The organism is Vibrio plantisponsor, assembly GCF_013041605.1.
In the GTDB taxonomy this organism is placed as follows: Bacteria; Pseudomonadota; Gammaproteobacteria; order Enterobacterales; family Vibrionaceae; genus Vibrio; species Vibrio plantisponsor.
In genome coordinates this window covers 1-57,671 of the sequence record NZ_JABEQC010000005.1, presented here as the reverse complement: position 1 = coordinate 57,671, position 57,671 = coordinate 1, and the positions used below count along the sequence as shown (strand labels likewise).

Below are 57,671 nucleotides of genomic sequence, written 5' to 3'. Positions count from 1 at the left end.
TCTGTGAACTCATAACCGAACGTTTGTGAACTTAAAACCGAAAGTTAAAAGCTGCGGTTATGAGTTAGTCCAAAACAGAATTTCTCTTCTTATAACTCATGAGCATAATAGACCCAGATTTTTGAGAATTTAAGACTATAGTGTCTATATTCAAGGGGCTGTTATGTTCAAAGGGCTTTTTATTGTCACCATCGCACTGCAACTATTGATTGCTTTTACACAAAACGGCTGGGTACGCTCGGTGGCGGAGCTGAGTGCGTTCTTATTAGTCGTATTATTCAGCCTTGCGGTTAAACCGTTTACCACCAAGCCTGAGCCATTAAACCGTCAGAAGTAACCAGCCCAAAGACGACACCGATATCGCAATCCAAAGAATCACACCAAACAGCAGCGGCTTAGGCCCAGAAGCTTTCAAACGTGCAGGTGAAATACTGCAACCAATGAGAAACAGACAGATCACCAGAGCCTGTTTAGCAATCGAAAACACACCTTGATAGATTTGTTGCCATTGTGGAAATAAGTCACTGAACCCTATTGCCAGACAGTAGAAAAGAATGAAGTAAGGGATAGCCAGTTTGCGCGAATGGCTCTTGAACAACCAAGCGCTCACTAATGCTACGGGTACAATCCAAAGCGCTCGCGCCAACTTAAGTGTGGTTGCTGTTTTAAGTGCTTCTTCACCATAAGCTGAAGCGGCACCAACAACAGAAGAAGTATCATGAATTGCAATCGCTGCCCAAGTACCAAACGTATGTTGGTCGAGTGATAACGCGTGCCCAATCATCGGAAAGATAAACAGCGCGATAGAATTCAGTACAAAAACAGTACCCAAAGCTAAGCCAGTTTGGTCATCATCGGCATTAATTGCTGGGGCGACGGCAGCAATCGCACTTCCGCCACAAATTGCGGTACCAGAAGCGATTAAATGCCCAGTTTTCTTCTCAAGTCCCATTGCTTTGGCAACAAAAGTACCAATAACGAGTGTGCCGCAGATGGTTGCCAGAATAAGGCCAATACCGTCACTCGTGACTGTTAACGCTTGTTGCAGAGGAATGCCAAAACCTAAGCCAACGATAGAGTAAGCCAACAATTTCTTAGTGAGTTTTGCGATAGGGATGTGCGCGGGAACCCAGCCTAAGGAAGCAATCAAAAAACCCATAACCAAAGCGCTTGGAGATGTAATCCAAGGAGAAAGGCAAAGTGCGCCACCCAGCCAAAATGGAAGGTGAATAGGTTTGATGTTCATAGTGACTACCTTACAACAACATTCACAGACAATGTTTTTAAGTCCCGCTTTTCAGCACGATTTTGCTAAACGGGGAGCTCTGAACCGTTTGGAGGGGCATTGTAACGAGAAGTGGTTGGTCAGGAAATCTTAATGTATTGAACATATGTTTAGATAAACTGAACAACAGGTGTTTTCAGTGTTAGGTGATGCAATGAAGGCTTCTTAAAAGAAGCCTTCCAACAAAATATCTTTTGATACACCCAGAGCTTATTGCCAATCTCCGCGCAATTGAGCGACCTTTTTGAACATTACCTCTGAGGACGCAAGCTCTGAAGATACTGGCGGACCGGCTTCTATTTCTAGGCGTGACCAGAAACGACTCGGCAACCCTTTACAAGCACGACCTTTACATCGGCTAAAGTAACTGCCCCACAGTCCTTTCAACGCTATGGGTATTACTGGAACAGGGCTGCGTTTTAAGATGATGTCTAACCCTCGCATAAACTCATTCATTTCGCCGTCAGCCGTCAAACGGCCTTCAGGGAAAATACACACCAGATGACCTTCATTCAAAGCCTGTTCAACATCATTGAACGCTCGGAGTATGGAACGTCTGTTGCGAGCGCAGATAGGGATCACGCCTGCGCGCTTTAAAAAGCCTCTTAACACAGGCAGGTTTGCATAGTCCTCTTCCATCACAAAACGAATCAGGCGAGGGCTGGCCGCGCTGAGGAGCAAAGCATCCATATAGCTAACGTGATTACAGACGAGCAACGCACCGCCGTGTTCGGGAATGTGATTGAGATTTTTGTGTTTCACTCGATAGAGAGTATGGGTCAGTGCCCAAACCAAAAAACGGACAGCAAATATAGGGACTTGTAAGAACACAAATACCGACGTTAATAGGTTGATCACCGAGATAACGACAAATAGCTGGATTATAGAAAGTTCTAATACAGACAAGCACACAATGCCAAGAATGGCGCTACCAACCATAAATAACGAGTTATAGATGTTGAGCGCTGCGATAACTTGTGCTCGTTGAGTCTCTTGAGCGCGTTGTTGCATTAATGCATAAAGCGGCACAATAAATACACCACCAGAAGCGCCTAATAGCAGTAAATAGCAGAACAAAGGCCAGAGGGGCTGATAGAGAACGAACTCGCTAAACTGATGAAAGATAGGCAGTGATTCTGGAATGCTGGTCGCCATCAAATAACCGAATACGGTAATACCTAAGCTGCCGATAGGCACGATACCAATTTCAATTCGGTGGTTTGACAGTTTGTCACAGCTTAACGATCCGATAGCAATTCCTACGGAGAACAGGGCAAGTAAGAAAGATACCGCACTCTCAGTGCCATTGAGGTGGAGCTTAGTGAAGTTTGGAAACTGAGTTAAATAAGTTGCACCGAGGAACCAAAACCAGCTGATTGCCATAATACACAACAATATGGTGCGATCGCTTTTGGCAATGGCTAGTGTGTGGCGAGTCTGGCGGATAGGGCGCCAAGTAAAATGAATGTGCGGGTTACCCGCAGGTGCTTGTGGTATGAAGCGGCTTGCCAGATAACCACAAAGTGAAAACAGAACCACACAACCTGCAGCAATGTATTTGGCGTGGTCAAGCGAGGCGATAACGCCTGCGCCAATTGTACCGATTAATATGGCAAGGAAAGTTCCTGCCTCTACCAGCGCATTACCAGAGACCAGTTCGTTGGCTTTAAGTTGTTGAGGTAGCAACGCATATTTTACAGGACCAAAGAACGCAGATTGTGTACCCATCAAAAACAGCATCAATAGCAGCACAAGGTAGCTTTCTGTAATAAAGCCGATTGCGCCCAAACACATAATGGCGATTTCAATCAGTTTGACCTTACGGATAAACCAAGATTTTTCATATTTATCCGCCAGCACCCCTGCGGAAGCTGAAAAAAGAAAAAACGGAAGAATAAATAACCCTGCCGCTAGATTAATAAACAGATGACTTGAAATGGGCAGAATGGCACTGCCTGAAAAGGCGACGAAGAGCAGCAGAACATTTTTGAAAATGTTGTCATTGAAAGCGCCAAAAAACTGCGTCACAAAATACGGAAGAAAACGTCGCTGGCTGAGCAACGGTGCGTGATGTTGTGACATCCTATGTCCTTATTAGTGTGACCATTTACTCAAGTAGTTAGAGAGTAGATTCTGAATCAGCTTCTTGCCATCAATCGGTTCGTCTGCAAAAAATTTGTCGTCAACGCTTAGCAAGGTAATACCATGTACACCAGCCCAAAGCACACGGCTTGCTTGTAGTACTTCGCGAGGAGAACGCTGCGGTGCAAATATTGTAAGCAAATCTTCCAGCATACTGGTCATGTTATCAATGCGTTCAGCTTGCCATTCTGGGAGAGCTTCACCGTTCATCTTATGTTCGAAAATTAGTTGCCAACGGTGAGGGTTTCTCTGCGCGAAATCGTGGTAACAATAGGCAAGCTCGTAGAGGGCTTGTTCAGAGTCGTGACACTGGCTGACCACTTCATTAGCTTCCAGAGCCAGTTCATCTAGAGTCTGAGCAACCACATGAAGCAACAATAAGTTATAGCTGCCGAACACATTGACTAATGTGCTTGGTACATAACCAATCATGTTTGCTACTTTACGCAAACTGAGTTCGTGATAGGAATGTTCAGTTAAAAAATCCTTTACGGAACTGAGTGTGAGAGTGATCAATTCCTCTCGTGTGTGATCGTTTCGTCTCGCCATAGCCGGAATAGAATAATGAACAACGTTCGATATTCTAATAAGCATGGTCTGGGGCGTCAAACATTAGGTTTGCAATATTCTGATACAAGTCCTCACTGTAAAAGCGTTTTATTGTCTGAGTGAAGTGGATATGATGTGTTACAAATATAGGTAAACCCGTCTTAATTGAAGCCGCAGAGGTGTTGGCTACACATAGTCGCCTTACTGCACTCCAATGAGTTTGGGTAAAAACACTATTGCACCCTCGTACAAATATAACGTGAAGGATAAGTATGAAACGTCTGTTCTCGCTGATCGCACTGCTGATGGTTTCTGTCGCTGTCTCACCGATAGCTGAAGCCAAAAAGTTTGGTGGCGGTAAGTCATTTGGTAAGAGTTTTAAAACAGCTCCTGCTCCTAAGCAGCAAAGCCAAAACACAAGTACCATCAACAAAGATACTTCTAAAGCTGCGCAAACTTCAGGCAAAAAAGGTCTGATGGGCGGTCTGTTAGGTGGTTTGCTAGCAGGTGGTTTATTAGCTGCGTTCTTCGGCGGAGCGTTTGAGGGTATTCAGTTCCTAGATATTCTTATCATGGGCTTGATTGCTTACTTCGCATTTAAGTTCTTGCGCAGCATGCTGGCCGCAAAACAGGGCAGCATGAACCAGAATCAACAGCAGCCGGCTTTCGGCGGTGTTAACCGCAACATGCATGAGCAACCAAACGTACATAACTTTGAGCAGCCACAAGCAGCGGGCGGTTTCGGTACGACAGCAACAAGTGATGTACCGCACAACTACCCACCGGGTTTTGATCAAGCGGCTTTCATCAGTGGCTCTCGTGAACACTACCGTATTCTTCAAGGCGCTTGGAACTTCAATCAACTTGAAACCATTGAAGAGTATGTATCACCAAGTCTATTCGCTGATCTGAAAGAAGAACGAGCGAAACTGGAAGGTGAGCAACACACAGACGTAATGTATGTAGATGCTGAAATTGTTCGCGCAGACTATGATGCAGACAAAGCTCAACTTAGTCTTCAGTTTAGCGGTCGCTACCGTGACACTGTAGAAGGTATCGAAGAGAATATCGAAGATATCTGGCATCTAGAGCGCGATCTGACAGTGCCAAATGCACCTTGGTTGATTGTTGGTATTCAAGCTTAATCAATCAATTAAGTCACAAAATTGCTTTTATATAACGCCCGAGCTTGTCTTGGGCGTTTTTTTATTGGCATGATAAGCAACAATCTAACCAGACAACGTAATGTTGAGTGGTAAAGTCAAACAAGAAAGGGAAATATCATGGCTGAATTCAAATACAAAAACCTAAGCCAAGAAGAACAAGACAAACTTGATGCGGCAGTGTTTCGTCGTCTATTGGCGCACCTTGATGAAAATAAAGACGTTCAAAACATTGATTTAATGATACTTGCTGGTTTCTGCCGCAACTGCTTCTGTAAGTGGTATCAAGCCGAAGCGGAAAGTGCAGGGAAAGACTTGTCGATTGATGATGCTCGTGAGCGTGTGTACGGTATGACTTATGATGAGTGGAAAGCCAATCACCAACTGCCAGCAACACCAGAGCAACTCGCTGCGTTTGAAGCAAAGCAGAAAAAATAGAAACTTAAGTAAATAAAAAGCCGCCAGTGTTGTCTGTTCTTGAGTAACAGCACAAATACAATGGCGGCTTTATTGTCTCTCAGCTTTGCAGCAATACAGGTTAGGTTACTTTAGTGGTAAGTAAACATCGGTTTGCAAAGCGTTTTTGTCGGTGTCTGGAGCAATATTCAGGTAATGGAAAAAACAAGGTTTACCACTTGGCTGTTCGCCGCTGGTGGGTAACCAGTTTTTATACAGCTTATAGACTGTTTGGCTGATCAGATCCAAACTGCCGTAGTGTCTTAGTACGGCACATTTGCCACCTGTCAGCATGCCGTTAACCACTCCGAAACGATTGTCAGGAATGTCTTCTTCGACACCCCCTGCGATATCAAAACGAAAATTTTTGTTGTTCGTTTCGTTAGGGTCACTGTATGGAATACCGAAGGTGTCACTGGTTGCGATAGGGGACAACCCCGTTTCTTTACGCCATGCTACGAAATTTTCCACACTGTTCATCAACTGCTCTGGGGCTCCTTGATGAGTATAAATGGCTACTTTTCTCGGCGTAAATTCAACAATTCGCACTTGCACTGTGGTTCTCCAGACTTTTCTTTATTCAACAAGACTATAAAAGAAAAGTGACAATAAATCTGTCTCTCGGTTCTTAATTCACGCTATGAGAAAGTTATTACTCCAGTTCACCAGTTCTAGAGAAAACTTCTAGTTTTTCTAAGTATGGAGAAAGATCGCCAATGTTTTTCTCTACCCAATCCGCGTTGTAATAGGTATCAAGATAACGTTCGCCACTGTCACACAGCAAAGTCACAATAGATCCTGTCTCGCCTTTGCGTTTCATTTCACAGGCAAGCTGCAATGCACCGTAGAGGTTGGTACCAGTCGATGCACCAGCTTTTCTGCCAAGAATGCCTTCTAACCAGTGAACGGTTGCGACACTTGCTGCGTCAGGGATTTGTAGCATTTCATCGACGACATTGGGAATAAAACTCGGTTCTACACGTGGGCGACCTATGCCCTCAATTTTGCTGCCGCAATCTAGTTTGATGTCTGGGTTGCGGGTTTTATAAAAATCGAAGAACACCGAGTTCTGTGGATCTACAACGCACAATTTAGTGTCATATTGTTGATAGCGAATAAAGCGCCCGATAGTTGCAGAAGTGCCGCCAGTTCCCGGACTCATCACAATCCATGCTGGTACTGGGTGGTCTTCCATTTTCATCTGGCTATAGATGCTATCTGCGATATTGCTGTTACCACGCCAGTCTGTTGCTCTTTCAGCATAGGTAAACTGATCCATGTAATGACCATTCAGCTCTGCGGCTAAACGGCGTGATTCTGCATAGATCTGATCAGAACGGTCGACTAAATGCGCCTTACCGCCGTAAAACTCAATTTGTTCGATTTTTTTAATTGCTGTGCACTTAGGCATGACGGCAATAAAAGGCAAACCGAGCAAACGAGCAAAGTACGCTTCTGAAACAGCAGTGCTGCCAGAAGAGGATTCAATAATCGGTGTCTCTGGACCAATCCAACCGTTACAAATGGCATAAAGAAACAGCGAGCGGGCAAGGCGGTGCTTTAGGGAGCCAGTTGGGTGGGTACTTTCATCTTTCAGATATATATCAATGCCCTGCAAACACGGTAAATCAAGTTTGATTAAATGAGTGTCGGCGGAACGTTGATAGTCAGCTTCGATTTTTCTAATTGCGCTGTTTATCCATTGATGGTCGGTACACATGTGTTTTCTCCCTAAAGTTTATATTCATAATCTAGCGATTTATCAGGAGAAAAACTTTGCTAATTTTTTTGTGTTTGTTTAATTTTGGAGAAAATAATTCTCTCTAAGTGGGTGTTTGTATGGCTTTGGACAAGGTTGACCGCAAAATATTGGCAATATTGCAGCAGGACAGTACGGTTTCTCTTAATGATTTGGCGGAAGCAGTGAACTTAACGACCACACCATGTTGGAAACGTCTCAAGAAGTTGGAAGAGTCAGGCATCATTGCTAAGCGCGTTGCTTTGCTGAATCCAGAATCATTGGGTCTATGCTTTACCGTATTTGTTTTGGTTCAGACCAGCGATCATTCCCATGAGTGGTATCGGAAGTTTGTCGCAACCGTGGAGGAATTCCCAGAAGTGATGGAGTTCTATCGTATGGCGGGGGAGTACGATTACATGATGAAAGTGTTGGTCAAAGACATGAAAGACTATGACCAGTTCTATAAAAAACTGGTCAACAGTGTCGTAGGTCTTAACAACGTGACTTCAACATTTGCTATGGAATCGTTGAAATACACCACTGAACTACCGTTAGGCCATTAATCTTGGCCAACACAGAGGTTTGTTAACCGAATATCCAAGCAATGAGCAAAATAACGGCCAGCATCACGCCAAACGCTTTGAGTAACGGTTTGATTTCAGTAGAGCCACCTTTCGGTGGTTGGTTACAACAGCCCATCATTTCCTCCGATTAGGTTAAGGATATGCCATTACTGTAATCCTTAACCTAAGGGGAGAGTAAAGAAAAATTAGGGCTTAAAGCGCATTACGCCTTCTTGAACAGCAGTAGCCACTAAGTGGCCTTGTTGATTGTAGATTTCGCCACGCACTAAGCCACGGGTGTTGCTTGCAGTCGGGCTTTCAATGGCAAACAACAGCCATTCATCCATCTTAAATGGGCGGTGATACCAGATAGAGTGGTCGATGGTCGCCACTTGGAACTTGGGTGTAAGCAGTGTGACCTGATGCGGGTGTAACGCAGTGACTAAAAATCCCCAGTCAGAGGCATAACCCAAGATATATTGATGAATAAGCTGGTTGTCTGGCATTTGGCCGTTGGCTTTCATCCACAGATATTGTTTAGGCTCTGCCTTTTGTGGTTTGAGAGGATTGATAACAGTAACAGGACGAATTTCAATCGGCTTTTCACCACACAGCATTTTTTGAACCTTTTCAGGAAGCAGGTGAGCTATCTGAGCGGCTAGTTCGGATTCTGAAGCAAAGTTCTCTGGCCCAGGGATATCCGGCATGGTGTTCTGGTGCTCAAAACCGTCGGCTTCTCCATGATATGAAGCGGTGAGGTAAAAAATTGGGCGTCCGTTCTGGATCGCTTTGACTCTTCGGGTGCTGAAGCTTCTACCATCACGGAGGTTTTCAACATCATAGATAATCGGTTTTTCTGAATCACCCGGATATAGGAAATAGCTATGGAATGAGTGAACCGTACGATCTGGATCGACGGTGTAATGCGCAGCTGAGAGAGCTTGGCCTATTACTTGCCCACCATAGACTTGAGGTAATCCTAAGTTCTCACTTTCTCCACGAAATAAGCCTTCTTCTAATTTTTCTAATTGCAGCAAGTTCAATAACTCTTGCAGAGGTTTACTCATAGCTTGTTACCCTTTCCTTATGAATCTTTATCTGACGCTGTTAGTTTGTTTATTGAGTCAATTGTTTGTCAATAGCTGACCTAGCTCCGTGACTGTCATAGTCCATCTCGGCTAATATTCAGTTAACGTGTTGATTTAAAAACACAGCTATTGAATGAGTACTAAGTATATTAGTGGTAACTGAAGCAATATGACAGCCTAGGACACTGAATCTATACTGATTTGTATGAAATTAGCTTGGTCGAAAGATCTTATAAGAGAGGCAAAATGAAAAAAATAATGCTGTTGGTAGTATCGTTGGTGGTGGGGTCTATATTCATGGTCGGTTGCCAAAGCTCTGAGGCGTCAAAGCCTCAACAAAAAATCCAGTCTATTACTGGCACGGTTGCTTACCGTGAGCGAATTGCATTACCTGATGACGCGCAAGTTACCGTCGTATTGCAAGACGTATCGAAAATGGATACCGCAGCGGTAGTGATTGCAAAACAGCAATTTATTACCAATGGTCATCAAGTCCCTTTGACTTTTGATCTGGCATACGACAGCACTAAGATTCAGGAAAACCACCGTTACAGTGTTTCTGCCCGTATTGAGGTGAACGGTAAACTGCGCTTTATTACTGACACCCAATATGAGGTCATTACCGATAATAACGCGACGACACACGTTGATTTGCGATTAATCGGTGTAGGGGCGAAATAAGCCAACTGCGATTTTAAACGCGTTAATTAAAAAAAATGGCAGCTTTAGGGCTGCCATTTGTATTTCTTAAGAGATATTTTTCCTTTGCTGCTTACGGCAATGCCTTCTGCGACCAAATGCTCTCTTTGTCTCTCCCAATCTGGTCCAGTCAGCGAAATCTCACCTTTACTGTTAATGACTCTAAACCAAGGCAATTTACTTCCTTCAGGGAGGTTACCGAGCGCTTTACCCACATGTCGTGCGTATCCGGGATAACCCGCCATTTTCGCTATCTCACCATAGGTAGAAACTTTCCCTTCGGGGATTCGATAAATCACGGTGAAGATATGTGATAGAAATTGGTCCATACTGAGTCAGCCCTAGTTAGAAATTTTCCAAGGATCGGTTTAAGGAGTAGGAAGGTTATTCTTAACTTTTCTGTTTATTACTGCAATCCAATGTTAGTGAATGCAAACACCGCTGTATCGGACTTTGTATTGATGCCTTAGGAAACTTGTTTGTGATGACTGGGCTAACGGATTCTATTTTGCGCTATTCTCATAAGCAGGTTGAACGAAAAGACAGCGATTAAAATCAAATCCAGTGCAAAAATATACCGTACGGATTGCAAAAAGCTTTGTGCAATCAAAGTCAGTTTCGATACTATTATTTGATACAAAAAATAAGAATTATTAATAACAACGTCTATGTCTAAAGCCATGCAAATTTGCGGTTGGTTGTTGGTGCTTTTGTGTTCTTCGCAAGCACTTGCCGCTAGCACAAATGATTCACAAAAAGTCTATTTCGTCGCAACTGAAGCTGACGATGTAGTGTCGCGCGTGATTTTTGATGACGTCGCATACCGCTTTAATATTGATATTGAATATGTGAATTATTCGAGCTTTGACGCCATTCTCAAATCTGTTGAAGCCGGGATCAGCGACTTCGCAGCGAATGTGACTTATACCCCTGAGCGTGCTGAGCGTTTCGATTTTTCTCGGCCGACCAACATTGAATACACCTATCTATTTAGTAAAACCAACCTGCATCTTGAAGAAATGAGCAAAGTAGGGGTTCCTGCGGGGACTATTTATGGAGAGCTTATTCTTCAAAATTATCCCAAGATTGAGTTGATTGATTATTACGGTTCAGCAGAAGCAAAGTCTCTGTTGGAAAATAACCAAGTTGATGGTGTGGTAGATGCGATAAACCAACTAAAGCCTATGCTATTAGCGGGATTTGATGCTCAGCTTCTTAACGACAGAATATCTATTCAGCCCGTATCTATCGTGACACCAAAAGGTGAAAACGCAGAGTTACTGCTTGAAATCGAACGTTACGTTCATTCCGCACGAGTGCAGAAGTTACTTCGTGAATCTATCCAAAAATATCAGTTTGATATTCGTAAACATGCATTACGCCAAGCTGTGATAGACAGTGGTTTGAATATTCAGCGACCACTAAAAGTAAAATTGGAAAACGTTAGCCCTTTTGCCACTTATCATACTGATGGTGGGGTCAGTGGTATCAGTGCAGATATTGTTTTCCGTGCCTGCGACATTTTGTTGTTGAAGTGTGAGTTAGCCAGTAAAGCGAACGAAACATGGGAGAGCATGTACAACGATATTCGCCAGCAACACATTGACATTATTGCCCCACTGACCATCACAGAGCAGCGTAAGAGCATCGTCAATTTTAGTGAGAGCTACTATCACCCTGAAGCCGTGATGATCAAGAGAGAAGGTTACAAGGACTTTGTATACAGCAATGTTTCTGAGCTGATCGCAGAACGTATTGGCGTCATCAAAGATGACTTTTTTGCAGATTTGCTGCATCGAATGTTGCCGCGAAAGGAGCTGAATACCTTCCTCACTCAGGAAGAACTAATTGAAGGGCTGATGACTGAAAAGGTCGACTACATTGTGATGAGCCGAGGCAACTTTAATCTCTTTTTACGTGAGTCTGAGCAGTTGTTGCCCTTTGTTGAGGATTCAATGATCGGTGGTTTCTACAATTTTGATGTTGCTATTGGTTTTACCAAAACGCCTTTGGGTGAATCTTTAGCGACACTATTTAGCCGCGCTATCAAAATGATGGATACGCAGAAAATCATAAAAACGTATGATTATCAGCCCGACTGGCGTGCCACGTTAGTGGTTGAAAAGCGCTTTACTCGTCATAGCCAATGGTTATTTGCGACCGCATTTGGTCTGTTAGTTATCGTTGCCTTGTATCTGAATAAGCAATCCAACACCGATAACTTAACCAAACTGGGTAATCGTCGTGCTCTGTATCGCCGATACAGCAGGGGGCTAGCGGGTAAAATATCCGTTGTTTATCTTGACCTAAACCATTTCAAACAAATCAACGATAACTACGGACACGAGATCGGAGATAAGGTACTTAAGCAATTAGCACATAGAATCTTGCAGGTGTGGAAAGGGCACGCTTACCGAATTGGTGGTGACGAGTTCATTTTGGTAGGCAATATAAAACGTGACCAATTGGAAGAAATTCAAGCTTATTTGCAACGATTCGTGTTTGTTGATGTTGAGCGTGATGTGAGTTTTGATGTAACCGTGGCTGTGGGCGTTTCCACAGACAGAGATAGCTACATGTCTTTGCAAGAAGTGTTACACCAAACCGATCAAGCGATGTATGAGACAAAACATCAAAGAAATGTAGTAACACCGATTCGAATGAGGCATCGATAAACGAATCAGATTTATTCGATTTGTTTAATTGGTGTCCAATTGGTTCACAATCAAAGACATTACTAGGATTTAGGCTTGCAATGATGAAGTCGATGCTTGATAATCCTTTCCACTCTTTGGCACGAACCAAAGATGCTCTATGGGGGCCCTGGTCCTCCCGCAACACTAGTTCGTAAACCTGGTCAGGTCCGGAAGGAAGCAGCCACAGCGAATGATGTGTGTGCCGGGATGTGGCTGGGGCTTCCACCCATCTGATACGTGCAAAATAAGTCAGCAAAAATTGCAAAATGACTCAGCAAATTTGCACACTAAGTCAGCATAGACTATTTTTTGTTGTAGGTTTACAACAAAGTTATAACGCTATGTATGACCAAACCAAAAAATCTTCCCATGTACATAACATCAGCAAGTTTATGAGCTTGAAGAATGATGCTGTTGTGCGAACGATGTCTGTACTCGAATTCGACTTTTGCTTTCATCTCGAATATAACCCCGATGTTAAGAGCTTTTCTTCTCAGCCGATCAATTTAGCTTATTGTTTTAATGGTAGAAGTTGCCGCTATACTCCAGATTTTTTGGTTACCAGCACTTCAAAACAGGATTTGTTAGTTGAAGTAAAGCATTCTAGCCAGATCTCAAAGCCAGATTTTAGAGCTAGATTTACGGAAAAGAAAAGAGTTGCTAAGGCTGATTACGGATATGAGTTACGGCTAATTACTGAGAAACAAATCCGGATAAATCCAATACTCAACAATTTAAAGTTGTTACATCGTTACTCAGGTCTACATACAGTGACAGAGGCTGAAAGGTATGTTCTTAAATATATTCAGCGAAAACAAAAAGTACAGCTTTATGATATTTCAAAATCTTTAGGTTTGACTGAACATGAAACCCTGATAAGTGCTCTGTGTTGGTTATCGTCAGGGAAAATAAAAACAGATCTAACCAAAGAAAGCTTTGGGTTAAGTAATTATGTCTGGTGTTGATGAACCTCTGGATAGCGATAGTAGCCTATTCGGTTTTGTTGATGAATTCATTGAAGAAAATGTAGATCCTCCTTCTCAAAACGTTAACCAATTCTTTAATTCTATAGATAATCATTTTAAACCTTCTTTTGATACTTTGCCTTCAGAATTACAGCAACAGGCACTTGCTCGTCTAGACATATTGAACTACGTGGAAAAACGTCTCTCTGGCGGCTGGACGGAGCGTAATTTATCGCCATTATTGAGTTCATATAAAAGTGAAACTGGTAAGTGGGTACCTACTTGGAGAGTATTTGTTGAATGGAAATCTGCATATTTTCAATCAGGTAGAGATATTTTTTCGTTGGCACCAAAGCATAAGCAGAAAGGAAATCGAACTAAAAAGTCAGACTCCCAACTATTAGTACATGAGGCAATAAATAAAAAATATCTAACAAAAGAAAGATTATCAGTTGCAGAAGTTTTTGAGTATTACAAATCTCGTGTAATTGAAGAAAACCGAAATAATCCTGATGGAAAGATAAAACCTATAAGTAAACGTACTTTTTACAATAGAATAAATGAGCTACAGCCTTATGATGTAGCTGCTGCACGATATGGGAAACGCTATGCTGATCGTGAATTTAAGATGGTTGATCATATTAGACCAGCAACATATCCCATGGAGTATGTTGAAATTGATCATACTCCTGCGCCAGTTATTTTGCTTGATGATGAATTAAATTTACCTCTGGGAAGACCTTATCTAACTATATTGTACGATCGATATAGTGATTGCATTGTTGGTTTATACGTTGGCTTCAGAGATCCTAGTTACGAATCGGTTCGTTCGGCATTTTTAAACGCAACACTAAAAAAAGACTGGGTAAAAAGAAAATTTCCGGCAATTGAACATGATTGGCCTTGCCATGGAAAGGTTACTTACTTGGTCGTTGATAATGGTGCTGAATTTTGGAGCCAAAGTCTGGAATCAGCTCTGAAACCATTAGTCTCTGACATTATTTATACTAAAGCCGCAAAACCGTGGGAAAAGCCACATGTCGAAAAGGCTTTTGACTCTTTCTATAAGCTGTTATTCAGCCGCTTGCCTGGCAAAACATTCAATAATATTACTGAATTAAAAGATTATGATCCTAAGAAGGATGCCGTTGTTCGTGTTTCTGTTTTTTTAGAATTGCTCTACAAATGGGTGATTGATTATTTCCACATGAAGCCAGATTCAAAAGAACGAAGAATCCCTTACCACAAATGGCATGATTCTAAATGGCGCCCTAATTTTTATGATGGGATTGAAGCTAAACAGTTAAAAATTGAGTTAGGAATATTAAACACTCGAACTTTAGGAAAAGATGGAATAAGGATTCATAACCTAAGATATGATTCTGAAGAACTGGTTGCCTATAAAAAGCGTTCTGCAAAAGCAAATAAAAAAGGAGCGACTTTAAAAGTAAAAACCGATCCTGATGATATCAGTCATATATATGTGTATTTAGAAGAAGATAAACAGTATCTTAAAGTCCCGGTGATTAAGAACTCAGGTCATATTGAGGGAGTGTCTTTGTATCAACATGAACGAATTTGTGCTGTAAAACGATTGAATACTCGTTTACAAAAAAATGAAGAATCTTTGGCTGATACCTATTTATACATAGATAGGCGAATCGATGGTGAAGTGGAGCGTATCAGCAATAATAAACAGAGCAGATCTACAAAGCCCAAAACAACTAATTTATCCAAAATAGCAAAATATAAAAAAGTAGGCAGTGAAGGCCCTGTATCTATTGCAAACAAGCAAGTTAAAAACAAAATACCACCTACCTTAGATGTTTCTGATACAGATGATTTGGCTGATGATATTGATTTAAGTGATATTGATGGATACTAAAATGTTCAATTTGACTGTTCGACAATTAAACCAGCTAAGTGAATTTCGGGAGTGTTTTGTTGAATATCCGCAGATCACTGAAATTTATACTATTTTTGATCGTCTAATGTTTAATAGTACTGCAGGTGGAGAACAAGAATCTTTGCTACTTACTGGTGATACTGGAGCTGGTAAAAGTGCTCTCATCCATAACTACTGGAAAAAGTTTACTATTAAAAAAGGTCGATGGTCCGAAATGCCCGTATTGAATACCCGGATACCCAGTAAAATTAAGGAGCAGAATACTTTGGAGCGCTTTCTTCTTGATCTTGATGATATTAAGTCAAGTCGGACAAGGCGATCATATAAAGAAGGCTCTTTAACAGCTGGTGTTATAAGAACGCTAACTGACAAGAATGTAAAGCTGATAATAGTAAATGAAATACAAGAACTTATAGAGTTTAAAGATGCAGAAGAAAGGCAAACAATCGCCAATACGTTCAAAATGATAAGTGAGGAAGCTAAGGTCTCATTTGTATTAGTCGGAATGCCATATTCATCTTTGCTCGCTGAAGAGCCCCAATGGAGTTCACGGCTTAGTTGGCGTAGGCATCTTAATTATTTTCACCTATTTAAGAATTCAGAACAGAGTAAGGCATTGATACCTGATCAAAGTGGAAAACTTCATTTTGCCAAGTTTGTCGCTGGACTAGCGGGAAGAATGGGGTTTGATGAAAGACCTAACCTGACTTGCGATGAAATTCTATTACCTTTATTTGCTGTATGTCGCGGTGAGTGTCGGTCACTAAAACACTTCCTATCTGATGCTCTCGTAAATGCACTGTCCGAGTCAAAAGACACCCTCGATAAAGAGATCTTAGAAGCCACATTTAGCTCGAGATATCCTAATGAAGATAATCCATTTACCTGTCCTTTAAATGAACTAAAAGTACGAGAATTGAGTATTGAAACTCGATACGATAAAGATGCAAAGTTTAAAGAAGGTAAGTTGATTGATAGAACGTTTACCGACCTATTACCCGTTCATATGCTGCTTAGTAAAACGCCATTAAAAGGATGATTTTTTATTTTCTAACATAGATAGTAAATTTTCCTTATCTTCATTACTCAACTTATCAATCAAACAAACCAATTCAGCTGTCACTTCATCCTTACAAAAGAAATAATTTAACGGTACACCCAATTCTTCAGCCATACGGGTTAACGTTCCGATATCCGGAACATGGCGACCTTTTTCGTAATGGTTCATTCGACCACTTGCCGAACTTTCTTCCATTCCTATTTTAACCCCAAGATCTTTTTGGGTGATTTTAGCTTTTTTACGCGCTGCTTTGAGCCTCGCTGGGATTGGGTTTTCCACTTAGACATTCTTTCTGTACCTATAGATAACTTAGATTGTCTAAGTTTTACTTATTTTTGTATACTTAGCAATCCTAAGTTTTAAAGGCAAGTGATTGACATTGGTTAAGGTGTAATATGGCTACTGATAATCCTAAAGAAGTCGGGCTCCAAGAGTTGTTATTAGAGAAAGAGCGGTTTGAATTTGAGTTAGATGTTGTTTTGGCTGAAATTGAAGAATATCGTGAGCTTTCCAAAAGGTTACCCGCTCATCAACACAAACTTTTAGAAATGTCGGAAAAATCCCGTATTTATTCGATAACAATTTATGCCAAACTGAATACCTTAAACAATACGATAAACATGCTCCAAGAATCCAAGATATCGTGATGTAATAGTTTGACTTTGTCGAAAGCTATACAATACTAAAACTTAGGTTATCTAAGTTTTAGGTTCGCAATGGATACGGAAATTGAACTCTACCCTGATGAATCACTAGAAAGCTTCTTATTGCGGCTAAGTAAGTATCAAGGCTACGAGCAGTTCGCTCACTTTGCTGAGGACATTTGGCAAACTACGTTATTGCAACATGAGGCTATTCCTGGCGCATTTCCTTTCGAGTTAAGTCGAATCAACATCTATAAAGCTCAAACAACGAGCCAAATGCGAGTTCGAGTACTTATAGATTTGGAAAAGCGGCTGAAATTTAACGACTTTGGTGTTCTACGGCTATCGCTTGCTCATTCGAAGGCAAGTTTCTCTCCAGATTATAAAGCGGTAAATCGCTATGGTGCTGATTATCCTCAAGCCTTTCTTAGAAAAAACTTCACACCTGTTTGCCCTAAATGCTTAGACGAAGCTGCTTATATTCGTCAACTGTGGCATTTCATTCCCTACCAAGTTTGCCATAAACACCACAACCAACTCGCTCAACGATGCCCCGAATGCGGAAAATTATTGAACTACCAATTGTCAGAGCTAATTGAGCATTGTGAATGCGGTTTTTCCTTACTTAATTGCGCATCAGAGAAGGAAAGCGGTTCTACTTTATTTGTTGCACAGTGGCTAGCAGGGGAGAAGCCCGTAGAATCAGGATTAATGAGTCAGGATCTCACTCAATCAAGTCGGTTTGGATTTCTGCTTTGGTATATCAACCGATATGGTGAACTTGATGATATTAGTTTTGATGGCTTTGTTGAGTGTTGTAAATCTTGGCCGAACAAGCTCAATACCGATTTAGATTCAATTGTGCAGAAGGCTCACATAGTGCGAATCCAGCCTTGGAACAAAACCTACTTCAGTGAAGTGTTTGGTGACTTGTTGAAAGAGTGTCGCAGCCTACCAAGCCGTGATCTGAGCAAAAATCCGGTGCTGAAAAATGTATTTCTATATTTCAGGGCTTTAATCACCAATAATCCTAAAGTGAAATCAGCAAACATAGGTGATGTATTATTAAGCCCTTTAGAAGCTTCTACATTGCTTTCATGTACCACAGAAGAAATATATCGCCTGTACCAGTTTGGACAGCTTAAAGCTCAACACACGCCCAAGTTGCAGAGTAAAATAGAAAACCATCACTCTGTTTTTACTCTTCGTAGCATTATCGAGCTCAAGTTATCCAGTATGTGTAGTGAAACTGATGGTTTAAATCATTATTTGCCAGAGTGGTAAGCCATGATGACTTTGCAAGATTTAATTGATATTGAAGACTCTAAGCTCCGATTTACAGAAATCAAAAAAGCGTTCATGCCGTATACGCGACCAGTAGAAGTTGACGGTAGTGAAAAACAGGCGTTAATTGTGTTACTCAATCTTTCATTAAGTAACCCGGAAGCGAAAGACTGGCTCGATTTTCATCGTGCTTTGGGCTATTTTGCCGATTCAGCTAACCTATCGGCGGCTGAACAAGAAATTCAGTGGTTTCATACCCATAACCTAAAATTCCCAGATTGCCGAGTATCAGAGCAGCGAATTATAGCTACGCCTCTGTACACTGAGACTCCGACACTCACGAGTCAGTCATTTAACAGAGCTTATGGCTGGGCGCACAATTCCGCTGTTTATAAACATACAATCTGGTTATTAAATGAATTCCGGTGGCGTGGAAGAGTGGAAAACCTGCTTAATCTTATTTGTGGTGGTGATGATTTTTGGTTGGAACTTTTAGCTGATGTGGGATTAAAACCGAAAGCACAAACGCAGCTTAAAGATCTCATTGAACATCAGTTGCCTTCGATTCATCTTCCCGACGAAGTGAACCGCTACAGCAAGCAGCTCCGTTTCCCTTGGAGGGGGGATTACCTATCAGTAACCCCTGTGGTTAGCCATGCTATACAGCAGCAACTCTCTGTTTTGTCTTGTCAACGTGAATGCTCACTTCACTTTAAGGCTATGAGTTTCCCTCATTCAGCAAGTATCGGGAATTTATGCGGTTCATTGGGTGGCGATATGAACATACTAAATTATCCGATTGAAGTAATTGCGAATAGACATCAAACTCTCGGTGCAAGCCGCAGTAGAACCAAGCGCTACTTTGATGATTTTCAGTTAACGTCAAAAAGTACCTGTGGTGTATTGGCTCATCTGACAGGTTTTGAACAACCTCAAATGCGCAAAGCGCAGAAACATGTTCGCCAGTATCAACTGAAAATTATACGTAAACAAATCGCTTTATGGTTACTCCCGCTTATGGAATTACGGGATAATTCAGTCACTGATCCAATTGGCTTTTATGATGAACCAGATGATGAACTGGCGAAGCGATTCTTGACCATCAATGAGCTTGATTTTATAGAGCTCACAACCAGCTTAAATCAGCGCTTGAATATAGCTTTACAGAACAACCGCTTTGCTTCTCGTTTTGCCTACCATCCCAAACTGATGCGTGTGTTAAAAACAGAGCTTATTTGGGTGCTAACTCAGCTAAGTCAACCAGAACCTCCGACTGTTTCTGATAGTAAAGTGCAGTATCTTTACCTTTCATCTATGAGAGTATTTGATGCTGCTGCAATGAGTTGCCCGTACTTATCTGGTGCGCCTTCATTAACGGCGGTGTGGGGATTTGTTCATCGTTACCAGAGAGAGCTACAAGATTTGCTATCTGATGGAGAAGGGCAATTCGAGTTTAAAGATTTTGCTTTTTTTATTCGTGATGAATCCGTACAAACCAGCGCAAAGCTCACCGAACCCAGTGTAATAGCAAAAGCTCGGAGTATTTCACAAGTTAAGCGAACCACGATCATTCGTGAAGATTGCTCGGATTTAATATTCGATATAGTAATTGCAATAGAAAGTGACCAACGAATTTCAGATTACCAAAGCCAGTTTAAAGCTGCATTACCAACTAATTTCGCTGGAGGGGCTTTGTTTCAACCCGAGATTAACTCAGGGGTTAATTGGTTAAGAACCTTTGTAAGTAAGTCAGAATTGTTCCAAGCGGTGAAAGGTTTACCGGGCTATGGTACTTGGTTGTCACCAGATTCTTTTCAACCTCAAAATCTGGCTGAGTTACAAGAGTGTTTAACGATTGATAGTACGCTAATTCCGGTATCAAATGGCTTTCATTTTCTAGGATCGCCACAGGAACGGAAGGGGGCATTGACGAAACTGCATTGTTATGCGGAAAACAACATTGCTTTAGCTAAACGAACCAATCCAATAGAAGTAAGATTTGCCGGTAGTGATCACTTTTTTGAGCAGGTGTTTTGGTCGCTGGAAGTGACAGAGCAGACTATCCTTATAAAAAACAAAAGGATTTAGCCGTCTATGGAACTCTGCAGTCAGTTAAATTATGTTCGCTCGTTATCACCTGGCAAAGCATATTTTTATTATCTTGATGAAGATAATAAGATGCGCCCACTTCAGATAGACCGGACTCATTTACGAGCACCCAAAAGTGGCTATTCAGAAGCTTTCTCGGGTAATTTCAAATCCAAAAATATAGCTCCTCAAGATCTTTCCTATTCAAATCCACAATTCATTGAAGAGTGTTACGTGCCTCCCGGAGTAGATGCTATCTATTGTGCGTTCTCGTTAAGAGTTCGAGCGAATTCATTATCACCAGAAGTCTGTGTTGATAATGAGGTTCGAGACATACTCTGTAACTTCGCGGCACTGTATAAAGAATTAGGAGGATATCGGGAGTTGGCAATGCGTTATGCCAAAAACATTTTGATGGCTACGTGGGTTTGGCGGAACCGAGAGTGCAGAAATATAAGGGTTGAAGTTAAAACAGAAGATAAAGAGTGGGTAATTACTGACGCAAGGTTTTTAGATTGGTATGGCTCGTGGGATAAGGATTCACAACTAGCCTTAGATGAATTTACCGACTATTTGTCTCAAGCTCTGTCGGATAGAATCAGCTATTTTAATATGGATATTAAAGCGAAGCTCACCGTAGGTTGGGGCGATGAGGTATACCCAAGCCAAGAATTCTTAGATGTGAAGGAAGCAGGTAAACCAACTAAACAGTTGGCCAAGGTAACAGTTAATGGATCAGAATCAGCAGCATTGCATTCTCAGAAAGTTGGAGCGGCGATTCAACGAATCGATGACTGGTGGGATGAAAATGCCGATAAACCGCTTCGCGTCAATGAATATGGTGCAGACAAAGAATATGTAATTGCAAGGCGGCATAGTTCACAACATCGGGACTTCTATTCTTTGATTTCAAAAACAGAAAGCTACATTGAATCGATGCTAGAAACGAATCTGATTCCAGATGATATCCACTTTATCATGGCAGTATTAACTAAAGGTGGAGTGTTCAGCGGTGCAAGCAAGAAAAGCAAGAAGGATGAGTAATGGAATCTCGCTATTATTTTTCTATTCGATATATTCCTGAACGTGCTGACAATGAACTATTAGCAGGTCGGTGTATTTCGAATATGCATGGCTTTCTTTCTCATGAACGCAATAAGCCATTCAAAAACAGTGTCGGTATCTGTTTCCCTTTATGGAATGAACAAACCGTTGGCAGTGTAATCACTTTTGTCTCAACCAATGAAAACATCCTCACAGGCCTATCTTACCAACCTTATTTCTCTACAATGATGAACGAAAATCTATTTGAAATCTCAGATATTAAGGTTGTTCCTGATGAAGCAGAGGAAATTAGATTTGTATTTAACAAAACGATACAAAAGATCTTCAATGGTTCGAAAAAGCGAAGAATTAAACGAGCAATGAAACGTGCTGAACAGTTTGGGCATGCTTTCACCCCTTTATCAGTCGAAGAACGGGAGTTTGAGTTGTTTCACGAAATTCCAATCAGTAGTCAGTCATCAGGACATGACTTCGTTTTACATGTACAACGGCAATATCCTGTAGAAGATGTAGTAGAGATGCATTTTAATGGTTATGGCTTTGCCTCAAACCAACAATGGCAAGGAACTGTCCCTCTTATTACCTTTTAACCTTATATTTAACGGAATAAAGTTAGTCTCTTTAAATCAATGGCTTACAGTAAGGCCGTAAAAGAAGGGGTATTTTGTGTAAAAGTGATAGATAGTTATGTGTTTCAGTAAGTTATCGTCTACTATTGATAGCGTTCCGCCGAGTAGGCGGCTAAGAATTTTCTAAAGTTGTAGGTTTAAGAGTGTTAGAAGCGTTCCGCCGAGTAGGCGGCTAAGAATGAATCCAAAGGCAAGGCTTTCATCTTGTCCAAGCGTTCCGCCGAGTAGGCGGCTAAGAATAGGTCAGGAAGCAAGCAACCTATTTCCGCTGGGCTAGCGGTAAATAAGCCGATTGTGGTAGCACTGGTGAAGGTCTCTGTTTTTTGTATGGGTGGGTGATTACTGAAACTATCACATTCCTTGTTATATATAGCGCAGACCTTCATGATCACTAGCTACTCATTGTGCTATAAATTATCTAATGTAACCTAGGCTTTAGAAACAGGTTATGAGTAAAAGTCCTTATAAAAAGTTAATTGCAGTATGGTTTCTTACTTAAAATAGTTCTATGTAAAGAATTATTGGTATGAGGAGTGATAATGAGTAGTAACGAGGAGCAAGAGAGCCTAAAAGATATTATTAATCAGAGGCTAAGAGAGATTGAAACTAAAAGTAAAGACTTTCCTTTCGTTGATGAGAATACAGCAGTTTTACTTATGGGTAAGTTGAATGCTGCAAACTCAAAATCCATCGTCATTGACGCGAAAAAAAACACACCTTGCTTGTTTTTTCGTTCGGAAAAGCTGATTGCATTTACATTCCGCAGTTTCAATTTAAAAAAATGGAACTGGTGTCATGCCAGTGGTTCCTGAGTTATGTAAGATTTTATCTGGATTGAATGATTGGGGAGTTTTTGACTGGCTTACTTCATACTCAGCAGACCTTGAATGCACACCTGCGGATGCAATTCACAACGAAGAGTTAATAGATGATCTTGTATATCTTGCGGGTCTTTTTTCATCAGAGAGTAGACTTTGCCATCTGAGTTATAAAGCATGAATAACACGCTCTTTTACACCCAGTTTTTCGTTTTAAAATTAAGCATTTTATCTTTCACAGAGTCTGCTACTTCAGTATAAGCTCATGATGATTGTCGGCCACTATTATACAGGTGTCAGATTCATTCTGCATTAGGTACACCAGAAGGAAATGAACTTAAACAGTTAGCTACTTTGTTGAAGCATATGAAGACATTATCCAATAAAAATGGAGTTTTCTACTTCTTAAAGTGCAATTATCTAACTCATTTATTTCTCAGTGGATATTAGATATTGAAGATTCAAATGATAACTTGTAACAAAGGAATTAACATTTTTGCTACAAGTTATCGTTCCTGCCTATTGGCCATTTAGGCCTGTAAAGCTAAGCCTAATTCTTTTGCTTGTAGAAAGGTAATTTTCTTATTGACTAAGTTATGCAAGGTCGTTTCGGTCATTTGTACTACAATAGCTTCATCGGACGGTGGAATAACATGGATATCTATACTGTTGGTAGACTTGTATTGAGACCAAAGTTGACTATCGACAAGATAAATGTAGGTTCCATTAGGGATATCGATTGGCATCTTGGCCATAAGTTGTAACCACCAAGTAACTCTTCTCAATCCTTGTCCACCAGACAAAGAAGGTGGAGAAGTAATTAGATTACTTTTTAATGCTTGCTGTGTTGCAATTGCAACATCTAATGCTCCAGGGTAGCTTTCGGTAAAGGGATTGCTAAACTGTCCATCGTATGAACAAGCCCAACTTAATGGGCTTGTAAATATTAGACTGACAGCTAGCAGAACAGTTGTTTTCTGCTGCATATTGACCTCGAACTAAGGTGTAACGATATTAAACCAGAAGTTGAATGTATCCAGCATACCAACAAATTGTTTAAACACTTCTTTGTCTCCCGATAATTCAATATCACCATCGGCAATAGCCTTTTCCAAAGTCACATTACCCAACTGGACATCGTCCAAGACCGATTTGGTTAGCTTCAAGGACACGTCAGGAGAACCAGATTGCTTACGCGTGTGGTTGAGAACAGAGTGCTCAACATACAATGTGTATTTCTCATCTAAATCAGTGAAATCCAGATTAATTGCGAATTTTTTACCAGCGGCTTTATCCGGCAAAATTCGTACTGCTAAGTAATCGAATAGCATTTCTGGAGGCATATTTCTGATGATATCTGGTGACGCTGTATTTGTACCACCTGCTGATGGTGTGCCATTTCTTAGCTCGTAGGCGCCTTGAAGGTAAACAGAACGCCATGGACCTGATTCAGCTTGATAGCCAAGTTGCTCATAGGCATCCGCTAATAGCTCTTTACCTTTTTTACTTTGAGGATTAGCAAAAACAACATGTTTTAGAACTTCAGCAACCCAGCGATATTTACCCGCATCGAAATCTTTCTGAGCCTTTTCAATGATTGCTTTTTCACCTCCCATGTACTCTACATATTCCACAGCTGCATTGGTTGGAGGAAGGTTATTTAGGTCAGAAGGGTTACCGTTATACCAGCCCATGTAGCGTTGGTAGACGGCTCGGCTGTTATGACGTAAGGTTCCATAGTATCCGCGTGAACTCCATGTGTTTTCTATTTCATCTGGGAATTTGATAATTTCAGAGATTTCTTCGCCAGTGTACCCTTGGTTCATTAAGCGGACTGATTGATCATGCGTATATTTGTACATATCGCGTTGAGTTTTGAAGTAGTCAACAATCTCTTCATTACCCCATTTCGGCCAGTGGTGGCTTTGAAATTTTACTTGAACGTCGCTACCCCACATGTCTATGGTTTCTTGCAAATAGCTTGACCACTTCAATGCATCACGGACTTGAGCTCCACGCAAAGTCAAAATGTTATGCATGGTATTCGTAGAGTTTTCTGCCATCCATAAAGCTTTTTTATCTGGGAACCAAGTATTGATTTCAGTTGGTGCTTCTGTTCCTGGTGTATATTGGAACACCATTCTGATACCGTCTATGGTCAACTCGTCACCAGTTTTCTCAATATAGTCGGTTGGTTTTATCAAGGTCGCTAAACCAGTAGAAGTCGTTTGACCTAAACCGCCATTGACTCCGCCAAACTCGTTTCGGGGTAGCAGAGCGCCATACATATACACAGCACGTCTACCCATAGCATTACCCGCTATTACGTTTTCAGATACAGCATGCTCAGTGAAGCCATGCGATGCAATAATCTTCACTTTGCCCGCTTTAACGTCTTCTTCGTTAACGATTCCTCGTACACCACCGAAATGGTCGATATGACTGTGGCTATACACAACGGCAACCACTGGGCGCTCACCTAACTCGCTATTTATGAATTTGAGAGCTGCGGCTGCGGTTTCTTGAGAGATTAGAGGGTCAAAAACAATCCAGCCAGTATTGCCTTTTATAAAAGTGATGTTACTTAAGTCATAACCACGGATTTGGTAGATACCGTCTGCAACTTCAAACAGTCCGTTTATCATGTTTAATTGAGCATTACGCCATAAGCTTGGGTTTACACTGTCTGGGGCGTCTTTACCCATCGCAATATACTTTTTGTATTGCTCCAGGTCCCAAACAACATCACCGTTATCGTTTTTGATGGTGACCGTATCTTGTTTAGCAATAAGGCCACGTTGAGCCTCATCAAAATCTTTGGTGTCGCTAAAAGGGAGTGATTGTTTAACAGCTTGGTTTGCTTCTATGGTGGCTTGTGTCGCGGGCTTTGAATCCGTTGCATTCACACCGGTAGAAACAAACGTTGCTATCATTAACGCAGTAACTGACTTCATGGATATATCCTTAGTAATTATCTATAGATCAAACGTATAGCTATTTTAGAGTAGGACAATAATTTTAATTTTAAAATATTTAATGAATATTTTTAACTTGATTCCATAAGGGGGTATTTATTATTGTTTTTTAATTATTTATTAGGGATAACTAAACTAAACCATGATTTAATTAAATTAAAAACTAAACAAAGGTTTATATCTATAGAATTGTAGTTAAATTGTTTAAGCTTATGGTAAGTATGATTTTTTGCCTATCCGTATTTTTTCTACTATTGTTTTATAATGGTGTAATCTTCTAAAAATATAGTTGCTTGAAAGCCTTTTCTATCTAATGTCATTATTTTAAATGTGGTTATCTTGGTATTGAAATATTGGTTTAATATTATTCTCATTATTTTTGTGAGTGTTTTGTATTTTAATGTCTTGTTTTTTGGATGATTTAGGAATGTCAGATGGAACCGATATTGTATATCCAAGTAGGAAACGTACTTTGGCAAGTGCTCAGCGATGGTTCTTGGAAGGAAGTCTCGACCACTGAGTTTTTGAATCCTAACATAGAAACAGTGGTCATTACCTCACAAGAAATAGGAGAAGGGAATGTCGCTCAAATTACTAGCGATACTATTGAAGTTGACGTTCAAGAAATTTTGTCTCGAATTTCTAGCTCTTCCCAACTCCCAGTAGCAACTGATTCCACTCAAAACAATAGTGGAGATGATTCATCAGATAGCGCAAGTTTTTCCATATTCCTTGAAGCAATTCTGCCTGAAACATTGGTGTTTTCGGGTTACGAAACACGTCCTTTTGAAAATGACGTGAATGCCTCTTTTACTCAGCGTCCTTCTCCTCCTGAGCGTCTAAACGAATCTGCGACTTTGACGGTCACAATTCTCGATGGTGGAGATGGGTATGAGAATCGGTTCGAAGCCCCCAGCGTCACGATTCGAGGCGACGCCATAGATATCCGAGATAACTGGATTGTTAATATTCAAGTTATTGACCAAAAGGGTAATTTTGTTACAACTACAGCAAAAGTTCAAAATGAACGTTACCAAGTGTCAGGAGTGGATCTTTCTTCACTTGCAGAAGGTCCATTAGAGGTTCGGGCCCGAGTGAGTGATGTGTTCGAAACTAACCTATCTGCAACCGATACCACTGTTAAAGACACTTTGGCTGCGATTAGCGCGGATTTTGATGGTAACGGTGATGAATATCTCAATCAGTTTGAGATTGATGCTACGACTATAAGAGGCTTTATTGTTCAAGTCGAAGATGGGCAGCCGATAGCGATATCCGTTAAGGATGATGACGGTAATATATTGAGGTTTAATTCCATTGTCTCTGGTGGGCGCTGGGAAATTGAGAACATTAACCTTGATGATTTTTCAGAAGGTATTCTTACAGTTACGGCAGAAACTATAGATATAAGTGGTAACCCAGCTGTTGCAACTGGAACAATAGTGAAAGACACCGTTGCGGCTATCAATGCGGATGTTGATGATGGTGGTGACGGGTATCTCAATATAGAAGAAAGAGCGGCCGCTACTGTCTTTGGCTCTGTTGCGAATATTGAGGATGGTCAATCTGTAACCATTACTATCACTGATATCAACGGTGCATTTGTTACTTACTCCGCTGTAGTCACTAGTGGTAATTGGAGAATTGAAAATAAAGACCTCACGTCTTTGGACGACGGACCTATCACAGTCAGTGTTTCTTCAGGTGATATAGCGGGTAACCCTGCGTCAGCATCCGATAGTGCGACAACCATTGATGCTACCTTACCAACGATCGATATAAATACAGACATCTATATAGAAAGTGGTTTGGGTATTGCCAATTTCCGTCAAGGTTTGATTACGGAAATGAGAGGGACGACAAGTGGGGTAGCTGAAGGTCTGTCTGTTACCTTACGGGTTTCTGATGGTACCAATATCTTAACTTTTTCCGGAAATGTTGATGTCTCAGGAAACTGGGTAATAAACGATATCGATATTCAACAACTGAATCAAAACGCGACATGGTTTATTGAAGCGGAAGTTCAGGATGTCGCTGGTAATACGGTTCTTGACACGATGCCTACAATCATTCTGCCTGATGCCGAATCGTTTTCCGAAAATATCATTGGTTTTTACGGCCAACAATCCAGTACTTCAAATATCAATATCGAGAATGGTGAACTTAGCTTTAATGAAGATCAGTCGGTCATTGGATTGATGACGTCGCTCGGGCAGACGATAGATCCTGTGGTATCGCCCGATGGACAAACTCTGGTAGGAACCTCATCAGATGGCCGGACAGTGTTTGATGCGAAAATTAACGGCGACGGCACGGTCACTATTACGTTTTACCAAGCCGTTGATCACGACATAAACGATGATGATTTGGTCACGGCTATCATTATTAAAAGTGTACAAACGGATTTAGATGGTACAGAAGAAACGGTTTTAGCTCGGCTACCAATAACCATTTATGATTCAGACCCCATCATTCATGATGAGACTTATTCGGTAATTGAAGATCAAACATCGTCAGGCAATGTGCTGGTAAATGATATCGATTTTGATGGCGCGTTATATGTTCGAATTGTTGAGGCAGGCGGAGAACAAAAAACGGTGCCTCACGGAGGTTCAGTCACTTTCTCATTAAGTAAAGGTGAACTAACTGTTTACTCAAATGGCGATTGGGTTTTTGAAGCATCTCGAAATTTAGATAACTCTATTGAACAAGTCGTTACTTTTGACTACGTCGCCGCAGATTCCTCTATCGATTATGGTACAGCGACAGCAACAATCACTATTGCTGATGGGCAACCAGGACACGTGGAAAAAGGCACTGTAAGTGCTGTCGAAGTCAACTTATCTGATACCCATTTATCAGCTATAGGAACAACGAATATAGTTGGCGGCTCAGACAATCCAGATCCAGATTCACTGCAGTTTAATCAAGTATCTCTAGTTCGCCTTCAGGCGCTAGGTTTGACGAGTTCTTTATCCAATGAAGCTTTGAGTTACGAACTGAACGAAACGGGCACTGAAATCATTGCTTCAGTTAATGGTATGACAGTTTTCAGTTTGTCATTGAGTGGTGCTGTTTCTGGCAACGATGTTATTGCTTCAGTAGAGCTGAACCTTCTATACCCAATCGATCAATTTCAAAGTGGTGATCTGGTTGAATTACCTTTAACTATTAATGCTCGCGACATCGATAACTCTACTTTAACCAGTAACCAGTTCACTTATGTCATTCAAGATGGTGCCAATCCGACATTAGTTAACGCGATCGTTGTAGAGGCTGATGAATCCGATTTGACGTCTGGGAGCGTTAGTCATGATGGTAGCTTCAGTGTCTCTATTGGAAGTGACTATGTCGATGAACTATATTTTAGTGATGCAAATCAGCCGCAGTTAACAAGTGGTGGTAGTGATATTTTATATTCAGTCTCGTTGGATGGGGCTTCAATCATAGGATATATCCTCGATAGTGATGGCATCACTCACATCAATGTGTTTCAGGTTTCCTTATCATCAAATTTGCCGATTACGAACGATAGTGATGTTTCATACACTTTTGAGCTCTATAAGGCGCTAGATCAAAGTGATAGTGGTGCAGTCTCCATTCCACTTGTGGTCATCGCTGAAGATTCAGACTTGGATAAGACAACAATAGAACTGGATATTACCGTAAACGATAATGACAACGGTGATGCCGCTATTACCAATGGCACGGTGGAATTATCTGAAGCTCCAATTGATACCGCAATTACTCCCGCTGGAGTGAGTTCTACCGCAAATGTCTCCGTGACTGTGACTGCTTCATTTGATCCTATTGTTTACTTAGGTTTGCTTGTCAGTGATGGCGAAACGGTAGTCGACAGCAATGGTAATGATGTTACTCATAATGGTGAAAATCTAATCTGGCGTGATAACGGTGATGGAACCTATGATGCAGTGCTAGATAGTGGTGTTAAAGTCTTTGAGATAACGCTGCCAAGCGACTTTTATCTTGGTTCTGAGCAGTCAGCACAAGTTGCTGTAACGATTGAGTTGTATCAGCCGATTGATCATCTAGATGGCGACGGAAATGAAATTCTAATTCCTGTCCCTGTATTGACGCGTGATTCCGATGGTACTGAAGTTTCATCTGTTTCTTACATTAATGTTTATGATGGAACCAATCCGCAGTTAAGCGTCAATGATGGACTTATCGTTAATGAGAACGGTTTAGTGGATGATGACCTAGATAGAGGAACTGAACAAAGTTCTCCATCTCTAAGCATCGTTAAAGGTTCAGATGATGTTGCGAATATTACTGTTGATGTTTCGCAATTTAACTCCCAGAACTATAGGACCAGCAGCGGTAGTTTAGTAACAATAGGCTCGGCAGATCCACAAGGTTGGTACTACGCTACGGATGACAGCGACCAAAACGTCTTTCGCATTCGCTTCAATTTGGATGGCACGGTAGAGTTTGAACTCTATCAGGCTTTGATGCATCAGGCTCCAAGCGGTGTTTTGTCTGACGAGAATGAGTTACATCTTGATTTTTCTATTACAGCTGTTGACGCAGATGGAGACAGCTCATCCTCCCAAACTTATACGGTTACCGTTATTGATGATGTCCCAGGCTCTGTCGAACAAACCATCGAGTTAACTGAGGGGGATGAATACACAGGGAATTGGTTTAGCGTTCATAAAAATATTGATGGCGCAGACGGCGCTGTGATTACTCAGCTGGAATATCAAGGTACGGTATATGATACTAGCAGCGCTGAATTTTCTGGCGGCACTTGGACTATTACACTGGTTAACACCAGTGATGGAAACGCTCAATATGCAACGTTAGAGATGTCCCAAGACGGCAGTTTCATTCTTAATACCGAATTGATAGTGAACACACCTATTGGAGGGTTACTTGACGAATTAGTCGTCACCATTGTTGATGCTGATGGTGACCAGTCAAACAGTACTGTTGAGCTTACACTTAAGGATTTTGAAGGTTTTATTCGCACGGTCGGCGTAAACACGTTAGAGGATAACGGTGAAAATAATGGAGGCTCATCTAATCCTCTGGAATTGCCGATCCGTGTCTTTGCTGGTGACAGTGATGATAACGAACACGTAGAAGAAATCCGTATTTCTGTTGATTCTTTACAAGGTGGCTCACTGTATCTGGATGGTGTTCTTCTGACCGATGATGATGACGATGGTTATATTAACTTGAGAGATTCAGACGGGCAGTTAAAAGGTGTAAGCAATTTTTCGGTTGCCAACGGCATATTAACTTATCAGCCACCTGTGAATGCTTCTAACAACACAATTTCAGTTTCTCTGGCAATTTCTGCAGTAATTTCGTCAGACACCAATCCTCAAGGTGTCATTTTAGATACTGGCAGCACGCTTGATATAGATATTCTCCCCGTTGCTGATGCGCCTGAATGGAGTGAACAATCTGAGTTTTCGTATGAGACTGTAGAAGATTCGGGAGATGCTACTTTACTTAATATTGTAGCGGATTTGTTTGATATCGATGGTTCGGAAACACTTAACTATGAATTATCCAATGTTCCCGATGGTTTGATCATCACATTGAATGGTAATGCCGTCATTGAAGGAAAAAGTTATACGCAAGCGCAACTTAACCAGATGGCAATAACATCGGAGCAAAATGTTGCGGGTCAATTTACGTTTGATATTAGAGCAGTATCGACGGAATCCGGAACGGTTTTCGCCAGTGACGCAGACCAGTCGGCTGACATCGTTCATCAGGTTGTTGTAAACGTAAGTCCGGATGCTGATACACCGACTCTATCTGTAAGTAATATTAAAGGGTTAGAAGATCAACTAATTGATCTTAATGGCTATATTGTCGGAAATTTAACCGATACAGATGGTTCTGAAACCTTGTCTTTTAGAGTTGAAGTTCAGGATGGATGGACGCTACCCGTTGGAACCGGAATAACACTGGTTGCGACAAATACCTATCTTGTAACCGCGCAGGCGTTAGCAAATTCACAAGCTCTCCTACAACCAAAAGAAGATGTCAGTTCGTATTCAGAATCTTTGTCGATTACTGTAACGGCCATTTCAACGGAATCAACGATAGACGGTTTAGACCCAATTAATGAAACAGCGGAAAGTGCCCCACAAGTTATTGAGATTCATTTAAAAGGTGTTGTGGATGTTCCTGAGGTCGTCGATGGTGGGCAAGGACATTGGCAGTATGATAGCAGCACCCAGATTATCAGTAACGCTTCACCGCTGAATGAAGACAACTTGATACAGCTAGACTTCATTATTAATACCTCTGACGATGACCAATCCGAAGAGATAAACATTCTGCTTTCAGGTATTCCTGAAGGGACTTTACTGGTTGATTCCAAAGGTGATTCTGTCTCGCTGGCTGTGGCGTATATCGACGCAATAAACGGTCCAACCTATCAGATATCAAACTCTCAATTGGCCAATACTTACCTTAAACCTGTAACAGATTTTAGTGGTGAATTGACGCTTAAAGTAACCGTTGTTTCGACTGAGCCCGATGGTGATTCAGGCGAATTCTCACTGACTGTAGAAATGAACGTGTTACCTGTTGTGGATCAGCAAGATGGCTTGGTGATTCGTAGCCAGGGAATCGAAGACAATGAGATTAAATTGAAGCTTGAACCTGTTGTCGATCAGGATAATGACGGTAGTGAATCATTGACAGGGTATACAATAGTCTCACTTCCCGATGAACTAACACTTTATTTTGACGATGTAGAAATTAATGACTCTTCGTTGCCACTTGATCTCTCCACACTTTTAGATGGCACGTCACAGACACTTCACGAGTTATTAAACAGCGGCAGATTAACGGTCATTGCTAATGAAGATTTAAGCGGAGAATTTAACGTTGATGTTAGTTATCAGGTTACGGATACGTCACCGACGGGAGACGTTGATGTTAAAGAATTATTCGCATCTTTAACTGTTACAGTTGAAGGTAAAGTTGATATCGGTAGCGAAGATGTCGACAAAACCCGCCTCGATGGTGCTGAAGATGTGTTTATTAGCAGTGACGGTTCACCCGTAGACATCAGCGGTGGTGTCACCTTTACCGAACAGGATTTGGATGGGTCTGAGTACATCGACTATATCGTTCTCCAATTCTCCGGCGACTACAATTTGGTAGTTTCGCATCCCAATGGCGTATCACAAGATGCCAATGGGAATTGGTTAATTCCAATGGGGGATATTACAAGTGATAGCATTGTGGAAACGGCACAGGACCTGTTGGCGGGTGCCACAATATCGAGCTCTGTTGATACTGAAGTTATAGATGTCACGGTTAAAGCTTATGTTAAAGATGGCAGCGATTCACAATACATTACAGATCAATTTCAGATACAAATAACGGGCAACTCTGGAGATGGAACCGGATGTGCAGACCCCGGTACACCGGGTTCCGTTCAGGGGCAGGATATTCTCGCTCAAGAAGGTGAAGATATTGCTGTCGGTCAGTATCTCAATTCTGATGTCGCGAGTTCACCTGACAATCTGGTTTCTTTCTTTATTCCAAGTGATTCATTACCGGATGGTGTTGAAATAGAGGGTGAGGGAGTAACGCCTGCTTATGATATCTCTGGTAACTTGCTAGGCTATTCAGTGACAGGCACAGGGTTAGATTCTATCCGTATCACGGGCGTAGACGAAGACTTCAGTGGTTGTATCAATTTTACCATTGAAGTAACGGAAACGGCGCCGTGTGATGGTGACACCAAAACAACCGCACAAACAATCACAATACAAATCGCGCCTGTGGTTGATGACATCACGATTTCTCCTACAAACGTAGTGGTTCAGGAAGATACGGTATCAACACTTAATCTCGAGTTGATACTAGGCGATAGCATCGCTGATAGCCAAATTATTCGCGGTGAAGGTGAGTCTTCTACCGGTAAAGAAACGGTGAATTGGGTGACTTTATCGGTATCAAATGGGGCAAGTATTAGCGCAGTAGATAACGCGTTAATCACTGATAATGGTGATGGTACATGGACGATTACGGATGTCAGTCGCTTAAACGAAATACAATTACTCCCCGCTGAAAATTACAGTGGAGAAATTGTGCTAACAGTTGCAGCTAATATCACTGATGAAGTTACAGGCAGCTGTTTAAGTGGTGAGAATGCTGTCGATACTCAGACTAAGGAGACAACGGTAACAATAGTTGTGGAGCCTGTTGTGGATAAAGCCAATCTAGTGTCCGAAGATGTGACGGGGAATGAAGACAACTATATTTATTTAGGAAACTTAAATGCTTCACTCATTGACCAAGATGGCTCCGAATCAATGTCACTCATTATCAAAGGTGTACCACAAGGTGCCGTATTGGTGTGGGATAACAATGGAACCTATGAGTTACTGCCGAATAATGGTTCAAATAGTGCCAATGAGACCGAGTGGCAAATCACCCAAGAACAACTCGACAATATTTACCTGCTACCACCATTAGATTTCAGTGGTGATGTAACCTTAACTTTGGAAGCGATTACTCAAGAGCTTGGGACTGATTTATATAACTACACGACCTCTGAATTTACCGTCGGCGTGTTACCTGTTGGGGATTCAGTAGAGCTAAATCAGGTTTCTGAGTCTATTAGTGGCAGTGAATCTGAAGTTATTCACATTGATTTTGTTGCCTCAAGCTTTGAGACCAACAGCAATGAATATCTGGAAGTGTCGATGATAGTGAACGCGAGCTCCGACCCCTCGGCATTTGATGGGCTTGGTCGCATTAGGATCGGAAATCAGTTTGCACTGTTCAGTCTTGATTCCAACGGAAATGCCGTAGCGACTATTTTGGTCAGAGCAGATGAAGTCAATGGGTTAGATTTCATACCGGGCGACGCATTTGGGCAGATGGATGTCACACTCAGCGTTAGAACCTACGATCAGTCTGTCGTCCAGGGAAATAGTGAGCAAGCGTATGGTGAAGCAGAAATGTCAGACTTGACCATTACTATTACTCCAGAGCCGGATGAACCAATTTTGACTGCTGAATATAATTCTATTGTGGCGGAAGCTTCAGGTGTTATCGGCTTGGGATTAGATATGAATTTGGTACACCCATCTGATCAGGAAACGGGACAAATTACGATTAGTGGGATACCTCAAGGTTTAGAACTGAGTCACGGCAGTTACCAAAATGGCGTTTACACGGTTGAGCTTAGCGATGTCTCCGATTTGTCTATCATCGGTGGTTATACCGGAGCGGACGATTTTTCTTTAACCGTTATACCCACGGCATCTATTGGTGAACAAACTGCCTCAGGACTTGCTCAAACAATTTTTGTTTCGTTAGTAGAAACAGGAGATTCTACAATATCAGCCAGTTCTGCTGATGATTTACTCATAGGAGGCAGCGGTAATGATAAATTCTATTTTGATACCGATGGGGTAGGTACTATCCTCAATCCTTCACTTGATGTGATCAGCGATTTTCAGATTTCACTGTCTGGTGGTGACAACGATACGATCGACCTTTCTGCGATTATTACCGCAACGGACATCAGTCAACTTGATAATAAACTGGATCTCACACAAACCGCAGAAGGGACTATTGTCAATTTGAAACCTGATCAATCGGGCACTCAACAGCAGATCTTATTAGAAAATGTTACTTTTAATGACCTCTATCAAGCAGACGCCAGTGGAGCAAGTGAAGCAGATATATTGCAGAAAATGATAGATGACAATAACTTAATTGTCAGTGGGGTTTCATAATGAAAATGGATTCCACAACTCAACAAGAGAAGCACACTCAGAATGATCCGTGGCTATCCGTGTTACTGTGGTTGGTTCAGCATTTTGAATTGCGTCATCATCCTTTAAAGTTGATATCCGGTATTCCATTAGAAGATGGAAAGCTTAACAGCGATTTGTTTATTCGTATGGCAGAACGTGCTGATTTAGAACTCACGCTTGTTGAACTTCACTCAGTTAGAAATGCCAGTTTTCCTCTAGTGGTTGCAACTAGGTCACAAGTACCTTGCATTGTTACTGGATACGATACGGAAGGGTTTCATGTCCAATCTTTTAATGATGACCAAATTTGTAAGGAACTGCTTAGCGAGCGGGACCTACTTAATCAGTTTAATCAACAGGGATGGCAAGTAAGCGCAAATACGTATACAGATGAACGTGTAGATTCATTGCATCGCAAGAAGACTGAGCACTGGCTATTTTCCGTAGTAAAAGAGATGCGTCCTTGGTATCGGGATTTACTGATTGCTTCATTGATGATCAATGTTCTCGCATTGATCGTTCCTCTCTTTACAATGAATGTTTACGACAGAGTGGTGCCAAATCAGGCCTTTAACACACTATGGGTTCTGGTTGTCGGCATGTCCTTGGTGGTTGTTTTTGATTGGCTGTTACGTAAAGCCCGAGGTATTGTTACTGACAGTGCAGGCAAATACATAGACAACAAACTATCTGCACAACTGTTTTCTAAGGTCATGGGGATGAAACTTGAGCACCGTCCTCAATCAATAGGTGCTTTTGCGAGGCAACTGCAAGATTTTGACAGTGTTCGCGATTTCTTCACCTCCGCATCTCTGGTTGCGGTTGTAGATCTACCATTTACTGCGCTGTTCCTGCTTCTTATTGGCTGGTTAGGTGGACCTATGATGGCTATACCTATCGCTGTCATGTTTTTATTACTGCTATTAAGCAGTGCCATGAAATCCAAAATAGAAAAAACTCATACCGAAACCGCAACGCTATCCACACAAAGGCAGGCACATTTATTTGATTGTTTGTCTTCAATCACTGAACTAAAACAGAATAATGCCACAGGCAACGCACAAAAGCGTTGGGAAAACACTGTCTCAGCTTTGTCTGATTGGCAAAATCTATCGCGTCATTACTCAAATGTTGTGGCCTATTCAATCCAGTCCAGCCAACAGATCATTACAATCGCACTTATTGTTACAGGGGTTTATCGAATCGCTGAAGGCCAGCTTAGCATGGGCGGATTGATTGCAATCGTGATGTTAAGTGGAAGGGCAGCAAGTGCTGTTAATCAGATTGCTATACTGCTACTGCGTTATCAGCAAACGAAAACAGCAGTTGAAGGGCTGAGTTCAATTATTGAACTTCCCCAGGAAACCAATAGAAGTCAGGTGATTACCAATGGTGATTTTCAAGGGGCTTTTCGTCTTGAGGACGTCAGTTTTCAATACCCGAGTAGCCCTGTCGAGTCGGTGAAAAATATTTCCATTAATGTTACGAAAGGGGAAAGAATCGGCATTGTTGGCAATGCAGGTGCGGGTAAATCCACCTTACTTTCATTAATTACTCACCAGCTATCTCCCACACAGGGGACTATCTATTTCGATAATATTGATAGTCACTTGTGGCCTGTTGATCTATTGAGAAGTCATACGGGTTGGGTTGGGCAAAATCCGCAACTTGTTTACGGGTCTATTATTGAAAATATTGTGCTGGGATACAGTGTTGTTGACCAGACAAGATTGCAGAAGGTGATTGAACTTTCTGGATTAAATCATCATATGACTCGTTTGTCTCAGGGTATGGAGACTCAAGTTGGAGAGGGCGGAAGATTCTTGTCCGGTGGACAACGTCAGGCTGTCGCACTAGCTCGGGCATTGTATCGTCAGCCATCCATGTTAGTCATGGATGAACCCACAAATAACTTGGACCGAAATGCAGAAGCTGTACTCTTTAACTCCCTACAAAATATGCCTAAAGATATCACGTTGATCATCAGCTCACATAAGCATTCGTTCTTAGCTCTTTGTCATAGAATTATCGTATTGGATCAGGGGAAAGTGGTTTCAGACGGAACAGCGAAAGACATTTTATCCCAGCAATCAGTTGGCAATTCCTCAAATAGAATCCGAGCGGTATCCATTGTGCGTGAGGGAGGCAAGGGATGAGTAGCGTTCGTTGGAGTAATGCTCATTTAGCTTATCGTTCTAGGAAGTTGATTTGGTTATCAGCCGCATTGATTACAGGGGCTATTTTCTGGGCTGCATGGGCACAATTGGACGAAGTCATTGTCGGTGAAGGTGAAGTGGTTCCTTCTCTTTCCGTTCAAACGATTCAAAGTCTCGAAGGCGGAATATTAAAACAATTACACGTTAACGCTGGTCAGATAGTAAGGAAAGGAGAAGTCATAGCGATACTTGATGATACTCGCTTCAAATCGTCCTTTTTAGAGTCCAACCAGCAGGTTGACTCATTACTGGCTCAGAAACAGCGATTACAAGTGGAATTAAAGACGGTAAAAGTAAACAACGCTAACTTAAATTGGCAAGAACAGGTTGTCATTGAACCTCAACCATTTGAAGTTGCCGAAACAAGTCACCCCGCTTATTGGAATGCCAAAGCAAATTATGTTGAGAGACTTGATCAGCTTAAATCTGAACTGGAAGAAGCGCAGTTAAGAATTGAGCAGCAGGCACAGGCATACAACGATACGCTCAATACTATCGACACATTACAGAGCAGTTTGAAGATTGTTACCAAAGAGCGAGATATGTTGAAAGACGTGGTCGAGAGCGGAGCGGTTGCAGAAGTTGAACTGTTCAAGCTCAATCGAGATGTCATCAAAGTCAGTGGCGATTTATCGAGTTCAAAAGCGGCAGCACAGAAACAGAAAGCGGCTTATTCTGAATCAGTCGCTGACCGAAGAGGGATCGCTCTGACATTTCGCACAGAAGTTCAGGGGCAACTGAATGAGGTTCTAACTAAGCTAGCGCAGCTTAATGAAAGTCAGCAAGCAATAGCCGATCAATTACAGCGCACTCAGATAATTTCTCCAGTAGATGGAACCGTAAAAGATATTTTTGTACGCACCATTGGGGGCGTTGTGAAGCCCGGCGAGCCCATTATGGAACTTGTTCCATTGAATAGTGAACTGATTGTGGAGGCCCGTATTTCGCCACAAAACATCGCTTTTATCCGGCCGGGGTTAGAAGCTACGGTGAAGCTGTCTGCTTACGATTTCGTTATTTACGGAGGACTTAAAGGAACAGTCAGCTATGTGAGTGCTGATGCTTTAAAAAACGACGAAGGTCATGCTTATTACCGAGCAAATATTACGTTAGAAAGTAATGAACAATTCACCATTATTCCTGGAATGCAAGTTGTGGTCGATATTATGACAGGGGAAAAATCGGTTCTCAGTTATTGGTTAAAACCAATATTGAGAGCGAAAGAGAACGCTTTACGAGAAAGATAATACCAATAAGGACATTTAATGCGTTTTAAAACAATAGTTTTGGGATGTTTGCTGGCTAGTCCCATTGTAAATGCAATGACGCTTGAAGAATCTGTAGCACTTGCTCTGGATAGCTCACCGGACTTACTTGCCAAATATTCCCGTTTCCAATCGATGCGTAAAGACAGCGATGCCGTGGGTGGGAGCTATTTACCTCAAGTAAATCTATATGCCGCTGCTGGTTATGAAGGAACTCGTTATAGCAATGGTAACTATATTGATAGCGAAGATCGGATTCTGGATAGAACCGAACTGGGTATAAAAATCTCACAACTGTTGTTTGATGGTTTTGCTACGACATCGGACATTGAAAGACTTGACTTAGAAGCTGAGGCCGCAAGGCTGAGTTTATTATCTTCTGCCGAAAATATCGCCTTGGAAACTGTGAAGGTTTACGTTGATGTTTTGCACGCCGAAGAACTTTTGGAACTGACAAAGAGAAACCTACGAGAGCATCAGGAAATATACCAGTTAATCTTGGACAAAAAAGAGAAAGGGTTAACCAGTAATTCTGATTTAGCACAGATTGCTTCTCGAGTCGCGACAGCTCAATCGTCACTCATCGCTTCTCAAAACAATCTTAATGATGCAAAGACCAAATACTTACGTTTAGTTGGTAAAGCACCAAAAGATATCATTGAGCCCGTATTTGATGCCCGTCTAATCCCTCCAAATGTCGACATAGCGAAACAACAGGCGACAGATGGGCATCCGTCTATTAAGTCAGCTATCAATGATTTGAACGCTGCTCGAAAAGAAATTGACCGAGAAAAAGGTGGTTACTATCCCGAGCTAAAACTCGAACTCTCCGCTAACAAAACGGACAATGTAGATAACATCGAAGGAATTAATGAAGATGCCAAGATAATGCTGACACTTAACTACGATATTTTTAGTGGATTTACGACTAATTCAAGAGTGGAATCTTCCGCTTGGCGTGCTGAAGAAGCTCGAGCTGTGCGTCTTCAGGCTCAGTTGGATGCAGAAGAAGGTACCCAACTGGCGTGGAATGCCTACGAATTGTTAGAACAGCAGAAAAACATCTTAAAAACTAACGTAGATGCAGCAAAAATTGCAGAGCTTGGTTACATCCAGCAATTTAATGTAGGTCGAAGAAGCTTGCTTGATGTATTGGATGCCAAAGTCGAAACATTCGCAGCTCGACGAAATTATGTGCGAACTAAATATGATCGATTAGTGGCGGCATATCGTTTATTTAATGCGATGGGTACATTGACTTACGCTCTAAGAGTTGAATATCCAGAGGAATGGCAGGAGAAAGGCAATGAGTAAGTTCCATTATTTATTTCTGATGGCTCTCTTGCTTCTAGGTTGTGCACAACAACCAGATGTGCGAACCACCCGACATCAGTTGGATGATTTATCCGATCAAGATAAAGATGGCGTGATTAATCAAAGGGATCTGTGCGCGGATACTCCTGAAGGCGTCTTAGTTGATAGTCAGGGATGTGCAGATTGGCATACTATACAAAATTTCAATGTGGTTAGTTTCTTCTTTGATATGGACAAGTCTGATATTAAGTCTGAGCATCAAACACCATTGAAAGAGTTACTGGGACTTTTGGCGTCCAATCCTGAATCTAAAGCTATCCTAATCGGAGATACCAGTCCTGAAGCAACGTTGGATTACAACCGGGAACTTGCAAAGAGACGCACTCACGTAATCAGGACTTTACTTGTTCAAAATGGAGTTGATCCCCAACGAATTGAGGAGCAAGAATTTACTCAAATAACGTCGTTGACCTCACAACTGAAAGAGCGGCATCGCCGAACGATCGCTGTGGTAGAGGAAAGCACTATGAGCGTTAAGCCTTCGTGGACAATTTTTAGCTCTGATTCTGTTCTCAACCCAGGTTCGGCAGTGGAGGTTAAAAATGAAAACTAAACGTATAGTTTTGTTTCTGTTTGCTTTTATATCTTATTTTGCCTTCGCTGAAGAGTCTCCCGCCAACGATAAAGCTATTATCGGTGCTGAAAGTTATATCTCCGATTTAGCTAACCAATTGGTGAGTGAGCAGGGTATTGATGCAGAAATAAATGGCAGCCAAGATATTCCGGGGGACATGCTTTTGGGGCGATACAAAATTGGCATCACCTCAAAAAAATGGACGGATTTAGAAGTCGCAAAGTTTTACAACCTGAAAGGATACCGTCCTACCCAGCTTTATCTAACTGCTGATGTTGTCGCCATCTTGATCAATCAGGATAACCCGAATACTTCAATGACAGTTGGTCAGATTGGTAACGTTTTTGGCTGTAATGAAGATATAACTCCGGCTAAATGGCCTCGAGAAATCAAGAGTGTAAGTGAGCAGTATATCCTTCCATTTGCAGTCTCTGAGGACTTTAACATTCATCAGAGGTTTAGTGATTGGGTGGAATGTTCAAAAGGGACTTACTCTTTAACTCAGTTTGTTGCTGATGAAGATGACTTGCTTGATAAGTTAGACAGTGAAGCTGCATCCATGGTTTATGTGACCTATAACGATAAGTGGGAAGACAGTAAGATACTTTCTATCATCGACAGATATGGTGATTTACAAGAGGTGAACATCGAAACCATTTATTCAGGAAGATATCCTCTATCAAGTGTCTACTACATGTACGTAGACTTACCTCCATACCGAAATGAGTTGAATCAAAGCGAACAACGCGTCTTAGAACTTACGATTACCTCAAGTCATACTGAAACGCTGAATCAGTATGGATTTTTAAGGCTTCCTGAAGAAGCTATTCATCGAAACAAAATAGCATTGAAGTTGGATGAGCCATTAATATCAGGAGGGTACAAATGATAAAGTGCCCATATTTTAATTGAGTGGTCGTTTAAAATGCCTTCGTATGGTTGCGATTTTTGGTACTAGAACGATGTAGACTAAGAGATGTCATACTGTAACCAATGAAATGTTAAGCATCTTTAGTCGATACCTATCACGTACAAGTTATGTGAAATAGCTTTTCATCATGGTATTCAAAACTTCTAGTTGGTTTTTGTGTTTTCTTCGAGTTACATCTCATAAGTGATCAGCATCAGTGAGTGTAAGGTGTAGCGAACTATGTTCAGTTATGTAGCAAGGCAGCCCATTTTTGACAGAAATTTAGACATTTATGGCTATGAATTACTTTATCGTGATGGGCCAAGTAATGCATTTCCGAATGTTGTGGCATAGTGAATTTGGCCATCTGATTAGAGGTGCTAAGACGCACCTCATAACATGACAGGTGAAACTATGACCACGCGAACCAGACGTACTTTCAGTGCGGAATTTAGATTCGATGCAGCAAAAGCCATGGGTGTGGGTAAATCGACAATGGACAAGTGGTTAAGGCAACTTAAGCAAGAAAGAAACGGAGTGACTCCCCAAGCCTCACCGATAACACCAGAGCAAATTGAGATACGTGAGCTGAAGAAGAAACTCGTCCGTCTTGAAGAACACAATGAAATATTAAAAAAGGCGACAACAGCTCTCTTGATGTCGGACTCACTGAACAACTCGCGATAATTGAGAAACTCAGGCAGAGCTTTAATGTAACCACCTTGTGTCATGTGTTCAGTGTCCATCGCAGCAGCTACAAATACTGGCGTTGTCGCTCTAAACGTGTATCCCCTGAGTTGGTGAAACTAAAAAGTCTCATTAAAGAAGTTCATATGGCAAGCAATGGCTCTGCTGGTGCGAGAAGCATTGCCGATCTGGTGACGGCCCAAGGTGTAAAACTAACACGTTATCGAGCTTCTAAGATGATGAAATTACTAGGGTTGGTAAGCTGCCAAACACCGAATCATCGTTATCGAAAGGCATCACAAGAGCACGTAGAGATCACCAACCATCTATCTCGACAATTTGCCGTTACCTCTCCAAACCAAATCTGGGTAGGTGATGTGACGTATGTTTAGACGGGGCAGCGCTGGATGTATCTTGCTGTTGTCATCGATCTGTTCGCGAGAAAGCCAATTGGTTGGGCGATGTCAGTCTCGCCTGATAGCAAGTTGACAGGAAAGGCACTCTCTATGGCGTTTGAATCACGAGGTAAGCCCAAAGGCGTGATGTTCCACAGCGACCAAGGAAGTCATTACACAAGTCGTTCTTATCGGCAACTGCTGTGGCGTTATCAAATCAAGCAAAGCTTATCGAGGCGAGGTAATTGCTGGGACGATTCCGTTCGTAGCACGAAATATTTACGGTAGTTTCAGCAATCAGTTGGTGGTGATTCAGACTTTATGTTGACCAATATCATCTGAAAGGAGGTCTGCTTTCATCATGTCGCCTTAGTAAATGGAAGATAACGTCATTATAACCGTAAAACTAAGTGCATATAGTTCCACATTCCTTATTTTTTGTCAGTATTAATAATGACAAAATGAAAAGGAGCACAGATAAGTGCTCCTTTGTCTACGTTCGGGAGTGAGGGTTAACCGATTTTAAACTGACCTACATCTTTAGACAGTTTATTAACTGAACTACCTACCCGTTTCGCTACTTCGTTAATATCATTCGACAAACCTTGGCTCACTCGGTTTTGTTCGTTTAAGTGTTCAAGGTTGGTGCTCAACTCTTCTGACACACTGCTTTGTTGCTCTGTCGCAGTAGCGATCTGAGTTGCCATGTCACTAACGATTGTTGCGGAAGACTGAATGGATTCAAACATTTGCTGAATGTTTAGCGACAACTCAACATTCTTCTCAACACGGTTTGAACCATCTAAGATTGAACTCACGGCGTCTTTCACACCCCTTTGTAACTTGTCGATCATGTTCTGAATTTCTTCAGTGGATTTTTGTGTTTTGCTTGCCAGAGAGCGAACTTCGTCGGCAACGACCGCGAACCCTCTACCTTGTTCACCAGCTCGTGCAGCTTCAATAGCGGCATTAAGAGCGAGTAGGTTGGTTTGTTCTGCGATGTTACGAATCACTTCGAGCACGGTAACGATATTGTTTGATTCACTCGCCAGTTGCTCAATCACTTGATTAGCTTTTTTGATGGAGTTCGCGAGTTGGTTAATCTCATCCACCGAGTTATCTATAATCTTCATACCCTGAGTGGTAAGCTCTGCGGTGTGATCAGTTTCGTTCGCCGATCTTAGAGTCCGTTCTGCCACTTCGCGAATGGATACACTGAATTCATTCACTGCCGCAGCAATATGCTCAATGCTCCTCGTTTGTTCATTACTTACACGTTGAGCATTCTCGTGAGTATTTGTAAGTTGAACCACATTGCTTTCTAGCGACGTGCTGCTTGATGATATTTCAGAAATGAGGGTTTGCAGTTTAGCCACAAAATCATCGAATGCCGAAGCCAGCTTACCCAGTTCGTCGGTGCGTTTGGAGTTGATGCGTTGTGTTAAGTCACCGTCTCCTTCGCTGATTTCTTTGATACGTCGAGTGAGATCATTGACACTGCTGACCAGCACTTTAGGAACGACATAACTTAACGTTCCAGTAAGGATGATGATGAAGGCAACGAATATCAACATGTAGAGCTGCGTCTTTGAAGTCTCTTCTGAGAATTCATTTACTTCGACTTTGGCCTGTGAATCTAGCTCTTGACTGGCGATATCATAGAGCTTTCGTAAGCTCTGGAAATCATCAGAAACTGTTGAACCAAGTAACGCTTCTGCTTCTTTGGTAGTTCCGCTATCTACCAGCTTGAAAAACTCATTCGACGATTGCTCCCATTTTCTAAAACGGTTTTCAAAGTCATTCACTTTGCTCGTGATTGCAGGGTGGTCATCCATCAGATTCTTAAACTTCATCATGCCGTCATAAGCTTGCTTAGCATTGTCTTTGAAGTCTTTTATATCGTCTTGCCCCGGACTAAGCAAATAATGGAGTTGAGCCACATAAGCTTGATATAAATCTCGGTCTGCATTCAAAACGAAAGAAACAGAAGGAAGGAACTGATGACCAAAATCATCTACGCCTTTGTTTAGTTTTTTGGTTAGCGTGCCGTACGTTAGAAATAAGATAATTAGCGATAAAACTGCAACCCCCATAGAAATAGAAAGTTTGAATCTAATGCTCTTTGTTACTATCCCGAACATAAAACACCTCATGTGACAAAAAATGCAAGTACAACACTGACGATTTATTTTTTATTATCTGTTTTATTTTAGTGATAAATAAAATATCTGCAACGCTTTGTAAACCGCCCCTAATTAGTTACACCAGTAATTAGAGGTTTCGGCTTGTTCATGCTTCATCAAGTATTCCCATGGTGTCAGATCGTTCAGTGCGTCACGAGGGCGTTCTTCGTTATATTCTTTCATCCAGTTTTCAGTCAGCTCACGGACCTCGTTCAATGTTTTGAAGAGGTGTTGTTTGAATCGCCACTACTTCAGTAGACGACTTTAAGCCTCATTAAAATACTGACGTTCATACTCTAACGGTGATAGCCCATCATTGGAACTATGCTGTCGTTTCGGGTTGTAAAACATCTCAATATAATTAAACACATCCATCTTTGCGTCGTCCCTGGTCGCATAGATATTTCGCTTAATTCGTTCACGTTTCAGCAGTTGAAAGAAAAGCCTCCATGCGTTTTGATGTACGTAATATCTGTTACCCAAGCCGTGTTGGGCGCTAATGGATCGAATTGCCGTTCTAAACGATTTGGCGTAACAACGTGTTGCTCACAACTAGGCGCTCTCGGTTTGCGATAGCTAACTTGCGCTCGCAGTCCTGCTCGCTGCATCAGGCGATGCACACGATTAATATCGCATTGCTCGCCAAGATCACGCAGATCTCGATGGAGTTTGCGGTATCCATAGATACCACCAGACTCAAGCCAACATTGTTTGAGTTGGCCTGTAAGTCGTTCATTGTCACGTTGTCGCTTCGACTTTGCGCAGCTCCTCCACGCGTACTCATCAAACAACTGGCACAGTAGTCGCACGGAGTGTCTGGTGGTGCCGCTGTCTGACAAGTTTTCCGCTGCGCTCCAAATTTTCCGTAGAGCGCGGCTTTGAACCTCCGCCGCAGGCACATGGCTGACCTTTTATAAATTCCTTCCCTATTCCCACCCCATCAGAACAGTAACTTATATTTGAAGTTCAGAATAGACGATCTATTCCAACCAGTAATAAGTCGTATGCGGTTTACCTCCCTTATTAAGTGAAAATAAGTCCATAGAATTGCCCTATTGAAATCAGATTACCCCCTAAGGGTTAGGGCAATTTATGACCATATTAGCAGCCATTGGGGCGAGGTTTTCTGCGTTCTACACGGATCAGCTAAAAGGGATTATTTGGGGTATTAGTGCCGCTTCAATTGGGGCGCTTTACACGGTTGCTGGAAGACTGGCATTTGATTCAGGTATGAATGTTACTGACTTGATGATGCTTCGTTACCTCGGCGCGATGTTTATTCTGTTACCATTGCATGGCCGACGGTTTTGGCAAACTAAACACTTGATTACCAGCAATCTTCGTTCTTGGCTGCTGGCATCAATTCTTGCTGGACCGTTATTCGCTATTACCTTGTTTTTGGGTTTGCAAAGCTCTTCTCCAGCGAATTCCGCAATGTTGCCATTTATCGCTATGAGTACGATGGGCATTGTGTGGAGTGCATTACTGCTCAAATTCAAAATTCGTCTTTTGCAATGGTCAGGTTTGATGATCATCATTGCTGGTCTTGTTTTATCTAATGTTACTTCTTTGGTTACCGGAGCCGATTTTTCATGGCAAGGCCTAGGTTTGTTTTGGTTGGCTGGAAGTCTTTGGGCCGGGTTCGGGGTCTTTCTCAAAGTCTTCAAGTTGCCAGCACTGACAGTTACGACGTTTGTATCTGTCATTTCTTCTTTAGTTGTTTTACCGATATTTCTGCTCAATACCAATATATCGTATCTTGTTGAACTGCCCTTAGGGCTATGGCTTAGTCAACTAATCATCCAAGGTGTGCTTGCAGGTTGCGGCACGACTCACCTTAAAAAAATACAACGCGAGTAATGCCTATGTCATTCACACACAAAAGGCATTACTCATGGCGAATAGAACCTACCTCCCAAGCATTACTCTAGATAGAACTTTTGAAGATTACCCGCTGTATTACAGCGACAAGGGGTTATACGAGTCAGCATTGACCTCGATGGTCGATGTCTTTGAACAGGCACTCAGTCAGTTTGACATCGCTCTCGCCACACGTTTGGACTTGTTTTTGCCAGAAGACCATCAAGATACCGACCTCAGTATCCTCAACGATTACTTTAATCTGTTTAAAGAAAAGCTTGATACGGATTCTCTGTTCTATGTATGGCGTAAGCGGGAAGACAAGGTGCCATCCCACAACTATCGCGTGATGCTGTTTACTGACTATAGCCAGCACTTTGGTCCCGCTATTTGTTGGGACAAGCGCAATGAATTGGTTGAGCATCTTAAAACGGCTTGGCAAGAAGCGATAGAAAAGCACTACAGCGGAGAAGCGCGTTCATTGGTGTTTCTCAATGACCGAGGAAATTATGGGGTGGGGACTCGTTGTCGTAGCAAAGACGTCAACATAAAGAACACTGTCTTCCACCGTATGAGCAGCCTTGCTGAAGCGTGGCAAGAAAAGCGTTACTTCTTTGGCTCTAGCTTGGAGTAGACCGACTGCATTTTTTACAGTGGCGGCTTATCCCATGGGTATATACAAAATACAGGAGACAATTCCCATGAGATTTCTACGACTTAAAGAAGTGATGTCACTAACAGGACTTGGCCGTTCAACTATCTACAAGTTCATGGCTGATGAAACCGATTTTCCGAAGAGTGTCCCACTCGGCGGACGAGCAGTAGCTTGGGTCGAAAGTGAAATCGAGGAATGGATGGAATCGCGTCTGAGTATACGAGACAACCAAGAATCCTATCAGTAACACAAACATCAACGGGGCGCTGGCTAAGCAAAGTCATGCGCCCTTTTTGCAACTAGAGAGATAAAAAAATGAGTTATTCAATTCACGTAGACGGAGCTGCACCAAACAATCAACACGGCTGCAAACGAGGAGGCATTGGGCTGGTGGTCTTCAATGAAGATGACGAAATTGTCCATGAGGAGGCTATCACCATTGACCGAGAGACAGACAATGCAGAGTTGGAGTTACTTGCACTTATCGAAGGGCTGGAATATGCCGAAGATGGTGATGTCATCTACTCAAACAGTGAGTACTGCGTAAAAGGTTTCAACCTTTGGCTTGATGGCTGGAAAAAGAAAGGCTGGCGTAGAGCTGATAAAAAACAGATTAAGAATCGACGCCTGTGGCAGACAGTAGATGAGTTACGCTCTGCCAAGTATGTCGAAGTCGAAAAGGTTAGAGCGCATTCTGGTGTTAGAGGGAATGAGATTGCGGACTCGCTAGCAGTTGATGCTGCTAGAAGTGATATCGATTGATGTAATTATGCGGTTTGTAGGCACAATACAACAAGCCGCTATTGCCTGTTATTTGCGTTTTTCTAGATAACATATATCTGAAGCTTGATGCGATGTGGGAGAGATAACGGGCATTAGACCAACCGCTCTCTTAGCAAGTTTTTGTCGAGTAGACGACACCTGTTACCAAGTGTCGTCCCTCTGAGAACCCAGCGTGCAACTTTCACCGCACTAGGCTCAAGCCTTCACGAAGGCACCGATTGGCACCCAGCAACTTATAAAGCAGTGAGAGCAGGCTCATACCAAGAGTTACGACATTGCTTCTTTGATTTTCTCTTTGCCAAGTATTCTTGGTGTTGAGGATCAAAAAGCGTAGCGGCACTCCTGATTTTTACATGTCTCTCTATTGGCACTTTGGCTATTTGAAACAGATTGAACTGACAATCCATATTCATGATCTTCTGCCAACCGTGAAATTGCCATTGACCTTGACGGTTGATGAAGTATTTAAGGGCGATCCAAGTTCTAGACTTAGTCGGATGACGCCTTTTAGCCCAGTGCCATAACGCATGGAATAGCTCGTGACCTATATATCCGAATATCTGTTTAGCAACGCAGTGTCGATAGTAATTCGACCAGCCCCTGAGTTTCGGATTTATCAACTTGATTAGATCGTTAACGGGGATGGTAGCGTGCTTCTTGATGAGTTCACGTAAGTTACTTAAGAGCATCAAAGTGTTGGACTTACTCGGTTTAATGAGCAGTTTTCCTTTGAACTTCCTATGATTGAAACCTAGGAAGTCAAAACCACGGCTGATGTGGGTAATGTGCGTTTTCTCTTCGGAGAGTGCTAAGCCTCTTTCCGCTAAGAACTCAGCAATCAACGGTTTGATATCGTACTCCAGCACCTCCTTTGAAGCACAGGTGACGACGAAATCATCGGCGTATCCAATAAAGTTGGCTCTCGCCCCCTTTTTGAGGGCGGTAGATTTTATGCGCTGTTCCAGACCGGCAAGTGTCATCAACATCAGAGTTGGAGATATAATTCCGCCCTGCGGTGTGCCCTCGTCGGTATGGTAGAACAATCCTTTATCTATATAGCCTGATTTCAGCCATTGTCCCAGCATCCGTTTGTCTGCTGGTATGTTTTCGATTAGCCATTGATGTCCAATTTTATCGAAACAGGCTTTAATATCTCCCTCGAGTACCCATTGCGCGGATTTCTTTTGACTTAAACAGATGAAACACTGTTGAATCGCATCAGCAGTGCTTCGATTAGGTCGGAAGCCATAGCTATTGGGATCGGCAACAGTCTCCGATATTGGCTCTAGTGCAAGAAGATGAAGCGCTTGCTGTGCTCTGTCGATCATACAGGGGATACCAAGTGGTCTGAGCTTGCCGTTTTTCTTGGGGATGTAGATACGCTTGAGCGGTTTGGCTTGATAAGCTTTTCTGCTCAATTGATTGACTGCTTTCATGCGGCGCGTATCTGTATTCCAGATGACACCGTCAATTCCAGGCGTTTTACTGCCTTTATTTTGTGATACCCGCTAACAGCTAGAAGTTTTGCTGAACGCGAGTGAGTCAGTATCCACTGCAACGCTTTCGCTTTGCCGTGTTTACCTTCTTGTGTTGCCTTTGCAATACGCATCTGAAGCTTTAATACATGGGATTCTACGACTTTCCAATTTATGGATTGCCATTGAGCACTGTCAGGAGAGGTACTAATCTCTTTTGAAATCATCATTTGCTTATCTCCTTGAATAAAGTTCTTCAAATTATCTTGCAACGGAAGACCAGTCGGAAGTCAGCTCACTTTCGTGATCAGATAGGAATCTGTATCTGCATCGTTACAATGCAGCTTTCGCTTTTTCCAACATCCTCTACCTGCATCACTATCGGCCACAGAGGCTTTCCCAGAGGGAGTGATACAGGCTTACCGTGTTCCGTATGTCGCGCAATGTCAGGGTAGATGCCTGCTATGGTGCGGAGAGTTCAATGATCACGAAAGAACATGGGGCAATCTCTTTCCGACTCTCGTGCCTTTTGGCTACAGCGTATTAGCCACTTCCGCTGTTTGCAAGGATAACGCCCCTTACGCAGATTCACATATGTTCATCATACTGACTACCTAGCACTTACCCGATTTGTGGTTATCAGGAGGGGCGTCCTCTTACGATTTCGACCCCGAACGGTATTACCCCCGTTCTTCGTTACATTGTCAGAGCCGCTACTTTATTCAGGCTCCTAGGTTCATCTGGTGATACAGATGGTTCACACATCAAGCGGTGAACAGCGCTTCATACGACTTCACGTCGCACGCCCATTCCTGCTTAGTGCGATTACTCAGCAGCGGATTACTCTTCTGAGTTTGCCATACGTGAGGTTATCGCAGATACCAGAACGGCGCTGAACGGAATCTCCCAATTTCTGTCAAAACGGTGTGTCCAGCCAGAAATCATCACCTGCATTATTATGCACTTAAATTGAAAGGTGTAACTTGGAGGTGGGCATGAAATGAGCTAGGCTCTTCATACTATTTAGACCTTGGGATTACACAAGATATAGGGTCAGCACTCCATGCACGATATAGTTCAGGGCCGAGTTAACAACGTCAGCTAGTTTTGTTAGCTTTCCTAGTCCCCTGTTTATCAATTTAGACAGGTTACCTCGTCAGGCAATGGACCAGGTGCTGAAGACTTGAGCCACTGATAGAGTAAATCGATGTATTGTCTTTTAACTGAACCTTTAGGCCAGACAAGATAATAGCTATCACCAGTCACCACCGCTTGCTTAAATGGCAACGCAAGTAACTCGGTGTCAATCGCTTTCAGACTAAGTAACAAATCTCCAACAGAGATACCATGGCGGCTGATGGCCGCTTGGTTGCCTTGCTCAAGAGTATCGAACACCTTGCCCTTATTAATGTTCAAAGACTTATAATAACCAGTGCGGTCTATCCAACGCCGCCAGTCACGGCGGTCCGAAGTTGGGTGAATTAGCTCACAAGCGCTTAAATCATATTGAGCCTCACTCAGTAACGCTGGTGAACAGACGGGAATCAGCAGCTCTTCAAACAGCGGAAGGCATTCGGTATCTGTACCAAAATTACCCTGTCCCAGCAGGATGGCGCAATCGTAGGGTTCTCGGACAAAATCCACGCTGTCAATATCCATCCATACACTTACAATTTCAATAATTGGTACGGTGTGCTCATCTCGAAAACTCCTCAATGCGTCCAGTAACCAGCTCATGGTCAGTGTGGATGGCGCTTTTAAGCGCAGTTGCCGATTGTTGCGACCAAAGTAGTAACAGGCATTTTCCAGGCTCTGGAAACTTTCCGTCAGTTGACTGGCCAGAGAGTTACCAGCGGGAGTAATTAATACTTTCGGGCCATGTCGTTCAAACAGCTTGCATTCAAACCATTCTTCCAGCGTTCGCACATGGCGACTTACCGCACCAGGTGTAACGTTAAGTATTTCAGCAGCTTTAGAAAAAGATCCTAAGCGGGCAGCAGCTTCAAATGCCCGTAACGCATACAGTGGAGGCAATGTCATGTCTGTATTCCATTGTGAGTATTACTCATAATAATATACAGTTTTTTCCGTTTTTCAGCATTGATTAAGCCTTACATAATAGGATTATTTCGTTAAGTTAAATCGAACTAATGAAATTCGAAAGAATGAGTTTCACTCATCTATAGGCAATCAAGTATCTCCACAGGAAGAAACACACCATGAATCTATCATTACTCGCCACCTACAGCCTCGCTGTTCTACTGCTAATTATCACTCCCGGTCCAGTCGTTGCTCTGCTTATTTCTACAGCAACCCGCGAAGGACAGCGCCAAGCATTTATGACTTTGCTAGGCACCAATGGAGCGTCCCTGCTGTTAATGACGATTGCAGTATTGACTTTAGCTGGTGTAGTACACTTGTCTCCCGTTTATCTATATTTATTGGGCATTGCTGGTTCTTTCTATATTGGCTTCGGCGCGATATCGGAACTACTCACAATAAGGAAGTTACCAAATGTCAATATAGATAATGAATCAACATCAACTCTCAACGAAACCACCAAAAATAGTGGGTTAGTCAGAGGTTTTATTATTGGGGTAGCCAACCCGAAAGATATCTTATTCTTTGTCGCTTTTTTTCCGCAGTTTATTGCAGTGACACACAATTTTTCTACCAGCGTAATAACATTGTCATCTATCTGGGTGCTATTTGATGTAAGCATTCTCTCTCTTTACATTTTGTGCGCTAAATGGTGGTCAAAAGCATTTAACTCGCGCTGGATTGAAGGATTATGTGAGGGGTTCTTATTGGCTGTAGCTGTGGGTGGAGTGTTTTATAATTCTCAACAATTGCTTCTGTTATCGGTACCTAGCTAGCTCAAGTTTGGAAAAAGTTAGTTGTACATGATCGAGTTAATGCATGTTTTTTTGTGAATTCTGCATTAAATTAACCTAGAACCTCAGTTCGAGGATGCACGATTCTGTCCATTTTCTTCCATCTCAGGCACTGCGTTCAGTGGTGCCTGATTGCGTTTTGGGATATCTAAAGTTATTCGATGATAGCTAAATCAGAAGAACCACTGACACGCCTTTGTCCATCTTCGATTCAGCTTGAACTGAGCTGAATCATTTCTGCCCTTTCCGAGTTAGGAACAATCTCATCTCATTCATATTTTTTCAGCTCGACAAAAATAACGGGCTATTAATTGAGAAGCTATAGTTAGTGGTAAACAGCGTTCTTTTTAAAGACATGGAAATTTTGTATGCCTACGAATGAAAAGCTACTAGAGGTCATAAAAATGCAGACCGAACTGACTAAGTTAGGTTTGGATTTAGGTGCTGTGATGCAGCGAGTAGTTGATAGAGCATTGCCGCTTGTACGATCAGATGGCGCTGTTATCGAACTAGCCGATGATGGTGAGATGGTTTATCGAGCTGCTTCCGGTATTGCCTCTAACTACTTGGGTTTAAGGTTAGAAGCTGCATCAAGTCTATCTGGCCTCTGTATAGATTCTAGTAGGGCTTTAGTGTGTTCCGATTCAGAAGCGGACTCACGTGTAGATATAGAGGCATGCAGGAAAATCGGGTTGCGTTCAATGCTCGTACAGCCATTGAATCATCTTGGCAAAACAGTAGGCGTATTGAAGGTGATGTCGTCTTCCGTTAATAAGTTTGGAGATGAAGAAGTCTTTATACTGGGTCTATTAGCAGAAACTATAGCTTCACTCATGTTTTTGGCAGAACGATATGACCGCAACGCATTGTTCATAAAAGCAACAAGAGATAGTTTAACTGGTTTGGCAAACAAAGCGTTTTTTATGGATAGACTTAGAAGTACTCTACTAACAAAAATGGAATCTAGCCATCCGTATGCAATCGTTATTTGTGACTTGGATGGTCTGAAAGTGATTAACGATAATTTGGGTCACAGAATCGGCGATGTGGCAATAAAAGAGTTTGCTAATTGTCTGCGTAGAGCTACCCGAGAGTTAGATACCGTTGCGAGGATTGGCGGAGATGAGTTTGGAATCATATCTCCCCTCAAGAGTAGCGAAGATGCAAAAGATTTGGTGCAACGATTGGAAGCTGAAGTAACAAAAACAGTCATGTATGAAACTAATACGATTAATCTGAAAGCCAGTATTGGGTTTTCATTAACACCTCAAGATGGGGTGGAAGTAGACCATCTTCTCGACTTAGCTGATCAGAGAATGTACTCGGTCAAGCGCAACCATTACCAAAAGATGAGAATGCAGCCTAGGTAACAATAGAATAAAGATTAATTAATATCATGAGCTTATTAATAACAAAGCTTCCATGCTTGAAGTGGTTCATGGTTTTCTACATTGGATAAAACACTAGCAAACTTTTGCCCCGAAGCTAGCTAGAAGCTATTGCATGTCTTATTAGTTGTAGTATATCTAACTTGAAATATCATAATTACTATTTGAGCCACTTGTAGCACCATCCATCACCCATGAGTAATTTCCTGATTTCTGCTCTGTCATTAGCTTTAGCTCGCATATATATAGAGCGTATTTCTTGCTCATAAGAATCAGATTCAAAGCCACGGCTAATCGCTTTTTGATACCACTCATGACCTTGGGAGATATCGCCACTCAACATTTTGCACGCACCAATCAAAGTGCATGGGCGGTAGTCCTGTAGAGTCAATTCATGAGCCTGTATGCCAAATTCGATAGCTTGTTCTAGCATATTTAAATCACGTTTAACACCGCCAGCCGTAGTAAGCAAAGCAGATTTCAACTTCTTATTTCCATTAGCAAATTTGAATGGAAAGTGCTTATTCACCAAGGTTAGAGCTGATTTTGCCTTATTTGCTTTACGATAATCAGCAAGGGCATTAACCAAGTTCCACGGCTTATTGGTCGTATTCCATATTCGTTTGGAGTTCTCTGCGCGACGAAGGTAATACATGCTAATCACTAGATCATTCTCAAAGCCCTTCTGCTTAAGCCACAAGTAGTCGGCATCAGTGATCATACCTTTGTTGAGAGTTGTGAGAATATAAGCTGCTTTAGAGTGCCTACGAATAGACTTAATATTGAGTGAGGGGAAGTCGATGAATTGCTTATCATACTTAGCTCTAAGATCTGCAAACATCTTTTCAGACGCTATTTGCCGTTGTTTTAGCTTTTGTTCCTGTGCTTTTTGTTGCTCGATTCTTTGCTCTTGAGGAGTTTTTGTCGTGTTATATTTAGCGAGTTTTAACTCGATAAATTCTATGTTCGTTGAAAACTCAGCACCTTCAACTGCCTTACGTTTTTTCACACAAACCTTAAGGCTCAAGAACTCACCAAACACATCAGGGTTATTTTCGAGCAATGAATTCAAAACAGCTACATACTCTGAACCCATTGCACTCGCTATACAGTTGGCTTCATCGAGTAACGGTTTATCGAGCACACTTCCATCTAGAGCTTCAGATAAAAGCTTCAACCAAGCATGGTGAAGTGGGAATTGAACCCGATCAAACAGCCTAATTACTTTAGTAACCAACATAACCATTTAATCTCCATCCTCGTTTAAAGCACTGTTCATGATAAAGGGGCATGCAAAACCGCTCCGCCAATTATAGCGGCTGAGTTTTCGAATTTTCTATACTTGAAGTTATCCATACTCTACTAATTTAGCTAAGTCACTGACACAGAAATGTCCAGAACCTTTACAGTCGGCACTTTCTAACTCAAAAGTGCCCCAAAGTGTGTTATTGACGCTGCTGACAATTAGCTCTACACCCTGTCAGTTGAGCAAATTTTAGTAATGCTAGAGATTGCCAGAATTATTCTTACTTTATAACGTATCTAACGGACTGGTTGTCCCCGCGAAATGTTGGCCAAGTACATGTGTATAGATTTGTGTTGTACTAACGCCATTGTGGCCTAGTAACTCTTGAACACTTCTTATATCACGACCTGCTTGAAGCAAATGGGTTGCGAAGCTGTGCCTAAACGTGTGGCAGGTGACGCGTTTATTTATTTGAATATTACGAACGGCATTCCTGAGCGCTTTACGAATAACACTTTGATGCAAATGGTGCCTGCAAAGTGTTCCCGTATAAGGATTAATGCAGGTTGATGACGAAGGGAAAATAAACATCCATCCGTGCTGCCTAAACGCATTGGGGTACTTACGTTCTAATGCATTTGGCAGAGATGGTCCTATCCCCTTTTGGTTGTCATCCTCTTGAATTTTAATAGCCTTTTCAATATATGTAGTAAGCTTCTCTGCGCATTTATGGCTGAGGATGGTTTGCCTATCTTTATGTCCTTTACCGTCTCTAACGGTAAGCGATGTTCTCACAATATCAATGTCTTGGACGCGTAATCGGAGACATTCTGAAACTCTTAGTCCACTACCATAGAGTAGCTCAATGATTAGCCTGTCTCGGCCATGAAGCTCATTTAATATCGATGAGATCTCCAATTGGGATAAAACCGTCGGTAAATGTCTCTGCTTAGTCGCATAGCAAAATCCTAAATCGCCAAGCTCATGGTGCAAATGCTTTTGATATAAATAGGCTAATGCGTTAAGTGCTATTTTTTGTGTGTTGATAGCCACATTTCGTTGATTGGCAAGGAAGGTTAAAAATTGTGTAACTTCTTCCGTTCCCATTGTTTCAGGATGACGTTTGTGGTGAAAGTTAATGAATGCTTTGATCCAATACAGATAGGTTTTTTCTGTTCTAATGCTGTAACCACGCATACGCATTTCCTCCTGAAGACCTTTCAGAAATGGGCTTTTTAGACTCATGATAACTCCTAACTCTATGGAACTGTATTTATATACAGTGTTATTTGAAATTCTTGGATATCAAGGGAAATAGTGAAAAATTTTTGCGCGTTTATACATAAATAAATTTAGATTATTCATTTTTATCAATAGGTTATGTATTTTTGATTTGAGATAATAGGTTTGGAAAACGCGCATGCGCGTTTTTCCAGATGGTATATTTAATAGAATGCTGATAAGTTCTTTTTATACAGATAGTTAACTGTGCGCGTTTTTACTGGTCCAACAAGATAAATGCGCATGCGCACTAATAAAATGTTAGGCGCATGAGACATCAAATCAACTATCATACTTCGTTAATAAATTGACAAGTAAATCTAATTTTTTGTGAGAAACCAATGAAAAAGAAGCCCGAAATTATTTTGTCTTCACTAGACGCTGATAGATTGTATGCTCTTCTTGAGTCATTACCGAAAAACAGTGTGCCAGGCATTGAAGAGTTAGAGCAGGAGCTAAATCGAGCGGAGATCGTAGAGCCAACGAAAATGCCTCAGGATATCGTTACTATGAACTCAATAGTTCGATTTTTCGTTGAATCAACGAAGCAAGAATTTGAATTGACATTGGTATATCCAAAAGATATGGATTCAAATGGAAAAAATATTTCTATTCTTGCCCCGGTTGGGAGTGCAATGCTCGGCCTTGCTATTGGTGATGAAATCGAGTGGCCCAAGCCTGGCGGGGGTACTCTGAAAGTTAGAATTACAGAAATTCTCTATCAACCAGAGAGATCTGGCGATTATCAACGATAATGTGAAAGCGCCTAACAAGGCGCTGCACTCGGACAAATTTACGCTACGCTTCATTTTTCCGGTGAGCGTGGCATTATATGCTTCCGTCAGTAGAAGGAATAGAGCTTATGTCACTTTATGAGAAACGAAATAGCAATGCGCAGC

Annotated in this window: 43 protein-coding genes, 1 other RNA gene and 4 pseudogenes; 30 read left to right on the top strand and 18 right to left on the bottom strand. The window is 41.9% G+C overall.

Annotation, left to right across the window (positions count from 1 at the left end; translation table 11 throughout):
• The first annotated feature begins 163 nt into the window (after nucleotides 1-163).
• A complete protein-coding gene (locus HKI82_RS08465) occupies nucleotides 164-337 on the top strand; it encodes a hypothetical protein (protein ID WP_167828599.1) in 174 nt (57 codons plus the stop codon).
• On the opposite strand, the gene HKI82_RS08460 is transcribed toward HKI82_RS08465, so the two are convergent.
• From HKI82_RS08460 to HKI82_RS08450, 3 genes are all read right to left on the bottom strand, one after another.
• Nucleotides 320-1,246, bottom strand: a complete 927-nt coding sequence (locus HKI82_RS08460; protein WP_042483492.1) for a YeiH family protein — start codon at nucleotides 1,244-1,246, stop codon at nucleotides 320-322. The two genes, HKI82_RS08465 and HKI82_RS08460, sit on opposite strands and share 18 nt — an antisense overlap.
• Nucleotides 1,247-1,495: 249 nt before the next feature.
• Complete coding sequence (locus HKI82_RS08455) at nucleotides 1,496-3,367, bottom strand: MFS transporter (protein WP_171137754.1); 1,872 nt, start codon at nucleotides 3,365-3,367, stop codon at nucleotides 1,496-1,498.
• A 12-nt stretch (nucleotides 3,368-3,379) separates the two neighbouring features.
• Nucleotides 3,380-3,976 carry a TetR/AcrR family transcriptional regulator gene (locus tag HKI82_RS08450; protein WP_102963168.1) on the bottom strand — a complete coding sequence of 199 codons (597 nt, stop codon included), beginning with the start codon at nucleotides 3,974-3,976 and terminating at the stop codon, nucleotides 3,380-3,382.
• Between the two features lie 272 nt (nucleotides 3,977-4,248).
• On the opposite strand from HKI82_RS08450, the gene HKI82_RS08445 reads away from it, so the two are divergent.
• On the top strand, nucleotides 4,249-5,121 hold the full coding sequence (locus HKI82_RS08445; protein ID WP_042483481.1) for a Tim44 domain-containing protein: 873 nt from the start codon (nucleotides 4,249-4,251) through the stop codon (nucleotides 5,119-5,121).
• Between the two features lie 138 nt (nucleotides 5,122-5,259).
• Nucleotides 5,260-5,577: a DUF1244 domain-containing protein gene (locus HKI82_RS08440; RefSeq protein ID WP_102963170.1), complete on the top strand. Its 318-nt coding sequence runs from the start codon at nucleotides 5,260-5,262 to the stop codon at nucleotides 5,575-5,577.
• Nucleotides 5,578-5,682: 105 nt separating this feature from the next.
• Here HKI82_RS08440 and HKI82_RS08435 read toward each other — a convergent pair whose 3' ends face one another.
• Complete coding sequence (locus tag HKI82_RS08435; RefSeq protein WP_102940736.1) at nucleotides 5,683-6,150, bottom strand: AraC family transcriptional regulator; 468 nt, start codon at nucleotides 6,148-6,150, stop codon at nucleotides 5,683-5,685.
• Nucleotides 6,151-6,247: 97 nt separating this feature from the next.
• Complete coding sequence (locus tag HKI82_RS08430; protein ID WP_102940735.1) at nucleotides 6,248-7,315, bottom strand: PLP-dependent cysteine synthase family protein; 1,068 nt, start codon at nucleotides 7,313-7,315, stop codon at nucleotides 6,248-6,250.
• Nucleotides 7,316-7,434: 119 nt separating this feature from the next.
• Here HKI82_RS08430 and HKI82_RS08425 point away from each other — a divergent pair, with 119 nt between their 5' ends.
• Entirely contained in the window at nucleotides 7,435-7,899 is a 465-nt protein-coding gene (locus HKI82_RS08425) for an Lrp/AsnC family transcriptional regulator (protein WP_102940734.1), read from the top strand.
• A gap of 206 nt (nucleotides 7,900-8,105) precedes the next feature.
• Here the strand turns inward: HKI82_RS08425 and tesB are convergent, their stop codons facing one another.
• Nucleotides 8,106-8,966, bottom strand: coding sequence for an acyl-CoA thioesterase II (tesB, locus tag HKI82_RS08420; RefSeq protein WP_171137753.1), 861 nt, complete (start codon nucleotides 8,964-8,966; stop codon nucleotides 8,106-8,108).
• A gap of 267 nt (nucleotides 8,967-9,233) precedes the next feature.
• On the opposite strand from tesB, the gene HKI82_RS08415 reads away from it, so the two are divergent.
• Complete coding sequence (locus HKI82_RS08415) at nucleotides 9,234-9,668, top strand: YbaY family lipoprotein (RefSeq protein ID WP_102940732.1); 435 nt, start codon at nucleotides 9,234-9,236, stop codon at nucleotides 9,666-9,668.
• A gap of 44 nt (nucleotides 9,669-9,712) precedes the next feature.
• Here the strand turns inward: HKI82_RS08415 and HKI82_RS08410 are convergent, their stop codons facing one another.
• On the bottom strand, nucleotides 9,713-10,015 hold the full coding sequence (locus HKI82_RS08410; RefSeq protein ID WP_102940731.1) for an MGMT family protein: 303 nt from the start codon (nucleotides 10,013-10,015) through the stop codon (nucleotides 9,713-9,715).
• Between the two features lie 339 nt (nucleotides 10,016-10,354).
• Between HKI82_RS08410 and HKI82_RS08405 the strand changes: the two genes are divergently transcribed.
• The 5 genes from HKI82_RS08405 (at nucleotide 10,355) to HKI82_RS08385 (ending at nucleotide 16,292) form a co-directional block, all read left to right on the top strand.
• Nucleotides 10,355-12,361 carry a GGDEF domain-containing protein gene (locus HKI82_RS08405; protein WP_112404572.1) on the top strand — a complete coding sequence of 669 codons (2,007 nt, stop codon included), beginning with the start codon at nucleotides 10,355-10,357 and terminating at the stop codon, nucleotides 12,359-12,361.
• Between the two features lie 146 nt (nucleotides 12,362-12,507).
• Nucleotides 12,508-12,604: signal recognition particle sRNA small type (gene ffs / locus HKI82_RS08400), an RNA gene on the top strand.
• Between the two features lie 119 nt (nucleotides 12,605-12,723).
• Nucleotides 12,724-13,347: a TnsA endonuclease N-terminal domain-containing protein gene (locus HKI82_RS08395; protein ID WP_171137858.1), complete on the top strand. Its 624-nt coding sequence runs from the start codon at nucleotides 12,724-12,726 to the stop codon at nucleotides 13,345-13,347.
• Nucleotides 13,334-15,232 (top strand): Mu transposase C-terminal domain-containing protein, encoded by a 1,899-nt coding sequence (locus HKI82_RS08390; protein ID WP_240956680.1) that lies wholly within the window; start codon nucleotides 13,334-13,336, stop codon nucleotides 15,230-15,232. Before HKI82_RS08395 ends, HKI82_RS08390 begins: the two co-directional genes overlap by 14 nt.
• Nucleotides 15,222-16,292: a TniB family NTP-binding protein gene (locus HKI82_RS08385; RefSeq protein WP_240956679.1), complete on the top strand. Its 1,071-nt coding sequence runs from the start codon at nucleotides 15,222-15,224 to the stop codon at nucleotides 16,290-16,292. The genes HKI82_RS08390 and HKI82_RS08385 overlap by 11 nt, the downstream gene beginning before the upstream one ends.
• Here HKI82_RS08385 and HKI82_RS08380 read toward each other — a convergent pair.
• Nucleotides 16,281-16,592 (bottom strand): helix-turn-helix domain-containing protein, encoded by a 312-nt coding sequence (locus tag HKI82_RS08380; protein WP_171137752.1) that lies wholly within the window; start codon nucleotides 16,590-16,592, stop codon nucleotides 16,281-16,283. The genes HKI82_RS08385 and HKI82_RS08380 overlap by 12 nt on opposite strands.
• Before the next feature lie 116 nt (nucleotides 16,593-16,708).
• On the opposite strand from HKI82_RS08380, the gene HKI82_RS08375 reads away from it, so the two are divergent.
• The 6 genes from HKI82_RS08375 (at nucleotide 16,709) to HKI82_RS08350 (ending at nucleotide 22,835) form a co-directional block, all read left to right on the top strand.
• Nucleotides 16,709-16,960: a hypothetical protein gene (locus HKI82_RS08375; RefSeq protein ID WP_171137751.1), complete on the top strand. Its 252-nt coding sequence runs from the start codon at nucleotides 16,709-16,711 to the stop codon at nucleotides 16,958-16,960.
• Between the two features lie 69 nt (nucleotides 16,961-17,029).
• Nucleotides 17,030-18,241 carry a TniQ family protein gene (locus tag HKI82_RS08370; protein WP_171137750.1) on the top strand — a complete coding sequence of 404 codons (1,212 nt, stop codon included), beginning with the start codon at nucleotides 17,030-17,032 and terminating at the stop codon, nucleotides 18,239-18,241.
• Between the two features lie 3 nt (nucleotides 18,242-18,244).
• Nucleotides 18,245-20,329 carry a type I-F CRISPR-associated protein Csy2 gene (locus tag HKI82_RS08365; RefSeq protein WP_171137749.1) on the top strand — a complete coding sequence of 695 codons (2,085 nt, stop codon included), beginning with the start codon at nucleotides 18,245-18,247 and terminating at the stop codon, nucleotides 20,327-20,329.
• A gap of 6 nt (nucleotides 20,330-20,335) precedes the next feature.
• Nucleotides 20,336-21,373 carry a type I-F CRISPR-associated protein Csy3 gene (gene csy3 / locus HKI82_RS08360; protein ID WP_171137748.1) on the top strand — a complete coding sequence of 346 codons (1,038 nt, stop codon included), beginning with the start codon at nucleotides 20,336-20,338 and terminating at the stop codon, nucleotides 21,371-21,373.
• Nucleotides 21,373-21,984, top strand: a complete 612-nt coding sequence (cas6f, locus tag HKI82_RS08355; protein ID WP_171137747.1) for a type I-F CRISPR-associated endoribonuclease Cas6/Csy4 — start codon at nucleotides 21,373-21,375, stop codon at nucleotides 21,982-21,984. Before csy3 ends, cas6f begins: the two co-directional genes overlap by 1 nt.
• A 578-nt stretch (nucleotides 21,985-22,562) precedes the next feature.
• A complete protein-coding gene (locus HKI82_RS08350; RefSeq protein ID WP_171137746.1) occupies nucleotides 22,563-22,835 on the top strand; it encodes a hypothetical protein in 273 nt (90 codons plus the stop codon).
• 50 nt (nucleotides 22,836-22,885) lie between these two features.
• Here the strand turns inward: HKI82_RS08350 and HKI82_RS20615 are convergent, their stop codons facing one another.
• The 3 genes from HKI82_RS20615 to HKI82_RS08340 all read right to left on the bottom strand — a co-directional run bounded on the left by HKI82_RS20615 (nucleotide 22,886) and on the right by HKI82_RS08340 (nucleotide 25,774).
• Entirely contained in the window at nucleotides 22,886-23,020 is a 135-nt protein-coding gene (locus tag HKI82_RS20615) for a hypothetical protein (RefSeq protein WP_261881157.1), read from the bottom strand.
• Nucleotides 23,021-23,371: 351 nt separating this feature from the next.
• Nucleotides 23,372-23,827, bottom strand: a complete 456-nt coding sequence (locus tag HKI82_RS08345; protein ID WP_171137745.1) for a hypothetical protein — start codon at nucleotides 23,825-23,827, stop codon at nucleotides 23,372-23,374.
• Nucleotides 23,828-23,839: 12 nt separating this feature from the next.
• Entirely contained in the window at nucleotides 23,840-25,774 is a 1,935-nt protein-coding gene (locus HKI82_RS08340; protein WP_390632429.1) for an alkyl/aryl-sulfatase, read from the bottom strand.
• Between the two features lie 476 nt (nucleotides 25,775-26,250).
• On the opposite strand from HKI82_RS08340, the gene HKI82_RS08335 reads away from it, so the two are divergent.
• The 7 genes and pseudogenes from HKI82_RS08335 to HKI82_RS08305 all read left to right on the top strand — a co-directional run.
• A complete protein-coding gene (locus HKI82_RS08335; RefSeq protein WP_171137743.1) occupies nucleotides 26,251-35,565 on the top strand; it encodes a T1SS-143 repeat domain-containing protein in 9,315 nt (3,104 codons plus the stop codon).
• A complete protein-coding gene (locus HKI82_RS08330) occupies nucleotides 35,565-37,742 on the top strand; it encodes a type I secretion system permease/ATPase (RefSeq protein WP_390632314.1) in 2,178 nt (725 codons plus the stop codon). Before HKI82_RS08335 ends, HKI82_RS08330 begins: the two co-directional genes overlap by 1 nt.
• Entirely contained in the window at nucleotides 37,739-39,049 is a 1,311-nt protein-coding gene (locus tag HKI82_RS08325; RefSeq protein WP_171137742.1) for an HlyD family type I secretion periplasmic adaptor subunit, read from the top strand. The genes HKI82_RS08330 and HKI82_RS08325 overlap by 4 nt, the downstream gene beginning before the upstream one ends.
• Before the next feature lie 18 nt (nucleotides 39,050-39,067).
• On the top strand, nucleotides 39,068-40,381 hold the full coding sequence (locus tag HKI82_RS08320) for a TolC family outer membrane protein (protein ID WP_042485751.1): 1,314 nt from the start codon (nucleotides 39,068-39,070) through the stop codon (nucleotides 40,379-40,381).
• Entirely contained in the window at nucleotides 40,374-40,994 is a 621-nt protein-coding gene (locus HKI82_RS08315; RefSeq protein ID WP_171137741.1) for an OmpA family protein, read from the top strand. Before HKI82_RS08320 ends, HKI82_RS08315 begins: the two co-directional genes overlap by 8 nt.
• Nucleotides 40,984-41,904: a substrate-binding domain-containing protein gene (locus HKI82_RS08310; protein ID WP_171137740.1), complete on the top strand. Its 921-nt coding sequence runs from the start codon at nucleotides 40,984-40,986 to the stop codon at nucleotides 41,902-41,904. Before HKI82_RS08315 ends, HKI82_RS08310 begins: the two co-directional genes overlap by 11 nt.
• A gap of 435 nt (nucleotides 41,905-42,339) precedes the next feature.
• A pseudogene (locus tag HKI82_RS08305) lies at nucleotides 42,340-43,268 on the top strand (IS3 family transposase); the annotation flags it as partial.
• 251 nt (nucleotides 43,269-43,519) lie between these two features.
• Here HKI82_RS08305 and HKI82_RS08300 read toward each other — a convergent pair.
• The 3 genes and pseudogenes from HKI82_RS08300 to HKI82_RS08290 all read right to left on the bottom strand — a co-directional run.
• Complete coding sequence (locus tag HKI82_RS08300; protein ID WP_171137739.1) at nucleotides 43,520-45,148, bottom strand: methyl-accepting chemotaxis protein; 1,629 nt, start codon at nucleotides 45,146-45,148, stop codon at nucleotides 43,520-43,522.
• A gap of 114 nt (nucleotides 45,149-45,262) precedes the next feature.
• Nucleotides 45,263-45,421: pseudogene (locus HKI82_RS08295) on the bottom strand (integrase core domain-containing protein); the annotation flags it as partial.
• Nucleotides 45,422-45,454: 33 nt separating this feature from the next.
• Nucleotides 45,455-46,005 (bottom strand): annotated as a pseudogene (locus HKI82_RS08290) (IS3 family transposase); the annotation flags it as partial.
• A 277-nt stretch (nucleotides 46,006-46,282) separates the two neighbouring features.
• On the opposite strand from HKI82_RS08290, the gene HKI82_RS08285 reads away from it, so the two are divergent.
• The 4 genes from HKI82_RS08285 (at nucleotide 46,283) to HKI82_RS08270 (ending at nucleotide 48,467) form a co-directional block, all read left to right on the top strand.
• Nucleotides 46,283-47,050: a DMT family transporter gene (locus tag HKI82_RS08285; RefSeq protein ID WP_171137738.1), complete on the top strand. Its 768-nt coding sequence runs from the start codon at nucleotides 46,283-46,285 to the stop codon at nucleotides 47,048-47,050.
• A gap of 34 nt (nucleotides 47,051-47,084) precedes the next feature.
• Nucleotides 47,085-47,684, top strand: coding sequence for a YagK/YfjJ domain-containing protein (locus HKI82_RS08280; RefSeq protein WP_171137737.1), 600 nt, complete (start codon nucleotides 47,085-47,087; stop codon nucleotides 47,682-47,684).
• 67 nt (nucleotides 47,685-47,751) lie between these two features.
• Nucleotides 47,752-47,952 carry an AlpA family transcriptional regulator gene (locus HKI82_RS08275; protein WP_171137736.1) on the top strand — a complete coding sequence of 67 codons (201 nt, stop codon included), beginning with the start codon at nucleotides 47,752-47,754 and terminating at the stop codon, nucleotides 47,950-47,952.
• Between the two features lie 68 nt (nucleotides 47,953-48,020).
• Nucleotides 48,021-48,467, top strand: a complete 447-nt coding sequence (locus HKI82_RS08270) for a ribonuclease HI (protein WP_171137735.1) — start codon at nucleotides 48,021-48,023, stop codon at nucleotides 48,465-48,467.
• Between the two features lie 254 nt (nucleotides 48,468-48,721).
• Here the strand turns inward: HKI82_RS08270 and ltrA are convergent.
• A pseudogene (gene ltrA / locus HKI82_RS08265) lies at nucleotides 48,722-50,193 on the bottom strand (group II intron reverse transcriptase/maturase).
• 904 nt (nucleotides 50,194-51,097) lie between these two features.
• The gene (locus HKI82_RS08260) at nucleotides 51,098-52,003 is read right to left on the bottom strand and encodes a LysR family transcriptional regulator (RefSeq protein WP_014204414.1); all 906 of its coding nucleotides are present in this window, start codon (nucleotides 52,001-52,003) and stop codon (nucleotides 51,098-51,100) included.
• A gap of 179 nt (nucleotides 52,004-52,182) precedes the next feature.
• Between HKI82_RS08260 and HKI82_RS08255 the strand changes: the two genes are divergently transcribed.
• Together HKI82_RS08255 and HKI82_RS08250 are read left to right on the top strand one after the other, a co-directional pair.
• Nucleotides 52,183-52,839: a LysE family translocator gene (locus HKI82_RS08255; RefSeq protein ID WP_171137734.1), complete on the top strand. Its 657-nt coding sequence runs from the start codon at nucleotides 52,183-52,185 to the stop codon at nucleotides 52,837-52,839.
• 386 nt (nucleotides 52,840-53,225) lie between these two features.
• Nucleotides 53,226-54,227, top strand: a complete 1,002-nt coding sequence (locus tag HKI82_RS08250) for a GGDEF domain-containing protein (RefSeq protein WP_171137733.1) — start codon at nucleotides 53,226-53,228, stop codon at nucleotides 54,225-54,227.
• A gap of 178 nt (nucleotides 54,228-54,405) precedes the next feature.
• Here HKI82_RS08250 and HKI82_RS08245 read toward each other — a convergent pair whose 3' ends face one another.
• Both HKI82_RS08245 and HKI82_RS08240 read right to left on the bottom strand, forming a co-directional pair.
• A complete protein-coding gene (locus HKI82_RS08245) occupies nucleotides 54,406-55,491 on the bottom strand; it encodes a hypothetical protein (RefSeq protein WP_171137732.1) in 1,086 nt (361 codons plus the stop codon).
• 285 nt (nucleotides 55,492-55,776) lie between these two features.
• Nucleotides 55,777-56,736, bottom strand: coding sequence for an integron integrase (locus tag HKI82_RS08240; protein WP_171137731.1), 960 nt, complete (start codon nucleotides 56,734-56,736; stop codon nucleotides 55,777-55,779).
• A gap of 377 nt (nucleotides 56,737-57,113) precedes the next feature.
• Here HKI82_RS08240 and rnk point away from each other — a divergent pair, with 377 nt between their 5' ends.
• A complete protein-coding gene (gene rnk, locus HKI82_RS08235) occupies nucleotides 57,114-57,527 on the top strand; it encodes a nucleoside diphosphate kinase regulator (protein ID WP_112404664.1) in 414 nt (137 codons plus the stop codon).
• Nucleotides 57,528-57,671: the final 144 nt, after the last annotated feature.

What these genes read in the sequence shown, in the direction of transcription:
- csy3 (WP_171137748.1), top strand. Translation starts at nt 20,336, where the DNA reads ATGGAACTCTGCAGTCAGTTAAATTATGTTCGCTCGTTATCACCTGGC.
- HKI82_RS08460 (WP_042483492.1), bottom strand. Translation starts at nt 1,246, where the DNA reads ATGAACATCAAACCTATTCACCTTCCATTTTGGCTGGGTGGCGCACTT.
- HKI82_RS08465 (WP_167828599.1), top strand. Translation starts at nt 164, where the DNA reads ATGTTCAAAGGGCTTTTTATTGTCACCATCGCACTGCAACTATTGATT.
- HKI82_RS08315 (WP_171137741.1), top strand. Translation starts at nt 40,374, where the DNA reads ATGAGTAAGTTCCATTATTTATTTCTGATGGCTCTCTTGCTTCTAGGT.
- tesB (WP_171137753.1), bottom strand. Translation starts at nt 8,966, where the DNA reads ATGAGTAAACCTCTGCAAGAGTTATTGAACTTGCTGCAATTAGAAAAA.
- HKI82_RS08280 (WP_171137737.1), top strand. Translation starts at nt 47,085, where the DNA reads ATGGCGAATAGAACCTACCTCCCAAGCATTACTCTAGATAGAACTTTT.
- HKI82_RS08415 (WP_102940732.1), top strand. Translation starts at nt 9,234, where the DNA reads ATGAAAAAAATAATGCTGTTGGTAGTATCGTTGGTGGTGGGGTCTATA.
- cas6f (WP_171137747.1), top strand. Translation starts at nt 21,373, where the DNA reads ATGGAATCTCGCTATTATTTTTCTATTCGATATATTCCTGAACGTGCT.
- HKI82_RS08330 (WP_390632314.1), top strand. Translation starts at nt 35,565, where the DNA reads ATGAAAATGGATTCCACAACTCAACAAGAGAAGCACACTCAGAATGAT.
- HKI82_RS08440 (WP_102963170.1), top strand. Translation starts at nt 5,260, where the DNA reads ATGGCTGAATTCAAATACAAAAACCTAAGCCAAGAAGAACAAGACAAA.
- HKI82_RS08375 (WP_171137751.1), top strand. Translation starts at nt 16,709, where the DNA reads ATGGCTACTGATAATCCTAAAGAAGTCGGGCTCCAAGAGTTGTTATTA.
- HKI82_RS08455 (WP_171137754.1), bottom strand. Translation starts at nt 3,367, where the DNA reads ATGTCACAACATCACGCACCGTTGCTCAGCCAGCGACGTTTTCTTCCG.
- HKI82_RS08430 (WP_102940735.1), bottom strand. Translation starts at nt 7,315, where the DNA reads ATGTGTACCGACCATCAATGGATAAACAGCGCAATTAGAAAAATCGAA.
- HKI82_RS08325 (WP_171137742.1), top strand. Translation starts at nt 37,739, where the DNA reads ATGAGTAGCGTTCGTTGGAGTAATGCTCATTTAGCTTATCGTTCTAGG.
- HKI82_RS08335 (WP_171137743.1), top strand. Translation starts at nt 26,251, where the DNA reads ATGGAACCGATATTGTATATCCAAGTAGGAAACGTACTTTGGCAAGTG.
- HKI82_RS08385 (WP_240956679.1), top strand. Translation starts at nt 15,222, where the DNA reads ATGGATACTAAAATGTTCAATTTGACTGTTCGACAATTAAACCAGCTA.
- HKI82_RS08445 (WP_042483481.1), top strand. Translation starts at nt 4,249, where the DNA reads ATGAAACGTCTGTTCTCGCTGATCGCACTGCTGATGGTTTCTGTCGCT.
- HKI82_RS08285 (WP_171137738.1), top strand. Translation starts at nt 46,283, where the DNA reads ATGACCATATTAGCAGCCATTGGGGCGAGGTTTTCTGCGTTCTACACG.
- HKI82_RS08365 (WP_171137749.1), top strand. Translation starts at nt 18,245, where the DNA reads ATGATGACTTTGCAAGATTTAATTGATATTGAAGACTCTAAGCTCCGA.
- HKI82_RS08250 (WP_171137733.1), top strand. Translation starts at nt 53,226, where the DNA reads ATGCCTACGAATGAAAAGCTACTAGAGGTCATAAAAATGCAGACCGAA.
- HKI82_RS08390 (WP_240956680.1), top strand. Translation starts at nt 13,334, where the DNA reads ATGTCTGGTGTTGATGAACCTCTGGATAGCGATAGTAGCCTATTCGGT.
- rnk (WP_112404664.1), top strand. Translation starts at nt 57,114, where the DNA reads ATGAAAAAGAAGCCCGAAATTATTTTGTCTTCACTAGACGCTGATAGA.
- HKI82_RS08345 (WP_171137745.1), bottom strand. Translation starts at nt 23,827, where the DNA reads ATGCAGCAGAAAACAACTGTTCTGCTAGCTGTCAGTCTAATATTTACA.
- HKI82_RS08370 (WP_171137750.1), top strand. Translation starts at nt 17,030, where the DNA reads ATGGATACGGAAATTGAACTCTACCCTGATGAATCACTAGAAAGCTTC.
- HKI82_RS20615 (WP_261881157.1), bottom strand. Translation starts at nt 23,020, where the DNA reads ATGCTTTATAACTCAGATGGCAAAGTCTACTCTCTGATGAAAAAAGAC.
- HKI82_RS08320 (WP_042485751.1), top strand. Translation starts at nt 39,068, where the DNA reads ATGCGTTTTAAAACAATAGTTTTGGGATGTTTGCTGGCTAGTCCCATT.
- HKI82_RS08310 (WP_171137740.1), top strand. Translation starts at nt 40,984, where the DNA reads ATGAAAACTAAACGTATAGTTTTGTTTCTGTTTGCTTTTATATCTTAT.
- HKI82_RS08260 (WP_014204414.1), bottom strand. Translation starts at nt 52,003, where the DNA reads ATGACATTGCCTCCACTGTATGCGTTACGGGCATTTGAAGCTGCTGCC.
- HKI82_RS08300 (WP_171137739.1), bottom strand. Translation starts at nt 45,148, where the DNA reads ATGTTCGGGATAGTAACAAAGAGCATTAGATTCAAACTTTCTATTTCT.
- HKI82_RS08240 (WP_171137731.1), bottom strand. Translation starts at nt 56,736, where the DNA reads ATGAGTCTAAAAAGCCCATTTCTGAAAGGTCTTCAGGAGGAAATGCGT.
- HKI82_RS08450 (WP_102963168.1), bottom strand. Translation starts at nt 3,976, where the DNA reads ATGGCGAGACGAAACGATCACACACGAGAGGAATTGATCACTCTCACA.
- HKI82_RS08270 (WP_171137735.1), top strand. Translation starts at nt 48,021, where the DNA reads ATGAGTTATTCAATTCACGTAGACGGAGCTGCACCAAACAATCAACAC.
- HKI82_RS08255 (WP_171137734.1), top strand. Translation starts at nt 52,183, where the DNA reads ATGAATCTATCATTACTCGCCACCTACAGCCTCGCTGTTCTACTGCTA.
- HKI82_RS08340 (WP_390632429.1), bottom strand. Translation starts at nt 25,774, where the DNA reads ATGATAGCAACGTTTGTTTCTACCGGTGTGAATGCAACGGATTCAAAG.
- HKI82_RS08410 (WP_102940731.1), bottom strand. Translation starts at nt 10,015, where the DNA reads ATGGACCAATTTCTATCACATATCTTCACCGTGATTTATCGAATCCCC.
- HKI82_RS08350 (WP_171137746.1), top strand. Translation starts at nt 22,563, where the DNA reads ATGAGTAGTAACGAGGAGCAAGAGAGCCTAAAAGATATTATTAATCAG.
- HKI82_RS08245 (WP_171137732.1), bottom strand. Translation starts at nt 55,491, where the DNA reads ATGGTTATGTTGGTTACTAAAGTAATTAGGCTGTTTGATCGGGTTCAA.
- HKI82_RS08405 (WP_112404572.1), top strand. Translation starts at nt 10,355, where the DNA reads ATGTCTAAAGCCATGCAAATTTGCGGTTGGTTGTTGGTGCTTTTGTGT.
- HKI82_RS08275 (WP_171137736.1), top strand. Translation starts at nt 47,752, where the DNA reads ATGAGATTTCTACGACTTAAAGAAGTGATGTCACTAACAGGACTTGGC.
- HKI82_RS08425 (WP_102940734.1), top strand. Translation starts at nt 7,435, where the DNA reads ATGGCTTTGGACAAGGTTGACCGCAAAATATTGGCAATATTGCAGCAG.
- HKI82_RS08395 (WP_171137858.1), top strand. Translation starts at nt 12,724, where the DNA reads ATGTATGACCAAACCAAAAAATCTTCCCATGTACATAACATCAGCAAG.